The 57,671-nt window shown below is 69.5% G+C and carries 51 protein-coding genes and 5 tRNA genes (1 of these 56 running past the window's edge); 40 read left to right on the forward strand and 16 right to left on the reverse strand.

Annotated features, from left to right (window positions below; translation table 11 throughout):
- From AB0I10_RS22660 to AB0I10_RS22675, 4 genes are all read left to right on the forward strand, one after another.
- Positions 1 to 1,762: toxin glutamine deamidase domain-containing protein (locus tag AB0I10_RS22660; RefSeq protein ID WP_363154373.1), on the forward strand; the 1,762-nt coding region annotated here is incomplete at its 5' end.
- A complete protein-coding gene (locus AB0I10_RS22665) occupies positions 1,755 to 2,033 on the forward strand; it encodes a DUF6406 domain-containing protein (protein ID WP_363154374.1) in 279 nt (92 codons plus the stop codon). The genes AB0I10_RS22660 and AB0I10_RS22665, both read left to right, overlap by 8 nt.
- Before the next feature lie 515 nt (positions 2,034 to 2,548).
- Positions 2,549 to 4,357 carry an SUKH-4 family immunity protein gene (locus tag AB0I10_RS22670; RefSeq protein ID WP_363154375.1) on the forward strand — a complete coding sequence of 603 codons (1,809 nt, stop codon included), beginning with the start codon at positions 2,549 to 2,551 and terminating at the stop codon, positions 4,355 to 4,357.
- A gap of 546 nt (positions 4,358 to 4,903) precedes the next feature.
- Positions 4,904 to 5,161, forward strand: a complete 258-nt coding sequence (locus AB0I10_RS22675; protein ID WP_363154377.1) for a hypothetical protein — start codon at positions 4,904 to 4,906, stop codon at positions 5,159 to 5,161.
- A gap of 41 nt (positions 5,162 to 5,202) precedes the next feature.
- On the opposite strand, the gene AB0I10_RS22680 is transcribed toward AB0I10_RS22675, so the two are convergent.
- Positions 5,203 to 6,228, reverse strand: coding sequence for a HEAT repeat domain-containing protein (locus tag AB0I10_RS22680; RefSeq protein ID WP_363154378.1), 1,026 nt, complete (start codon positions 6,226 to 6,228; stop codon positions 5,203 to 5,205).
- A gap of 112 nt (positions 6,229 to 6,340) precedes the next feature.
- Between AB0I10_RS22680 and AB0I10_RS22685 the strand changes: the two genes are divergently transcribed.
- From AB0I10_RS22685 to AB0I10_RS22715, 7 genes are all read left to right on the forward strand, one after another.
- Positions 6,341 to 7,687, forward strand: coding sequence for an MFS transporter (locus AB0I10_RS22685; protein WP_363154379.1), 1,347 nt, complete (start codon positions 6,341 to 6,343; stop codon positions 7,685 to 7,687).
- Between the two features lie 101 nt (positions 7,688 to 7,788).
- Positions 7,789 to 9,213: a S28 family serine protease gene (locus tag AB0I10_RS22690; RefSeq protein WP_363154380.1), complete on the forward strand. Its 1,425-nt coding sequence runs from the start codon at positions 7,789 to 7,791 to the stop codon at positions 9,211 to 9,213.
- Positions 9,214 to 9,500: 287 nt separating this feature from the next.
- Positions 9,501 to 11,141, forward strand: a complete 1,641-nt coding sequence (gene cimA / locus AB0I10_RS22695) for a citramalate synthase (RefSeq protein WP_363154381.1) — start codon at positions 9,501 to 9,503, stop codon at positions 11,139 to 11,141.
- A 521-nt stretch (positions 11,142 to 11,662) separates the two neighbouring features.
- Positions 11,663 to 14,026 (forward strand): polysaccharide lyase 8 family protein, encoded by a 2,364-nt coding sequence (locus tag AB0I10_RS22700; RefSeq protein ID WP_363154382.1) that lies wholly within the window; start codon positions 11,663 to 11,665, stop codon positions 14,024 to 14,026.
- A 249-nt stretch (positions 14,027 to 14,275) separates the two neighbouring features.
- On the forward strand, positions 14,276 to 15,859 hold the full coding sequence (locus AB0I10_RS22705; protein WP_363154383.1) for an acyl-CoA carboxylase subunit beta: 1,584 nt from the start codon (positions 14,276 to 14,278) through the stop codon (positions 15,857 to 15,859).
- 49 nt (positions 15,860 to 15,908) lie between these two features.
- Complete coding sequence (locus AB0I10_RS22710; protein ID WP_363154384.1) at positions 15,909 to 16,118, forward strand: acyl-CoA carboxylase epsilon subunit; 210 nt, start codon at positions 15,909 to 15,911, stop codon at positions 16,116 to 16,118.
- Between the two features lie 207 nt (positions 16,119 to 16,325).
- Positions 16,326 to 16,982 carry a DUF4360 domain-containing protein gene (locus tag AB0I10_RS22715; protein WP_363154385.1) on the forward strand — a complete coding sequence of 219 codons (657 nt, stop codon included), beginning with the start codon at positions 16,326 to 16,328 and terminating at the stop codon, positions 16,980 to 16,982.
- A gap of 87 nt (positions 16,983 to 17,069) precedes the next feature.
- On the opposite strand, the gene AB0I10_RS22720 is transcribed toward AB0I10_RS22715, so the two are convergent.
- A complete protein-coding gene (locus tag AB0I10_RS22720) occupies positions 17,070 to 18,362 on the reverse strand; it encodes an MFS transporter (protein ID WP_363154386.1) in 1,293 nt (430 codons plus the stop codon).
- A 326-nt stretch (positions 18,363 to 18,688) separates the two neighbouring features.
- Between AB0I10_RS22720 and AB0I10_RS22725 the strand changes: the two genes are divergently transcribed.
- Positions 18,689 to 20,545, forward strand: coding sequence for a dihydroxyacetone kinase family protein (locus tag AB0I10_RS22725; RefSeq protein WP_363154387.1), 1,857 nt, complete (start codon positions 18,689 to 18,691; stop codon positions 20,543 to 20,545).
- A gap of 103 nt (positions 20,546 to 20,648) precedes the next feature.
- On the opposite strand, the gene AB0I10_RS22730 is transcribed toward AB0I10_RS22725, so the two are convergent.
- From AB0I10_RS22730 to AB0I10_RS22765, 8 genes are all read right to left on the reverse strand, one after another.
- The gene (locus tag AB0I10_RS22730; protein ID WP_159469791.1) at positions 20,649 to 21,227 is read right to left on the reverse strand and encodes an ATP/GTP-binding protein; all 579 of its coding nucleotides are present in this window, start codon (positions 21,225 to 21,227) and stop codon (positions 20,649 to 20,651) included.
- Positions 21,208 to 21,837, reverse strand: a complete 630-nt coding sequence (locus AB0I10_RS22735) for a DUF742 domain-containing protein (protein WP_363154388.1) — start codon at positions 21,835 to 21,837, stop codon at positions 21,208 to 21,210. Before AB0I10_RS22735 ends, AB0I10_RS22730 begins: the two co-directional genes overlap by 20 nt.
- An 84-nt stretch (positions 21,838 to 21,921) precedes the next feature.
- The gene (locus AB0I10_RS22740; protein ID WP_136742879.1) at positions 21,922 to 22,335 is read right to left on the reverse strand and encodes a roadblock/LC7 domain-containing protein; all 414 of its coding nucleotides are present in this window, start codon (positions 22,333 to 22,335) and stop codon (positions 21,922 to 21,924) included.
- Between the two features lie 10 nt (positions 22,336 to 22,345).
- Complete coding sequence (locus tag AB0I10_RS22745; RefSeq protein ID WP_363154389.1) at positions 22,346 to 25,444, reverse strand: nitrate- and nitrite sensing domain-containing protein; 3,099 nt, start codon at positions 25,442 to 25,444, stop codon at positions 22,346 to 22,348.
- Between the two features lie 411 nt (positions 25,445 to 25,855).
- A complete protein-coding gene (locus AB0I10_RS22750; protein WP_363154390.1) occupies positions 25,856 to 26,458 on the reverse strand; it encodes an ATP/GTP-binding protein in 603 nt (200 codons plus the stop codon).
- Positions 26,439 to 26,849 carry a DUF742 domain-containing protein gene (locus tag AB0I10_RS22755; protein WP_363154391.1) on the reverse strand — a complete coding sequence of 137 codons (411 nt, stop codon included), beginning with the start codon at positions 26,847 to 26,849 and terminating at the stop codon, positions 26,439 to 26,441. Before AB0I10_RS22755 ends, AB0I10_RS22750 begins: the two co-directional genes overlap by 20 nt.
- Before the next feature lie 110 nt (positions 26,850 to 26,959).
- Complete coding sequence (locus AB0I10_RS22760) at positions 26,960 to 27,373, reverse strand: roadblock/LC7 domain-containing protein (RefSeq protein WP_363154428.1); 414 nt, start codon at positions 27,371 to 27,373, stop codon at positions 26,960 to 26,962.
- Between the two features lie 9 nt (positions 27,374 to 27,382).
- Positions 27,383 to 31,048 carry a nitrate- and nitrite sensing domain-containing protein gene (locus tag AB0I10_RS22765; RefSeq protein WP_363154392.1) on the reverse strand — a complete coding sequence of 1,222 codons (3,666 nt, stop codon included), beginning with the start codon at positions 31,046 to 31,048 and terminating at the stop codon, positions 27,383 to 27,385.
- 622 nt (positions 31,049 to 31,670) lie between these two features.
- Between AB0I10_RS22765 and AB0I10_RS22770 the strand changes: the two genes are divergently transcribed.
- The 9 genes from AB0I10_RS22770 (at position 31,671) to AB0I10_RS22810 (ending at position 35,719) form a co-directional block, all read left to right on the forward strand.
- A complete protein-coding gene (locus AB0I10_RS22770; protein WP_363154393.1) occupies positions 31,671 to 31,877 on the forward strand; it encodes a hypothetical protein in 207 nt (68 codons plus the stop codon).
- A gap of 146 nt (positions 31,878 to 32,023) precedes the next feature.
- Positions 32,024 to 32,797 carry a fumarylacetoacetate hydrolase family protein gene (locus AB0I10_RS22775; protein ID WP_363154394.1) on the forward strand — a complete coding sequence of 258 codons (774 nt, stop codon included), beginning with the start codon at positions 32,024 to 32,026 and terminating at the stop codon, positions 32,795 to 32,797.
- Complete coding sequence (gltX, locus tag AB0I10_RS22780; protein ID WP_363154395.1) at positions 32,790 to 34,277, forward strand: glutamate--tRNA ligase; 1,488 nt, start codon at positions 32,790 to 32,792, stop codon at positions 34,275 to 34,277. Before AB0I10_RS22775 ends, gltX begins: the two co-directional genes overlap by 8 nt.
- 91 nt (positions 34,278 to 34,368) lie before the next feature.
- Entirely contained in the window at positions 34,369 to 34,995 is a 627-nt protein-coding gene (locus tag AB0I10_RS22785) for a Uma2 family endonuclease (RefSeq protein WP_363154396.1), read from the forward strand.
- A gap of 204 nt (positions 34,996 to 35,199) precedes the next feature.
- Positions 35,200 to 35,271: transfer RNA gene (locus AB0I10_RS22790), tRNA-Gln, on the forward strand.
- 39 nt (positions 35,272 to 35,310) lie between these two features.
- Positions 35,311 to 35,383 (forward strand) — tRNA-Glu (locus AB0I10_RS22795).
- 62 nt (positions 35,384 to 35,445) lie between these two features.
- Positions 35,446 to 35,518, forward strand: a tRNA-Glu gene (locus AB0I10_RS22800).
- 16 nt (positions 35,519 to 35,534) lie between these two features.
- Positions 35,535 to 35,606, forward strand: a tRNA-Gln gene (locus AB0I10_RS22805).
- A 40-nt stretch (positions 35,607 to 35,646) separates the two neighbouring features.
- Positions 35,647 to 35,719, forward strand: a tRNA-Glu gene (locus tag AB0I10_RS22810).
- A 45-nt stretch (positions 35,720 to 35,764) separates the two neighbouring features.
- Here AB0I10_RS22810 and AB0I10_RS22815 read toward each other — a convergent pair.
- Positions 35,765 to 36,412 carry a MerR family transcriptional regulator gene (locus AB0I10_RS22815; RefSeq protein WP_363154397.1) on the reverse strand — a complete coding sequence of 216 codons (648 nt, stop codon included), beginning with the start codon at positions 36,410 to 36,412 and terminating at the stop codon, positions 35,765 to 35,767.
- An 87-nt stretch (positions 36,413 to 36,499) separates the two neighbouring features.
- Between AB0I10_RS22815 and AB0I10_RS22820 the strand changes: the two genes are divergently transcribed.
- Positions 36,500 to 36,982, forward strand: a complete 483-nt coding sequence (locus AB0I10_RS22820; RefSeq protein WP_363154398.1) for a DUF4188 domain-containing protein — start codon at positions 36,500 to 36,502, stop codon at positions 36,980 to 36,982.
- 85 nt (positions 36,983 to 37,067) lie between these two features.
- Here the strand turns inward: AB0I10_RS22820 and ndgR are convergent, their stop codons facing one another.
- Positions 37,068 to 37,784: an IclR family transcriptional regulator NdgR gene (gene ndgR / locus AB0I10_RS22825; RefSeq protein ID WP_088800245.1), complete on the reverse strand. Its 717-nt coding sequence runs from the start codon at positions 37,782 to 37,784 to the stop codon at positions 37,068 to 37,070.
- Positions 37,785 to 37,957: 173 nt separating this feature from the next.
- On the opposite strand from ndgR, the gene leuC reads away from it, so the two are divergent.
- From leuC to AB0I10_RS22850, 5 genes are all read left to right on the forward strand, one after another.
- Positions 37,958 to 39,400: a 3-isopropylmalate dehydratase large subunit gene (gene leuC, locus AB0I10_RS22830; protein WP_363154399.1), complete on the forward strand. Its 1,443-nt coding sequence runs from the start codon at positions 37,958 to 37,960 to the stop codon at positions 39,398 to 39,400.
- 5 nt (positions 39,401 to 39,405) lie between these two features.
- Positions 39,406 to 40,014: a 3-isopropylmalate dehydratase small subunit gene (leuD, locus tag AB0I10_RS22835; RefSeq protein ID WP_363154400.1), complete on the forward strand. Its 609-nt coding sequence runs from the start codon at positions 39,406 to 39,408 to the stop codon at positions 40,012 to 40,014.
- Positions 40,015 to 40,150: 136 nt separating this feature from the next.
- Positions 40,151 to 40,396 carry a hypothetical protein gene (locus tag AB0I10_RS22840; RefSeq protein ID WP_363154401.1) on the forward strand — a complete coding sequence of 82 codons (246 nt, stop codon included), beginning with the start codon at positions 40,151 to 40,153 and terminating at the stop codon, positions 40,394 to 40,396.
- 125 nt (positions 40,397 to 40,521) lie between these two features.
- On the forward strand, positions 40,522 to 41,172 hold the full coding sequence (locus AB0I10_RS22845; protein ID WP_363154402.1) for an HU family DNA-binding protein: 651 nt from the start codon (positions 40,522 to 40,524) through the stop codon (positions 41,170 to 41,172).
- A gap of 163 nt (positions 41,173 to 41,335) precedes the next feature.
- Entirely contained in the window at positions 41,336 to 41,539 is a 204-nt protein-coding gene (locus AB0I10_RS22850) for a hypothetical protein (RefSeq protein ID WP_363154403.1), read from the forward strand.
- Here AB0I10_RS22850 and cofC read toward each other — a convergent pair.
- The gene (cofC, locus tag AB0I10_RS22855; protein ID WP_363154404.1) at positions 41,520 to 42,245 is read right to left on the reverse strand and encodes a 2-phospho-L-lactate guanylyltransferase; all 726 of its coding nucleotides are present in this window, start codon (positions 42,243 to 42,245) and stop codon (positions 41,520 to 41,522) included. The two genes, AB0I10_RS22850 and cofC, sit on opposite strands and share 20 nt — an antisense overlap.
- 140 nt (positions 42,246 to 42,385) lie before the next feature.
- Between cofC and AB0I10_RS22860 the strand changes: the two genes are divergently transcribed.
- From AB0I10_RS22860 to AB0I10_RS22870, 3 genes are all read left to right on the forward strand, one after another.
- A complete protein-coding gene (locus AB0I10_RS22860) occupies positions 42,386 to 43,234 on the forward strand; it encodes a lysophospholipid acyltransferase family protein (protein WP_363154405.1) in 849 nt (282 codons plus the stop codon).
- On the forward strand, positions 43,231 to 44,232 hold the full coding sequence (locus AB0I10_RS22865) for an NAD(P)H-dependent glycerol-3-phosphate dehydrogenase (RefSeq protein ID WP_363154406.1): 1,002 nt from the start codon (positions 43,231 to 43,233) through the stop codon (positions 44,230 to 44,232). The genes AB0I10_RS22860 and AB0I10_RS22865 overlap by 4 nt, the downstream gene beginning before the upstream one ends.
- A gap of 213 nt (positions 44,233 to 44,445) precedes the next feature.
- The gene (locus tag AB0I10_RS22870; RefSeq protein ID WP_363154407.1) at positions 44,446 to 45,582 is read left to right on the forward strand and encodes a D-alanine--D-alanine ligase family protein; all 1,137 of its coding nucleotides are present in this window, start codon (positions 44,446 to 44,448) and stop codon (positions 45,580 to 45,582) included.
- Positions 45,583 to 45,589: 7 nt separating this feature from the next.
- On the opposite strand, the gene AB0I10_RS22875 is transcribed toward AB0I10_RS22870, so the two are convergent.
- Both AB0I10_RS22875 and AB0I10_RS22880 read right to left on the reverse strand, forming a co-directional pair.
- On the reverse strand, positions 45,590 to 46,066 hold the full coding sequence (locus AB0I10_RS22875; RefSeq protein WP_363154408.1) for a DUF3515 domain-containing protein: 477 nt from the start codon (positions 46,064 to 46,066) through the stop codon (positions 45,590 to 45,592).
- 21 nt (positions 46,067 to 46,087) lie between these two features.
- Positions 46,088 to 46,321 carry an Lrp/AsnC ligand binding domain-containing protein gene (locus tag AB0I10_RS22880; protein WP_363154409.1) on the reverse strand — a complete coding sequence of 78 codons (234 nt, stop codon included), beginning with the start codon at positions 46,319 to 46,321 and terminating at the stop codon, positions 46,088 to 46,090.
- A 158-nt stretch (positions 46,322 to 46,479) separates the two neighbouring features.
- Here AB0I10_RS22880 and AB0I10_RS22885 point away from each other — a divergent pair, with 158 nt between their 5' ends.
- The gene (locus tag AB0I10_RS22885; RefSeq protein ID WP_363154410.1) at positions 46,480 to 47,448 is read left to right on the forward strand and encodes a thiamine-phosphate kinase; all 969 of its coding nucleotides are present in this window, start codon (positions 46,480 to 46,482) and stop codon (positions 47,446 to 47,448) included.
- Positions 47,449 to 47,469: 21 nt separating this feature from the next.
- The gene (gene thiD, locus AB0I10_RS22890; RefSeq protein ID WP_363154411.1) at positions 47,470 to 48,285 is read left to right on the forward strand and encodes a bifunctional hydroxymethylpyrimidine kinase/phosphomethylpyrimidine kinase; all 816 of its coding nucleotides are present in this window, start codon (positions 47,470 to 47,472) and stop codon (positions 48,283 to 48,285) included.
- A gap of 125 nt (positions 48,286 to 48,410) precedes the next feature.
- On the opposite strand, the gene rpmB is transcribed toward thiD, so the two are convergent.
- A complete protein-coding gene (rpmB, locus tag AB0I10_RS22895; RefSeq protein WP_006602870.1) occupies positions 48,411 to 48,596 on the reverse strand; it encodes a 50S ribosomal protein L28 in 186 nt (61 codons plus the stop codon).
- Between the two features lie 232 nt (positions 48,597 to 48,828).
- Here rpmB and AB0I10_RS22900 point away from each other — a divergent pair, with 232 nt between their 5' ends.
- The 8 genes from AB0I10_RS22900 to rnc all read left to right on the forward strand — a co-directional run.
- Entirely contained in the window at positions 48,829 to 50,499 is a 1,671-nt protein-coding gene (locus AB0I10_RS22900; RefSeq protein ID WP_363154412.1) for a DAK2 domain-containing protein, read from the forward strand.
- Between the two features lie 106 nt (positions 50,500 to 50,605).
- A complete protein-coding gene (locus AB0I10_RS22905) occupies positions 50,606 to 53,662 on the forward strand; it encodes a helicase-related protein (RefSeq protein ID WP_363154429.1) in 3,057 nt (1,018 codons plus the stop codon).
- Positions 53,663 to 53,875: 213 nt separating this feature from the next.
- Complete coding sequence (gene rsmD / locus AB0I10_RS22910; RefSeq protein ID WP_363154413.1) at positions 53,876 to 54,475, forward strand: 16S rRNA (guanine(966)-N(2))-methyltransferase RsmD; 600 nt, start codon at positions 53,876 to 53,878, stop codon at positions 54,473 to 54,475.
- Positions 54,476 to 54,501: 26 nt separating this feature from the next.
- On the forward strand, positions 54,502 to 54,984 hold the full coding sequence (gene coaD, locus AB0I10_RS22915; RefSeq protein ID WP_363154430.1) for a pantetheine-phosphate adenylyltransferase: 483 nt from the start codon (positions 54,502 to 54,504) through the stop codon (positions 54,982 to 54,984).
- A gap of 129 nt (positions 54,985 to 55,113) precedes the next feature.
- Positions 55,114 to 56,271, forward strand: coding sequence for an ATP synthase F0 subunit B (locus AB0I10_RS22920; protein WP_363154414.1), 1,158 nt, complete (start codon positions 55,114 to 55,116; stop codon positions 56,269 to 56,271).
- A 178-nt stretch (positions 56,272 to 56,449) separates the two neighbouring features.
- A complete protein-coding gene (locus AB0I10_RS22925) occupies positions 56,450 to 57,049 on the forward strand; it encodes a YceD family protein (RefSeq protein ID WP_363154416.1) in 600 nt (199 codons plus the stop codon).
- Between the two features lie 2 nt (positions 57,050 to 57,051).
- The gene (rpmF, locus tag AB0I10_RS22930) at positions 57,052 to 57,225 is read left to right on the forward strand and encodes a 50S ribosomal protein L32 (protein ID WP_363154417.1); all 174 of its coding nucleotides are present in this window, start codon (positions 57,052 to 57,054) and stop codon (positions 57,223 to 57,225) included.
- A gap of 7 nt (positions 57,226 to 57,232) precedes the next feature.
- Positions 57,233 to 57,671, forward strand: partial view of a ribonuclease III gene (rnc, locus tag AB0I10_RS22935; protein ID WP_363154418.1) — the 5' portion only. 437 nt of this gene lie beyond the right edge of the window; 439 of the gene's 876 nt are visible here — the first part of the coding sequence; the start codon lies at positions 57,233 to 57,235; its stop codon lies beyond the right edge, outside the window.

Consider the following 57,671-nt stretch of genomic DNA (forward strand, 5'->3'; position numbering starts at 1 on the left):
CATCACCCAGGACCGCAACGGCCGCGCCCACGCCTGGAACGCCGTCAACCACAACGGCAAGATCACCTACGTCGACGCCCAAACCGGCCAACGCAGCAACAAACCCCTCCACGACGGCACCAACGGCGTCCACGCCATTCCCCTCAACCCCAACCGCCGGCCCATGCAAGACACTTCCACCGACAACGACCACAGCAACGACGCCGACCGGCGACCGAGCGCCGAACCGGCCGGCAGCGGCGACGGGAAGAGGCACGGACAGTCCCCCGAGGACATACACAGCGAAGACGGGAGCCTCAAGCGTCCGAGCCACATCGAGCACCAGCCTGACAGACGCTCATACTCGGGTCGGCACAGCAATTCGCGTGCCCACGAGACCAACGAAAACGCCCGTCCAGGTGACGCCCCCAGGAAGCCGAACACAGCCTCGCAAGACGCACCCACCCGCGACACCGACTCCCCCCGTCGCGAAGTACCCACGGAGTCGCAGCACGCGCGCCAATCCGGCGAGCACGCTACTCCGGAGCCCTCCGCCCCTAGCCCTCACCGCGAGACGTCGAACCGCGAGATTTCCCCCGAGCGCAAGGCGCATCCCACCGAGAAAGTCTCCACAGCTCATTGCTCCACCGAATTGGCAAGAAGTCTCGCGGACGCTAACAGCCGCCTCCGCTATCGCACCAGCGGCGACGAGCACGCCGAGCGGGAATCCCCGGATGGGGCCACTCGTCGCCGGGCGAGCGACCGTGATCCCGAGGGCTCACCCGCTACTGACGACACCAAAAAGCGCAAGGGATTGCTCGGCCGTGTCTGGGGATCCTTCAGCAGTAAGCCCAGTGAACCGCAACCGGACTTTGAGATCACGGTTGACCAGATCGACTACCAAATCCCCTTCAAGCACCCGGACTTCCTCCCATCGGGATACGCCACTCCGCTCGACCGGCCTGACGGAACTCGTACTCCTCTATTCGACGACGAGCCCAAACCAGAGCAGACCGAGCAGGGAGCCATAGGCGACTGTGGCATCATCTCCGCCCTGGGAGCTGTCGCCCGTCACCGGCCCGAGGCCATCCGCGAGTGCGTGCGCGAACTGGAGGACGGCAACTACGAGGTCCGGTTCCACGAAACGCGCATGAATCATAGGAATGGATGCTATGAGCCGACTGGTCGGATGATCGTCATGACGGTTAGTCCAGAGCTCCCAGTCTTCGGGCACGAACCAGGCGAGCCAGCATACGCAAACAATAAGGGTGCAGCATGGGCGCCGATCTTGGAAAAGGCTATCGCGGCACTCGATCAGTCCTGGGACGCCGAAAGGAACGAGAAGTACGATTCCCTATCAAGGCTACGCATGCCAGCGATCGATCCACCTCATGGCTATGCGCGACTTGGCCTGGGAAGTCGTTCCGCAGAACGAGCTGAACTACTCGCTCAGCTCACTGGAGAACCCTCATCCTATGACGACTTTCCCGCAAAGTACGACCAGGATGGGCGAAGCCCAGACAAGCAGATCATGGATACTTTCCGTGAAAAACTCAGCCAGAACAGTCCGATACTGGTCGGCACGGAGAAGCCGGATAAAGGTTCGCCTCCCTGGCCGGATGGGGTCCACGGAGGCCACGCTTATGAGATTGCGGGAATCGATAATCGAGGGAGGCTAATCCTGCGAAATCCCCACAATAAGGATCATCCTGACCCTATGACACTCAAAGAATTCAAGAAGTATTTCAAGCATCTCTATAGCGCATTGGAGCCACGTGAATAGCAATGAAATCGTCCTGGGGGAGGGTATTCAGAGGAATACCAGCTTCGGCAGTTTTGCTGTCACCTGGGTCGACCTCCGACCTGACCACCCCCTCACAGTCCACCTCAGAGTGGTCACGGACGAAATGCGAAAATACGTGCTCGCGGTCGGCGAAACCTTTCCAGTCGGAAATGAAACCTGGAAAATCGCGAGCTTTGAGGACGCCCCCGGATACGACTGGATGGTCCGTATCGCTCGCGTCGACCCACCGCCCGTCGCAACTTCTCGATGAACCGGTTACGCAACGCAGTGCGGCAGCGGAGTCGGCCCGGTCGGAGCCGGCCCGAAACTTGTCAAGACAAATGACGCGTTCGACTCCGCGCTGCGAGCGACAGGTATAGCGCAAGCGCCTTAGGGGCACGCGCAGGAAAGGACGACATGGACCTCCCCGAATCCGGGTACGAGCCGATGAGCGCGGAAGCGGTCGTCACACGGCTCCTCGCTTGGTGCCGCGAGAGTGACGGCCGCCGGGTGGCGGAAGTTGCAGGAGCGCAGGGGTCCGGTCGCAGCGAAATCCTGCTCCGCGTAGGTGAAGCGCTACCTGGGGCAGTGACGGTGGATGCCACGAACCTCGCTCCAGAAGCCATCCTGACCCGCGTGCTGACTGCCGCCGGAGTACCGGAGGTCCGGCGGCGGCGTGCGAACTGGGGGCCAGCGCTGGAGAATTCGGCGTTGGGTGAGAGGTTGGTAATCATCCTCAACGCACACCGTGCAGGCGGTACCCGACGGTCGACGCAGCCACTGCGCGTGGTCCGCACGCTGGTTGGTCTGCTCGCCCGACACGGTCGCGTCAAGGTGATCGTCGAAACCGAGCCCGATGAGCGGCCGCAGCAGGATCGCCTGGCGCTCCTCGTGACGGCGGCGGCCGAAGCCGACCGTCCCATGGATCTGCCGCCACACGAGTCGGCCATTCGTGTTCTGGCACTCGCCGAGCCGCGTCATGTGCCGCTCACCGTATGGCGGGAATTGATCCGGGCCGGTGACGGGCCGGACCTGACCGAGGAGAGCCTGGCCGAGGTGGCACGCCGGTCGCCCGATGTGCTGACGTTTGACGGGGAGTCGGTCGCGTTCATCGACGAGAGAGCGGCCGACCGACTACGTCGGGGCTACGAACCGGACGTGGCCCGCCACATCCACGGCCGTTTGGTGACCTGGCTGCTGTCAGCCGCCGAGGCGTGGTCTCATCCCGCAGGCTGGTCCGCGTCAGGATCGGTTGGCCGGTATGCCGCGCATGGCCTGCCGATGCACGCCGTACAGGCCGGGCGGTTCGATGCTGTGCAGCGGGATGGCCGTGTCGTTGCCCAGCTGGACCAGGTGGCATTCCTGGACGCGGCCAACTGCCACTACCGCGAGGCCGTTCTGGCTATGGACGCGAACACGTCCTCGGGGGATGCCGCCAACCTCTGGCTGAGTGGTGTGGACTCCCTCAGCCAGGGTGAATGGGCCTCTTGGCTCCACTTGATGAGCACTGCACGCGGCGACCGGAGCCTGGCTGAGGGCATCGAACGCTCGGGCATCACCCTGCCCTGGCGTCCACGCTGGTCGCGCTGGCGGCCACCTGGCGGTGTCCGCGCCGAGTACCTCCAGCCGGGATCGGTCCGGAAACTCTGGGCCGTTCCATGGCCCGGCCGTACAGCTGTCGCCTCCCAGGGGGCGTGGGACACCCGCTTCCATGTCTGGGACGTGGAGAGCGGAGACCTGCTCGCCGGCCCGTGGACCGGCGGCGTACCCGAACCCAGCCAAGCAGAGCCGCGCTGGCCTGCCGGTGCGGAGACGGACGCTACCCAGCCATGGGTGCAGTTGACTACATACGGCAACACGGAGCCGGAGCTGCTGACGGATTCTGTGCGTGTCGGCGACACGATCGTCCAGGCCGGGATGGGCGGCCTCTTCGCGATCGAGCCCGCTGATCCGGCGCAGTTCGCGGGCATCCGTCCCGGCCACGGTGAGCCGTTCCTCGCCGACTTCGGGACTGCGCTCGAAACGACTCCGGCGTCATGGGGGACTGCGGCCCCGGAGACCCTTGCGGACGTTTTCGGCTCCGAGGCCGTGCGGCGCGTACCTGAATCCGCCCTGCCCGAGGGACTACACGATGAGGAAGCCCGGAGGGTGCTGACAGAGATCGGCTTGCCGACCTTCACCGGAGCGGAGATGTCACTGCTCGCTGCTGATGAGCAGGATTGGGCAGAGCTGACACTCGACGTTCTCTGGAGCGATGCGGACGAGGACCTGATTCCCGAATCCGCGGGTGACGGCCCGTACTTCCGCCTAGGTACATGGATGGGTGGCGTTATCGCACTCGACGGCGAGGAAGGCGCCGTTTACCGGTCACCGGCCGATGAGTACGACGACCATGATCCGCTGATCGCCAGCAGCCTTGGCGGGTTCCTCGCCATGCTTCAGGGCTATGTGCTGCTTCGCTGCCTCCTCACCATGGCCTCCAGCCTCGGCGAACGCGAGGAACTCAGGGAGCAGATCGAGGTCGAGTTGGACTGGATCGACGAGGAGGGCGCGGAATCCAGCGCCTGGACGAGTGCGCTCTACGACACCGATTGAGCGGTAGCCCCTCTACCACAGGCGCCACCCCAACTCGTTGGCCACCGACTCCCTTTCAGCGTATTGGTTGAGCGGTGCCCATATTTCCCCTCGAACCTGAATAGCTTCACACCGCAGTGGTGTGGCCCCCGCGGTCAGGACTCGGGGAAGAAGGAATCCACACGTAATCACCAGGCGTCGGGCTACACCGCGATGCTTGTGTAGTCAGCTGACCACCGGCCAGACTTTCCCGAAGGAACTACGCAGTCCTCGAAGTTCCTAGGGATGACGGGGAATCAATTATCTCACCGGCTCATCGATGCCAGACGGCACCCATGGTTCCAGGCCGGGGAATCTACCCTCGTCGCGGTCACCGCATGAACAACGAACTGTCCGTCGGACACCGCCCATGTCCGTGAAGCCGGACCCTTGTTTCAAATCGACTTCTGGGTGGGTGGCAAGCTCATCATTGACGGCCCTACGAGACAGGCACTGCAACCGTCAAAGCCCGGCGAGTAACGCCTCGCGGGTCTTCCCCCCCCCGCACGGCCTGGAAACTTCCTCACCATGGTCGCGCTGTGGGTTACCGGCCATCTGATCAAGGGGCCTGTCGAGGGTGACGACGAGGCCAACCTCCTCAAGCGCGAAGCACTGATCGATCAGGCTGTCCGCAATGAACTCAAAGAGGTCATTAAGAGTGAGTACAAGGCGAAGGTGGACGGGACCAGAAGCAAGAAGGAAGAGGCCATGGCTGCCGAATTCGATCGGCATGTCAACTTCCTTGAAGGCATCTGGAAAGACGGCCTGCTGAGTCAGATTTCCTGAGGTGAGAGGGGGCACCGGAACGGCGCCCCCTCTCGATGTGCTCAGAGGGGAAGCGCCCCCTTGAAGCGGGAGTTGGGGCACTCGGCGGCGGTTGTGGCCAGCCAGCCGTGGTCGTGCAGCGTGAGGTTGCTCAGGACATGCGGATGTGTGGAGATCTCCATGGCCGCTTCGTGGGGGTCGGTCTCCGGCGTTACCTCTAGTTCGCCTTCTTCGGTCCCGGAGTCGTCCGCGTCTTCGTACTCGTCTTCGTCGTCATCCTCGTTCTCCTCCCACGCTGCGAACTCGGCACTCCGGACCTCGAACGGCAATGGCTCTCCGACCCCTTCCGGGTGCCAGTGGTTGCTGTACCCGCGCCGGGTTTCACCGCTCTCGGCGAACCACCAGACCCGGGAGTCATTTCCGCTGTCGATTTCGAAGAAGTGTGCCTGCCCGCATTCCGAGCTCAGCTGGAGGGCGAGATCGACGCCGTTGTTCTCGTAGATGAACATGCGGCCGTAGATCAGGCGCCAGCCGTTCATGTCAGGGGTGATGAAGATCCGATAGGCGGTCTTCTTCTCGCCGTCCGGGGCCTCGTATGTCATGGAGTCCGGATGGTGGCTGTACGCGGCGGAGACACCCATTGCCAGAGTCGAGGGACGGAGATCGTGCAACCCCAGAGCGCGGACGGCGCCGGAGACCTGGTCGGCGGGGATGGCGAGCCAACTGCCGGCCGGCAGTGTGGTCTTCTCCTGGTCGATCAGCTTGATCCGGACAAGGCGTTCGACGGCCGACTGGTCCCTCGGGGGCAGTGCCTCGCTGCCTCCCATCTCTGCAAGGGCCTGCAGGGCGGCCCGCCGCAAGGTGCCCGGCCCATGACGGCGGATGTCCCGCAGCGTGTCCAGGGCGGGCTCGCCGATCTCCGAGAGACAGCGGAACGCCGACCGTTCGCATGCCCCGTCCCCGAGCAACGTCAGCAGATGTTCCACCCCGGAAGCCCCGAGAGCGATCAACTGCTCTTCTGCCGCCCTGCGGTGGGCACGGTCCCCGGTACGGAGTTCCTCGACGAGTGCTGCGATGCGGTCGCTCATACAAAAGACCCTATGCGGTACCGCCCCCATGACCACAACGCACGCAAGTAATCACGATCGTTGCCGCACCCGCTCTTGCCGACGGGCCCTTCCTCCGCGACCGTGATCGGCTATGGGACGAGAGCAGTGGAAGAAGATCTGGGTCGGCTCGGCCGGCAATATGGTCGAGTGGTTCGACTGGTTCGTGTACGCCAGCTTTGCCGTCTACTTCGCGGATTCGTTCTTCCCGAAGGGGAATGACACCGCGAACCTCATGAACACCATGGGAATCTTTGCCGTCGGCTTCTTCATGCGGCCGGTGGGTGGCTGGGTGCTGGGCCGGGTAGGCGACCGCAAGGGCCGTAAGGCCGCGCTCACGCTGACCGTCACGCTGATGTCCGCCTCGGCGATTCTGATCGCCGTCGCGCCCACGTACGCCGTCGCCGGCTACGGGGGCGTCGCCGTGCTGCTCATCGCCAGGATGCTCCAAGGGCTCTCGGTCGGCGGGGAGTACGCGGCCAGCGCGACGTACCTCACCGAGGCGTCCGCGCCCGGCCGGCGCGGCTTCGCGTCCAGCTTCCAGTACGTGTCGATGACGGCGGGGCAGTTGCTCGGCCTCGGTCTGCAGATCGTGCTGCAACGCACCCTGTCCGAGGACGCGTTGCACAGCTGGGCCTGGCGCATCCCGTTCATCGTCGGCGCGCTGGGCGCAGCCGTTGTCTTCTATCTGCGCCGCAACATGCTGGAGACCGAGGTCTACGCCGAGGACGAGGGCGCCAACTCCGACCCCGACCGCGGGACCATCAAGGCCCTGCTGGCCCACAAGCGCGAGGCGTTCCTGGTCATCGCGCTGACCATGGGCGGCACCGTCGCGTACTACACGTACACGACCTACCTCACCAAGTACCTCTCCAACAGCGCCGGGATGGACAAGCCGACCGCCTCGCTGGTCAGCTTCTGCGCGCTGTTCGTGTTCATGTGCATCCAGCCGTTGGCGGGCAGGCTGTCGGACCGGATCGGCCGGCGTCCGCTGCTGATCACTTTTGCGGTCGGCTCGACGTTTCTGACCGTGCCGATCATGACGCTGCTCAGGCACGCCGGGTCCTTCTGGCCGGCATTCGGCCTTTCCCTCCTCGCCCTGCTCGTCATCACCGGCTACACCTCCATCAACGCCTGCGTGAAGGCCGAGCTGTTCCCGACCGGCATCCGCGCGCTGGGCGTCGCCCTGCCGTACGCCATCGCGAACGCGCTGTTCGGCGGCACTGCGGAATATGTCGCCCTGTGGTTCAAGGAGGGCGGTATCGAGTCCGGCTACTACTGGTATGTGGCGGGGTGTGCCGCCGTCTCGCTGATCGTGTACGTCACGATGCGCGAGACGCGGACGATTGATCTGCATCGGGTCGGCACGGAGAAGCGCGCGGGCATGGGCGCGGGCACGGCTGCCGAGCGGGCGCCGGGGCAGGCATCCGTCGCCGACTGAGCGCGCCTCTTCCGACCGGCCGCGGCCTCCCCCGCCTGGGGGAGGCCGCTCCCGTTCCCGGGGGATCCGCGCGCCGGCCCCGGACGGCTTGGCTGGACGGCATGAAGAACACGAGGTGCATGAAGGGCGCGAGGCCCCCGAAGAGCGCGAGGTACTTGGTCGTACCGCTGCTGCTGACGGGGCTGCTGGCGTCGGGTGCCGTGGCCCCGGGCGCCTCGGCCACCTCGTCTGCCGACGCCCGCCCGGCCACGTCCCAGGCCGCCGCGTCCCGCCCGCCCGCCGACGACCTCCGCACCAGGATCGCGGCGATAGCCGGCATGCGGGTGGTCAAGGAGACGACCGTCCCCGCCGGCCACCGCTCCCTCACGCTGGCCTACCGCCAGCCCGTCGATCACCGGCACCCCGCCAGGGGCACCTTCGAGCAGCGGCTGTTCCTGCTCCACAAGTCCACCACTCAACCGATGGTGCTCTACACCAACGGCTACGACCTCGACTACCAGGACCCCGCGTTCCGCACCGAGCCGACCCAGCTCCTGGACGGCAACCAGATCAGCGTCGAGCAGCGGTACTTCGGCACTTCCCGCCCCCACCCCACCGACTGGTCGAAACTCGACATCTGGCAGGCGGCGAGCGACCACCACCGGCTGATCCGGGCCCTCAAGACGGTCTACCGCTCCCCATGGATCTCCACCGGCGGCAGCAAGGGCGGTATGGCCACCGTTTACCACCGGCGGTTCTACCCGCACGACGTGACCGGCTCCATCGCGTACTCGGCGCCCAACAACACCGACGACCGGGACGACACCGCCGAGGACCGCTTCCTCCAGCGGGTCGGCACCCCCGAATGCCGGGCGGCGCTCACGGCGGTGCAGCGCGAGATGCTGACCCGGCGTGGGGAGATGGCGGACCGCTACGCACGCTGGGCCGCGCGCCAGGGCTACACCCTCCGTACCGTCGGCAGCGCCGACCGCATCCTGGAACTCGCCGTGTTGCAGCTGCCGATGAACTTCTGGATGCATATGGACGAGGCGGACTGCGCCCGGATTCCCCGGCCCTCCGCCGGCTCCGACGCGCTGTACGCGTGGTTCGAGGAGGTGCTCCCGCTCGCGGGTTACAGCGACCACTTCCTTTCCCCCGTCACCGCGTCCTACTACCAGCTGGGCACCCAGCTCGGCTTCGTGGACCTCGCCGCCCCGGGACTGGCGGGAATGCTGCGCTATCCCGGCATCCAATCGACGCGGACGTATGTGCCGCGGAACATCCCGATGCGCTTCCAGCCGGGCGCCATGCCGGACATCGACCGCTGGGTGCGGCACCACAGCAGTGGAATGATCTTCGTGTACGGCGAGAACGATCCCGCCCGCGCCGAGCCGTTCCGTACCGGCAAGGGCAGCCGGGACGCGCATGTCTACCTGGCTCCGCACACCAACCACCTCGCGCGCATCGCCAAGCTGGCGCCGCGGGACGCCGCACAGGCCACCGCCGCGCTTCGCCGCTGGGCGGCCGTGGACGGTGCGACCGCATAGTGAGACCACTATGTGCGCCGTGCACGGGTATGGCACACTGCGGATCGTGCTCTCGTTCGCCATGATTATTGGCAGCAGGCGCGCCGGTCCGCAGTGACCGCCCCGTACGAACGGAGTACGGCGCGGCCATCGTCGTCCCAGACCCGCGCGCAGACCTCTCGCACCCGCGAGAGGTTTTTTCGTTTCCGGCCCACCCGTCACCGGAAAGCGGAGCGCGAGGGATCATGGAGGGACGGTGGAGCCGGTCATTCCGGTAGACCGAGATCCCCGACAGGAGCCAGACCAGCATGACGGACGCACACCAGCCCTCCCCGTCCCCGAGCCCCCGGCCGCACAGCCCGGTGTCCGACGACTTCCATGTCTTCGACACCACGCTGCGGGACGGTGCGCAGCGCGAGGGCATCAATCTGACCGTCGCCGACAAGCTGACCATCGCCCGGCATCTGGACGACTTCGGGGTGGGCTTCATCGAGGGCGGCTGGCCCGGCGCCAACCCCCGGGACACCGAGTTCTTCCAGCGCGCCCGCGCGGAGATCGACTTCCGGCATGCCCAGCTGGTCGCGTTCGGCGCCACCCGCAAGGCCGGGGTACGTGTCGAGGACGACCCGCAGGTCGCCGCCCTCCTGGACTCCCAGGCCCCGGTGATCACGCTGGTCGCCAAGTCCCACGTCCGGCATGTGGAGCTGGCGCTGCGCACCACGCCGGAGGAGAACCTCGCGATGGTGCGGGACACCGTCGCGCATCTGAGCGCCCAGGGCCGCCGGGTGTTCCTCGACTGCGAGCACTTCTTCGACGGCTACGTGCTGGACCCGGTCTACGCCAAGCAGGTCGTGCGGACCGCGAGCGAGGCCGGCGCCGATGTCGTGGTGCTCTGCGACACCAACGGCGGGATGCTTCCCGCGCAGGTCACCGCGGTGGTACGGACCGTGCTCGCGGACACCGGGGCGCGTCTGGGCATCCATGCCCAGGACGACACCGGCTGTGCGGTGGCCAACACCCTGGCCGCCGTCGACGCGGGCGCCACCCACGTCCAGTGCACCGCCAACGGCTACGGCGAGCGGGTCGGCAACTCCAACCTCTTCCCGGTCGTCGCCGCCCTGGAGCTCAAGTACGGGCGCCATGTCCTGCCCGAGGGCAAGCTCGCCGAGACCACCCGGATCTCGCACGCCATCGCCGAGGTCGTCAACCTCACCCCCTCCACCCACCAGCCCTACGTCGGGGTCTCCGCGTTCGCGCACAAGGCCGGGCTGCACGCCTCCGCGATCAAGGTCGACCCGGACCTGTACCAGCACATCGACCCGGCGCTGGTCGGCAACACCATGCGGATGCTCGTCTCCGACATGGCGGGACGCGCCTCCATCGAGCTGAAGGGCAAGGAGCTCGGCATCGACCTGGGCGGCGACCGCGACCTGGTCGGCCGGGTCGTCGCGCGGGTCAAGGAGCGTGAGCTGGCGGGCTACACGTACGAGGCAGCCGACGCATCGTTCGAGCTGCTGCTGCGGGCCGAGGTCGAGGGGCGGCCGCGCAGCTACTTCCAGGTGGAGTCCTGGCGGGCGATCGTCGAGGACCGGCCCGACGGCACGCACGCCAACGAGGCGACCGTGAAGCTGTGGGCGAAGGGCGAGCGGATCGTCACCACCGCCGAGGGCAACGGCCCGGTCAACGCGCTGGACCGGGCGCTGCGGGTCGGCCTGGAGCGGATCTACCCGCAGCTGGCCCATATGGAGCTGGTGGACTACAAGGTCCGCATCCTGGAGGGCACCCAGGGCACCGGCTCGATCACCCGCGTCCTGGTCTCCACCAGCGACGGGCAGGGGGAATGGTCCACGGTCGGCGTCGCGGAGAACGTCATCGCCGCGTCGTGGCAGGCGCTGGACGACGCGTATGCGTACGGGCTGCTGCGGGCTGGGGTCGAGCCCCAGGAGTAACCCCCACGTTTTCGGCTTTCCCGCCGTGCGCCGTCTCGGCGTGGCGCCTGCGGCGGGCCCCTCCGCTGCGCTTTGCCTGGGCCGACTTGGTTGCTCGCCGATTTCGGCTGTCCCGCCGTTGTGGTTTCTCGCCGTGGCGCCTGCGGCGGGCGTGGGTTTTTCGGGTGCGGTGCCGCTCCTCCGGACTCCGTCCTGCGGCGCGGCCCCTCCCGCGGGTGGGTGGAAGAGGCCAGTGGGGGCGCGCCTTTCGTGTCCGGTTTCCCTTCAATCCGCAGGGGGCACGTGACCACATGCGTGCACTCCCACCGGTCTTCTTCTCCCACCACAACAGGAGGGGTCGGACCGCAGGACGGAGTCCGGAGGTCCGGCACCGCTGCCGAACAGCTCCGCGTAGCGGCACCGCCCGCCGCAGGCGTCACGGCGCGCAACCACCACGGCGGGAGGGACAAAACGTGGGGAGAAGGCCAAGCGCAGCGGACTGGTCGCGCCGAGGATTTCTCACCGCCTCCGCAGCGGGAGCGATGGGCCTCGCCACGGCCCGCCCCGCACTCGCCGCCGCGTCCGCCGCCGCGTACGAAACCCTCCGTGCCCGCTGGTGCGACCTCACCCTCGGCACCGGATTCGACCCCGCCGCGCCACCGTACGCCGCCGCCCTGCAGGAAACCGGCGATCTCGCGGCCACCTATCGGTCGGGCATGCGGCCGGAGACCCACTCGCTCTGGGAGGACTGTCCCTACGATCCTCCGTCCGGCATCACCCGGAGCTACAACCGGCTGAACACCATGGCCCAGGCCTACGCCCAGCCCGGCACCGGCCTCACCGGTGACCCAGGCCTGGCCGCCGACGTCATCAAGGGCCTCGGCCACCTCGACGCCACCGTCTACAACACCGACACCACCCGCTACGGCAACTGGTGGGAGTGGCAGATCGGCAGCCCCAGACTCCTGCTGGACACCGTCGCGATCCTCGACGAGCACCTGACCGACGGCGGGCTCACCGACGCCCAGCGCGCCCGCTGCCTCGCCGCCGTCGACCACTTCGTCCCCGACTCCATGCTCGGCGACTACAGCGGGACGAGCACCGGTGCCAACCGCGTCGACCTGTGCCGTGTCGTCGCGCTGCGCGGCATCCTGGGCCGGGCTCCGGACAAGATCGCGCTGGCCCGGGACGCCCTCTCCCCGGTCTTCCCGTACGTCACCCGCGGCGACGGCCTCTACGCCGACGGCTCCTTCGTCCAGCACACCTGGGTCGCCTACTCCGGCACCTACGGCTATGTCCTGCTGGACGGCCTGGGCCGGCTGTTCACCCTGCTCGGCGGCTCCACATGGGAGGTCACCGATCCGGCCCGGCAGATCATCTTCGACAGCGTCGAGCATGCGTATGCGCCGCTGCTCTACAACGGGCTGATGATGGACAGCGTCAACGGGCGCGCCATCAGCCGCGGTTATCTCCGCAACGACGAGCGCCGGGTGCTGCGCAGCGACCACTTCCACGGCCATGCGCTGGTCGCCGCCGTCGCCCTGCTCGGCCAGGCCGCCGGCGCCGCCGAGCGCACCCGCTGGAACGCCATGGTCAAAGGCTGGATCGACCGTGACCGTACGCTGCCGATCCGCACCGACCGGCAGTACGCGGTCGCCGACCTGGCCCGTCTCCACGCCATCGCCGACAGCCCGGAACCCGCCGCGCCCGAACCCGTCGGCCACCGCCTCTTCCCCGCCATGGACCGCGCCGTGCACCGCCGCCCCAGCTGGGCCGCGGGCCTGGCCATGGCGTCCGACCGCATCGCGTACTACGAGAACGGCAACGGCGAGAACCCGCGCGGCTGGCACACCGGCGCGGGCATGCTCTATTGGTGGGGCGCCGACTTCGCCAACGACCAGTACACGGACGGGTTCTGGCCCACCGTCGACCCCTACCGGCTGCCCGGCACCACCGTGTCCACCAAGCGGCTCGCCGACAACGAAGGCGGTGGCTGGGGCGAGCCCAAACCCGCCGCGCGCTGGGTCGGCGGTACCACCGACGGCGAATTCGCCGCGATCGGACAGGACGTCCGGGGCCTCGCGTCCACCCTCACCGCCAAGAAGTCCTGGTTCTGCCTCGCCGACACCATCGTCTGCCTGGGCGCCGGCATCACCGCGCGGGACGGCGTACCCGCCGAGACCATCGTCGACAACCGCGCGCTGGGCGAAGCGGGCACCGCCGCCCTCACCGTCGACGGCGTACGACAGCCCGGCACGCTCGGCCGGACCCTCTGCTTCCGGGGCGCCCACTGGGCCCACCTCTCCGGACACGGCGGCTGGGTCTTCCCCGGAGCCCCCGGCGGCGCGCCGCTGAAGGCGCGGCGCGAGGCCCGCACCGGCTCCTGGCACGACATCAACTCCGGCTCGTCCCCGGAGCCGCTCACCCGCCGCTACCTCACGCTCTGGCACGACCACGGCACCGACCCCACCGACGCGGACCATGTGTACCTGCTGATGCCGGGCGCCGGCCCGCGCACCCTCGCGGCCCGCGCCGCCGACCGGCACTGGCTGACCGTGCTCGCCAACACCCCGGGCCGGCAGGCCGTCGCCGTCGGCTCCCTCGGTGTGACGGCCGCCAACTTCTGGCGGGCGGGCCGGGCGGGACGGCTCGCCAGCAGCGGCCCGGCGAGCGTGCTCGTCCGCGAGGGCCGGCGTGGTGCACCGCTACGGCAGACGGCGAAGCTGTGCGTCGCCGCACCCGAGCGCTCCGGAGAGCCGCTGGAGATCACCTGGTCCCGGCCGGTGTCCGCGGTGCTCGCCCACGACCCCTCCGTCGAGGTGCTGGCCACCGGCCCCGCCCTGCGGCTCCGCCTCGCCCCCGGCACCGCCTGCGCCACGCACACCTGCACCGTCGCCCTCGGCTGACCGGACGGCGGGCCGGTATCTCCCGGTCTGCTCCCCCGATCGGCCGCGGCCGATGCACCGAACGTGACAACATCACTCCACCGTCGTTTGTCCGGCTCATACAGACGGTGGACGGCCCGTCCACCTCGGCAGCGCCCCGGACGCAGGCCGAGTACAGGAAGCTTCTGTGCTGCCTGCCCACGAAATCGCATCCGACGTTGTACGAAACCGACATCGGTGCCGGGGGCCTCGCCCACGTACCGTCGATACATGACCACTGTCGAAGATGTGCCCGCCGGCGCGAACGACGCCCGCGGGCGCGTCGCTGAGCTGAACGCCATCCGCGAGCAGGCTCGGCGAGGCCCCAGCGAGCGTGCCACCGAAGCTCAGCGTGCGAAGGGCAAGCTGACGGCCCGCGAGCGGATCGAGCTGCTGCTGGACGACGGCTCGTTCAACGAGGTCGAGCCGCTGCGGCGGCACCGGGCGACGGGTTTCGGCCTGGAGGCGAAGAAGCCCTACACCGACGGCGTGATCACCGGCTGGGGCACCGTCCACGGCCGGACCGTCTTCGTCTACGCCCATGACTTCCGGATCTTCGGCGGCGCACTGGGCGAGGCCCACGCCACCAAGATCCACAAGATCATGGACATGGCCATCCAGGCGGGCGCACCCCTGGTGTCGCTGAACGACGGCGCCGGCGCCCGTATCCAGGAAGGCGTCTCGGCGCTGGCCGGCTACGGCGGCATCTTCCAGCGCAACACCAAGGCGTCGGGTGTCATCCCGCAGATCTCGGTGATGCTCGGCCCGTGCGCGGGCGGCGCGGCGTACTCGCCGGCCCTGACCGACTTCGTGTTCATGGTCCGCGAGACCTCGCAGATGTTCATCACCGGCCCGGACGTGGTCCGCGCGGTCACCGGCGAGGAGATCACCCAGAACGGCCTCGGCGGCGCCGATGTGCACGCCGAGACCTCCGGTGTGGCGCACTTCGCCTACGACGACGAGGTCACCTGCCTCGAAGAGGTCCGCTACCTGCTGTCGTTGCTGCCGGCCAACAACCGGGAGAACCCCCCGACGGTCGCCTGCGAGGACCCCGCCGACCGCTCCGGTGACGCCCTTCTCGACCTCGTCCCGGCCGACGGCAACCGCCCCTACGACATGCGCAAGGTCATCGAGGAGATCGTCGACGACGGCGAGTACCTCGAAGTCCACGAGCGCTGGGCCACCAACATCATCTGCGCGCTGTCCCGCCTGGACGGCCGCGTGGTGGGCATCGTCGCCAACCAGCCGCAGTCGCTGGCCGGCGTACTGGACATCGAGGCATCCGAGAAGGCCGCCCGCTTCGTCCAGCTCTGCGACGCCTTCAACATCCCGATCATCACCCTCCTGGACGTCCCCGGCTTCCTGCCCGGCGTCGACCAGGAACACGGCGGCATCATCCGCCACGGCGCCAAGCTGCTGTACGCGTACTGCAACGCCACCGTCCCGCGCATCTCCATCGTGCTGCGCAAGGCGTACGGCGGCGCGTACATCGTCATGGACTCCCAGTCCATCGGCGCCGACCTCACCTACGCCTGGCCCACCAACGAGATCGCCGTGATGGGCGCCGAGGGCGCGGCCAACGTCATCTTCCGCAAGCAGATCGCCGAGGCGGACGACCCCGAGGCCATGCGGGTGCGCATGGTCAAGGAGTACAAGTCCGAGCTGATGCACCCGTACTACGCCGCCGAGCGCGGCCTGGTCGACGACGTCATCGACCCCGCCGATACCCGCCACATCCTCATCCGTTCCCTGGACATGCTCCGCACCAAGCACGCGGACCTGCCCGCCCGCAAGCACGGCAACCCGCCGCAGTAGCCGGCCGCACCCGGCACCGCGCCCACCGCGAAGACGGAGAAGAACGCACGTGAATCCTGCCGACAGCATCACCACCGACCCCATCCGCGTGGAGAAGGGCCAGGCCAGCGAGGAAGAGCTGGCCGCCCTGACCGCCGTCCTCCTGGCCCGCGCCGCCCACCGGCCGGCCGCCCCGGCCCGCCCGCGCTCCACCGCCGCCCGCTGGCGCCGCCTGGAGCGCCAGCACGGCTTCCACGGAGCCACCAGCTGGCAGCGATAGCCCCGAATACCGCGAAAAGTCCCCGTATCTGTCACAGATGCGGGGGCTTTCGTAGATGCGGGGGAGTTCAGGCGCAAAAGACCCGTAGGTTCGCCCCAACTCTTGGGGGAACGGCTGTTCAAGCCAAGATCCCCGTGCTGGCATGCGCTCGTCAATCCGCTCCTGGTCCCGTGTCACGGGCCCTAGGACGACCGGAAGGAAGAGCCCATGCTCAGCACCCTGAGTGCTGGTGCCGCAGTGGCATCGTTGCTCCTCACCGGATCGGCATCCCCCACCTCGGCACGGTTCGGTGAGGAACCGCCGGACGGCAAGATCACCATCACCGTCGCGACCGTCAACGGCTCGGGCTGCCGCCCCGGCAGTGCCGCGGTGGCCGTCGCACCCGACAACACCGCGTTCACCGTCACGTACAGCGAATATCTCGCCCAGGCGGGCAAGGGCAGCAAGCCGACCGACTCCCGCAAGAACTGCCAGATCGCGCTCAGCGTCCATGTCCCGCAGGGCTTCACCTACGCGGTCGCACGGGCCGACTACCGGGGCTACGCATCCCTGGCCGCCGGCGCCAAGGGAGTGGAACAGGCGGGCTACTACTTCCAGGGCCAGCAGGAGACGGTCCGCAAGAGCCACACCTTCACCGGCCCGTCCGAGGCCAACTGGCAGGCGTCGGACGAAACCGACATCGACCAGCTGGTGTACGCACCGTGCGGCGAGGAGCGCTACTTCAACATCAACACCGAACTGCGCGTGGACGCGTCCGGCGCGGATCCGCAGAGCACCAGCTTCATGGCCATGGACTCCACGGACGGCAGCATCAACACCCTGTACCACTTCGCGTGGAAGCAGTGCCCAGGACACCGAAGATGACCTGACGGGGGGGGCGGGGCCCGCACGCGCGCGGTATGTCCGGCGCGTGCGGGCCCCGCGTTGTCGTCGTACGCGGCGGAAGCGCGCTCAGGTGCGCACCGCCTCCGGTTCGACGGTCGGTGGCGCGGCCGGCGGAGCGGCCTCGGCCGTCTCCTCCGGCATCTTCAAGTACAGGGTCAGCAGCGCCGCGACGACATACAGGCCGGCGAAGATGATGACCACGCCGTCCGGCCCCAGCGGGCCGAGGAAGATGCTGACGATCGCGGGTCCGACGAACGCCGCCCCGCCCGCGCCCAGGTTGAGCAGCGCCATCGCGCCGCCCTTGTTGTCGGGCGCGAGGGCCGGGATCAGGGCGGAGATGGAGACGAACCCGGCGAGCGTGATGCCGTAGAGCATTCCGACGACGATCGCGACCCAGTAGTGGCTGCCGACGGCCTTCGGGACGAAGTACAGCGTCAGGGTCGTCACCGCGCAGCCGACGCCGCCGAAGCCGGCGATGGTCCTGCGCCAGCCGATCTTGTCGCCGATCCAGCCGAAAAGCAGATTGCAGAAGACGTTGGTGCCGTAGATGACGGCGAGCAGGGTGAGCCAGCGGCCCTCGCCGAAGCCCAACTCCTTGGCGAAGAAGGTGGGGAGGAACACCAGGAAGCCGAACTCCGGCGCGGTGTTGATGATCCGGACGACGCAGCCGACGGCGACCTTGGGGTGGGTCCAGGCGATCGACAGGCTGGACAGGAGGGACTGGACGGGCTTGACCCCGGGCGGCGCGAGCCGTGTGAAGCCGGTGCGTTCGCGTACGCCGAGCAGGCAGAACGCGCCGCCGACGGCGATGATGCCCAGCGCGATCCACAGCGTGCCGAAGCTGCCGAACCAGGGGTTGGTCACGCCCGCGACGAGCGAGCCGATGGTGGGCAGTCCGCCGGTGAAGGCGACATAGAACCAGCCGACCGCCGTTCCCATCCGGGCGTTCGGCGCGGTGGCGGTGATCCAGACGAGGAAGCCGAACGCGAAGAGCGGATAGCCGAAGCCGCGCAGACCGTAGAAGACCAGCATCAGGGGGTAGTTCTGCGGGCCGAGCGCGAGGGCCAGGAAGAGGATGTCGAAGACGATCCAGACGGCCAGGCCCAGCTGCATCACCCGCCGCGGGCCCCACAGGTCGGAGAGGGCGCCGGAGAGCCAGGAGGCGAGCATCACGGTGATGCCGTAGGCGGTGATCACGTAGGAGGCGTTGATCTCGTTGCCGGCGCCGTGATCGGCCATGTACGGCGCGATGAACCCGGACTCCACGCCGTCGCCCACCATGAACAACAGCACGCCGAGATAGCCGAAGACCAGGGCTTTGGGGATGCCCAGCCGGTCGATGACGGTGGATGGAGCCATGTCGTGCCTCCGTTGGGGCGAGTGCGAATGAGGGGGCTGAGGGCTTCTGCGGGGTGATGAGCGCCGGAGGGGGCTGGTGCGTAGGGGAGGGGTGTGGTGCGGTGGGGAGGTGGGGCGCGGATCGCGCCCGGGACCCGGTGGATCCAGCCGCTCGGCGGTGGTGATGCGAGCAGCATGAATCCTGAGAACTTCACATGCAAGATGTGATGCAGCGTTTTCTGGGCCCCGATTCTCCCAGCTTCGGCGGCGATTTCCCGAGCGAGGGGTGACGAATCTGTGATCTGGGTGTTAAATCCAACAGGGACGAAACAAAGGAGTGTGCCCTGATGACCACCACCCCCGCCGGCCTCGGACACCACCCCGAGACCTTCCGTGAGGACTGGCTGGAAGGACTGGCCGACGCCTACGCGCGCACCGTCCGACGGGTCCCGGGTGCCTATGGCGTCGTCGGCCGCCACGCACCGCGTCCCGGCAAGGTCGCGGTCGTCATCGGCGGCGGCTCCGGCCACTACCCGGCCTTCGCCGGGCTGGTCGGCCCCGGACTAGCCGACGCCGCCGCGATCGGCGACGTCTTCGCCAGCCCCAGCGCCGAGCAGGTCTACCGCACCGCGCGTGCCGCGGACGGCGGCGCCGGAGTGCTGCTGAGCTACGGCAACTACGCAGGCGACGTCATGCACTTTGGACTCGCCGCCCGCCGCCTCGCCGCCGAGGGCATCGAGACCCGTACGGTGCTGGTCACCGACGACGTCGCCAGCGGGCCGCCGCCGGTCGAGGGCCAGGAGATCGACCCGTCCCGCGACCGCCGTGGCGTGGCCGGTGACTTCTTCGTCTTCAAGGTGGCGGGTGCGGCCGCCGAGCGCGGCGACGACCTGGCGGAAGTCGCCCGGCTCGCGGCCCGCGCCAACGCCATGACCCGCACTTTCGGCGCCGCTTTCGCCGGATGCACCCTCCCCGGCGCGGACGGCCCGCTGTTCACCGTCAGCCCCGGCACGACCGAGCTGGGCATGGGCATCCACGGCGAGCCGGGCCTGCGCACCACCCGGGACCTGACCGCCGCCGAGCTGGCCGACGAGCTGGTGGACAACCTGCTGAGCGAACTGCCGGAAGCACCGGCCGGCGGCGACGGCCGGGTCGCGGTCCTCCTCAACGGGCTGGGCCGGACCAAGTACGAGGAGATGTTCGTGGTCTACCGGCAGGTCAACCGGCGTCTGAGAGCGGCCGGACTACGCCCGTACCGGCCCGAGGTCGGCGAATTCGTGACGTCCTTCGACATGGCCGGCGTCTCGCTGTCCCTGATGGTCCTCGACGACGAACTGGCCGAGCTGTACGACGCCCCGTGCGACACCCCGGCCTTCCGCAGCCTGCCGGGTGAGCATGCGGACGGGGCCGATGACCGCAGGGATGCCGCCGAGGCCGAGGGACGTAGGGAGGCCGCCGAAGCCGGCAGCCGTACGGACCCTGCCGAGGCCGGCATACGGGCCGACGGGGCCGCTCCCGTACGGGATGAGGCGCCCGGTCCCGTACGGGACGGCATTCCCCCCGGCGGGGATCTGCCCGTGGCGGCGGCGCTTCAAGCGGCCCTCGATCTGGTCGCGGCCAACGAGGACGAGCTGGGCCGGCTCGACGCGGTGGCCGGGGACGGCGACCACGGCATCGGGATCGTCCGCGGGCTGCGCGCCGCCGTCGCCGCCGCCCGCACCGCCGAGCCCGGCCCGGCCGGCGACCCGCGCTCGGCCGGCATCGCCCTGCTCACCGCGGGACTCGCCCTCGCCGACGCCTCGGGCGGTGCATCCGGCGCCCTCTACGGCGCACTGCTCGCCGAGACCGGCGCCGTACTGAAGAAGGCCGGGACCGGGGCCTGCGACGCGGCCCTGCTCGCGGACGCCGTGGACGCCGCCCAGCGCGCCGTCAGCGAGCTCGGCGGCGCCGAAGTCGGGGAGAAGACGATGCTGGACGCCCTCGACCCGTTCCGCCGCGAACTGCGCGCACGGGCGGGAGAGGGGCTCCCCAAGGCCTGGCAGGCGGCCGCCGAGGCCGCGACCCGCGCCGCCGCCGACACCGCGCAACTGACCCCGGCCCGCGGCCGCGCGGCCCGTATGGGCGCGCTGGGCTACGGCCACCCGGACGCCGGGGCCGTCTCGCTCGCGCTGATCCTCACCGCGGTCGGCGAGACGCTCGGCTGAGCGCTGCCGCGAGCCGCGTACGACGAAGGCCCCCGCACCAAGAAGTGCGGGGGCCTGTCGTCTTGCGCAGCGAGCGGGCACGGGGCGCCCGGACGCTGAGCTACTACCGCAGCCGCGCCATCAGCGCATGCTCCACGAGCGTGATGAGCGCGCTCTTGGCCTCGCTGCGGTGCCGTGCGTCGGTCACGATGATCGGCGCGTCCGGGCCGATCTGCAGCGCCTCACGCACCTCGTCCGGCGTGTACGGCTGGTGTCCGTCGAAGCCGTTGAGGGCGATGACGAACGGCAGGCCGCTGTTCTCGAAGTAGTCGACGGCCGGGAAACAGTCGGCGAGCCGGCGGGTGTCGACGAGGACGACCGCCCCGATGGCACCTCGTACCAGGTCGTCCCACATGAACCAGAAGCGGTCCTGACCGGGCGTACCGAAGAGGTACAGGATCAGGTCCTGGTCCAGCGTGATCCGGCCGAAGTCCATCGCCACGGTCGTGGTCGTCTTGTCCGGCGCGTGCGTGAGGTCGTCGATCCCCGCCGAGGCGGAGGTCATCACGGCTTCGGTACGCAGCGGATTGATCTCTGAGACGGCCCCGACGAACGTGGTCTTGCCCACGCCGAAGCCGCCCGCCACCACGATCTTCGCGGAGGTGGTGGAGCGGGCTGCACCGCTAGAGCTTGCGAAGTCCACTGAGCACCCTTTCGAGCAGTGTCACATCTGGCTGTCCGCCGGCGGTCTCGTCCCCGCCGGGCTGATGGATGGCGACGAGTCCGGCCTCCGCCAGGTCGGCGACGAGGATCCGGGCGACGCCGAGGGGGATGGAGAGTAGCGCGGAGATCTCGGCAACTGACTTGATCTCGCGGCAGAGGTGGCAGATGCGCTGGTGCTCCGGCAGCTGCCCCTGCAGCCTGGCGGGGTCGGCGGTCGTGCTGACCAGCGCTTCAATGGCGAGCTGGTAGCGCGGCCGGGTCCGGCCTCCGGTCATGGCGTACGGGCGCACGAGAGGGTTGTGCGCGCCTCCGGTGGGGGCGGAGGGCTCGGGCGCGCGCCGCTGCGGCTGCACCGGCTGGATGCGGGGCGCCTGCGGCTGGTCGTACACCGACGGCTCGTACGGCTGGGAGCCGTATGGCCGGGGCTGTGGCTGCTGGTGCTGCTGGGGACGCTGCGGCTGCGGCGGCTCGGGCCGCTGCTGCCGGCGGCTCGGCGCAGACGGGAAGTTGAAGCGGTTGTTATGGGTCTCGCCCTGGGGCCCGGACTCCTGTCCGGATCCGTACGGGTATCCGCTTGGGGGCGTTGCCACGTCTCCTCCTCCAACTTGCCTGTCTGACGCCGGTCGCGCCATCGCACCTTATGGCGCGATGGCGGGAAACGCACTGCCTGTCTGCTAGTTGAGCAGGCTGCCCTGCAGTTCGGCACGCAGATCGGGCGTCAGAACGGTGCCCGCGCGGTCGACCAGCAGGGCCATCTCGTAACCGACGAGGCCGATGTCGCACTCGGGGTGCGCGAGAACGGCCAGCGACGATCCGTCGGAGACGGACATGATGAAGAGGAAGCCGCGCTCCATCTCCACCACGGTCTGGTTGACGCTCCCGCCCTCGAAGATGCGGGAAGCGCCGGCAGTCAGCGAGGTCAGGCCGGAGGCCACCGCCGCCAACTGATCGGCTCTGTCACGAGGAAAACCCTCGGACATGGCGAGGAGCAGCCCGTCCGCGGAGACCACGACCGTGTGGGACACCCCGGGGGTGTTGTCCACGAAGTTGGTGATCAACCAGTTCAGATTCTGCGCCGCCTGGCTCATCGGGCTCACACTAACGCTCCTGATCGTAGGTGCTGCCGGGGCCGAAGCCCTGCTGGTCATTCTGGGGAACCTCCGAGCGGTCCGTGCCGGCGGTGCGTCCCTGCTGGACACCGCGGCGCAGATTGCTCAACCTGCCGCGGACGTCCTCCGGGGCGCGGGAGACCTGGGGGCCGCCCTGCGGGGTCTGCTCCGCGGCGCCTTCGACCAGGTTGGCCTTGGGCACACGCCGGGGGAGGCCGGAGGAAGTGACTCCGCCCGCCTTGGGCTCGCGCAGTCGCTCCGCCCGCTCCCAGCGCTCGTCGTTGGAGCTGCGCCAGTCGGTGCCGTCCTGGCCGGTCTCCGGCGCGTTCCGCGGCTGCGGGGACGCCACCGGCTCCACCGGCTGCCCCCACTGCTGCTGAGCCTGCGGTGAGCCGCCTCCGCGGCGCGGAAGGCCGGCGTCGGTCCGCGAGTGGGAGTCGCCTGAGGAGGAGCCCGGACGCTCGAATGTTACGCGCTCAGACGCATCAGCGGGAGCGGCAGTTGTATTCCGGTCAGATTCCGCTTCGGTTCCGAAGTAGCCGCCGAATGCGGGTCGTTCGGACCAATCGTCCTGCTGGTCGGTCTCGGGGGAGACGTATGGCTGCTGGCCGGTGGTCTCGGAGAAGACCGGCTCGCCGAAGGCCTGGGCACCGTAGGACCGGTCGTCGTACAGCGGTTGATCGGCTTCCGCATATGCCGCGTCGGGATGCCCCGGGAAGCCGCCGTCGGACGGCGCCTCGTCGCGGAGGTGCGGACGTCCGCCTTGATCGTTCGCCTGGGCCTCCAGCGCCGCACGGCGCTCCTCACGGAGCAGCGAGCGGCCCACCGGGTCCAGCTCGGCGTCGGCGGCCTGGCCGTAGCCGGAGTCGTCGAAGCCCAGCTCGGCGGCGGTGCGGTGGTGGTCCTCGTACGCCGGCTGACGGTGCTCGGGCACGATCCGGGAGACCGTGAAGTCGTCCTCGAACTGGTCCTCGCCGCCACCACCGTGGGTGATCGCGTCGGGCAGCATGACGAGCGACGTGGTGCCGGCCTGCTCGCCCGAGGGGCGCAGCTGGACCCGGATCCCGTGCCGGTCGGCCAGCCGGCCGACCACGAACAGGCCCATGCGCTGGGAGATCGCGGCGTCCACGCTCGGCGGGTTGGCCAGCTTGTGGTTGATGTCCGCGAAGTCCTCGGGGGTCAGCCCGATGCCCTTGTCATGGATCTCGATCATGACCCGGCCGTCGGGCAGCCGGGTCGCGGCGACCCGCACCTTGGTCTGCGGGGAGGAGAACGTGGTGGCGTTCTCCAGCAGCTCGGACAGCAGGTGCACGAGGTCGGTCACGGCGGTGCCGTGGATCTCGCTCTCCGGGACGCCGGTGAGCTCGATGCGCTCGTACGACTCGACCTCGGAGGTCGCCGCCCGCAGGACGTCGATCAGCGGCACCGGCTGGTTCCAGCGGCGGCCGGGCTCCTCGCCCGCGAGGATGAGGAGGTTCTCGCCGTTACGCCGCATACGCGTGGCGAGGTGGTCCATCTTGAAGAGGTTCTCCAGCTGGTCCGGATCCGCCTCGTTGTTCTCCAGGTCGGTGATCAGCGTCAGCTGGCGCTCGATGAGGCCCTGGTTGCGCTGCGACAGGTTGGTGAAGATCGCGTTGACGTTGCCCCGCAGCAGTGCCTGCTCGGCGGCGAGCCGGACGGCCTCGCGGTGCACCTGGTCGAAGGCGCGGGCGACCTCGCCGATCTCGTCGGTGGTGGAGATCGGGATCGGCTGGACGCGGGTGTCGACCCGGCCCGGGTCGGTCCGCGAGAGCTGGTCGACCAGCATCGGCAGCCGCTGCTCGGCGATGCCGAAGGCGGCGTTGCGCAGCTGGCGCATGTTGCGGCTCATCCGGCGGGCCATCATGCCGGCCACCATGAAGGCGATGACCAGCGCGGCCACCGCGATGGCGGAGTCGGTGAAGGTGGAGCGCTTGGCGTCGCTGGAGATCTGCGCCGCCTCGTTCACCGCCTTGTCCGCCAGGTCCTTCTCGATGGCCCGGTACATGTCGAACTTGCCGGTCGAGGCCGCGAACCAGGTCTCGGAGGTGATGCCCTTGGTGCTCAGCACCTCGGGCGCCGCGCCCTTGGCGATGTCGGTGGACATGGTGTCGAGGGCTGGCGGGGTGCGGAACTGCTGTCCGGCGGCCTCCGCCTGGGCCTTCGCCTGCTCGATCTTCTGCTGCGCCGACTGCTTGAGCTTGGCGGCGTCGTCCTTCAGCCGCGCGACGTCCTCGGGCGTTCCGCCGGAGGTGTACTCGCCGATGGCGATGCCCTCCAGGTAGCGGTACGACGCGAAGGCGGTCAGCTGGAGCTTGTGCTCCTTGCCGCCCTGCGGGGACGCCGGGTCGACCAGGAGGTGGGTGCCGATGGAGCGCTGCAGCGACTCGGCGGCCTGGGCCAGCGCGACGGCGTAGACGGTGCGGCCGTAGGAGGTGATGTTGCCGGTGCCCAGACCCAGTTCGTTCGCGAACTCCATCAGCGGGTGCTGGATCTCGACAAAGCCCTCTTCGGTCTGCACACCGCGCAGCTTGGAGGTGTAGCCGACCTGGCGCAGCTGGTCGAGCTTGGGCTCGCTCTTCTCGAACGCCGCGAGACGGCGCTTGAGGCCAGGCTTGTCCGGCATGGTCTTGACGGCCTCGTGGAAGGCGTCCGCGGCGTCGTCGGTGGCGCTGCGCGCCTCGGCGACGACCGGGTCGTCCTTCTTGCCCTGGAGCAGCGGCGCCGCGGTGCGGTCACGCTCGTCGATCAGGGCGTTGCTGTAGGAAAGCGCGGCCCGTACGAGCTTGGCGGTGTTCTCCGCGTCCTGCGCTTCCTGCCAGGTGGCGACCGAGCTGTTCACGCGCAGGCCGCCGAAGACGAGGGCGAGCAGTACGGGGATCAGCAGAATGGCGTTCAGACGGGTGGTCACCCGCCAGTTCCGCGGGGCGTACTTTCCGCCGCTCGCCGGAGGCTTCGCGACCGTGTTTTCGGACGCGTCGGAAGCCGGTGCCGCCGTACCTCGCGACGGCGGCGTGAAGTTCCCCCGCCGCGGTTCCTGCGGCTCGGGGCTCGACTTGCTTCGCCTCACTCGACCAACAACCTCTCGGCGCCGGCACTGTTTCGCTGTGCCGTTTCTTCTGGGCGTTACTACTCCGGAGTTCAGCGAATTTCAGCACGTCAGGGCAGTGCCTTCCAAACACTGAACAAAGCCGGAGGAGGCGCCGCAGAGGCCGAGATAAAAGGGGCGTTAAGGACGAGCCGCGGCAAAAGGCAGGGGAAATGTGAGCACAGCGAAGCCATGCGTACGCGAGGGGTGTCGGCGGCCGGGCGATTCACTGTCGAAACGTTATGAACGCCGGTTCGGGCGTGTCGAATGACACAGATCAATTCGCCGATGAAGGGAACCCGCCCAGGGCGGCCCAAATCGGCCTTCGGAAAGGTCTTTCCGGTGGCAAAGGCGCCCGGCCCGCACCGCCTCGGAGCGGGCCGTCGGCGCCCGCTACTGAAGACGCGCCATCAGCGCATGCTCGACGAGCGTGATGAGCGCGCTCTTGGCCTCGTTGCGGTGCCGTGCGTCGGTGGTGATGATCGGCGTCCCGGGCCCGATCTGGAGCGCCTCGCGCACCTCGTCGGGCGTGTACGGCTGGTGCCCCTCGAAACCGTTGAGGGCGATGACGAAGGGCAGGCCGCTGTTCTCGAAGTAGTCGACGGCCGGGAAGCAGTCGGCGAGCCGGCGGGTGTCGACGAGGACGACCGCGCCGATCGCGCCGCGTACCAGGTCGTCCCACATGAACCAGAAGCGGTCCTGACCGGGCGTACCGAAGAGGTACAGGATCAGGTCCTGGTCCAGCGTGATCCGGCCGAAGTCCATCGCCACGGTCGTCGTGGTCTTGTCCGTGACATGGCTCAGATCGTCGATCCCCGCCGAAGCGGAGGTCATCACGGCCTCCGTGCGCAGCGGGTTGATCTCCGAGACCGCTCCGACGAACGTGGTCTTGCCGACGCCGAAGCCGCCGGCCACCACGATCTTGGCGGAGGTCGTCGCACGAGCTGTGTTGGCGGCGCTTCCACCGCCGAGGTCGTCAGATCTTGCGAAGTCCACTGAGCACCCTCTCCAGCAAGGTCACGTCCGGCGTGCCGCCGGCCTCGCCGCTGCCGCCGGGCTGGTGGATCGCCACCATTCCGGCCTCTGCCAGGTCCGCGACCAGGATGCGTGCCACACCCAGTGGGATGTGCAGCAGCGCCGAGACCTCCGCCACCGACTTCACCTCGCGGCACAGGTGGCAGATCCGCTGGTGCTCGGGCAGCAGCCCGGGCAGCTGGGAGGGGTCGGCGGTCGTGCTGACCAGCGCCTCGATGGCGAGCTGGTAGCGCGGCCGGGTCCGGCCTCCGACCATGGCGTACGGGCGCACCAGCGGCTGGTCACCTTCGCTCCCGTACGGCGCGTGGCTGTATGCGCCGTACGGGCCGGAAGTGGCAGGTGGCGGGGTCATGGGTCCTCCGGACGGGACAACTGACTGTCGTCGGTCGGGTTGAGCCGGTGGGGGGTTCGGCGGGCTGATGGTTGGCTACAGGCGTGGTGCGGTGAGGCGCTGCGGGCGCCTCAGTGCAGCAGGCTGCCCTGCAGTTCGGCGCGGAGATCGGGCGTCAGAACGGTGCCCGCGCGGTCGACCAGCAGAGCCATCTCGTAACCGACGAGGCCGATGTCGCAGTCGGGGTGTGCGAGAACGGCCAGGGACGATCCGTCGGAGACGGACATGATGAAGAGGAAGCCGCGCTCCATCTCCACCACGGTCTGGTTGACGGTCCCGCCCTCGAAGATGCGGGACGCGCCGGAGGTCAGCGAGGTCAGGCCGGAGGCCACCGCCGCCAGTTGGTCGGCACGGTCGCGCGGGAATCCCTCGGACATGGCGAGGAGCAGCCCGTCCGCGGAGACCACCACCGTGTGGGACACCCCGGGGGTGTTGTCCACGAAGTTGGTGATCAACCAGTTCAGATTCTGCGCCGCCTGGCTCATCGGACTCAACTAACGCTCCTGCTGGTGAGTGGGGTCAACAATGCCGTGGTTGCCGGTGGCGGACGTGCCGCCGGCCTGCCGGCCCTGCTGGATACCCCGACGGAGATTGGTCAGCCGCCCGCGCACATCACTGGGCGCACGCGAGACCTGCGGACCGGTCTGGGGGGACTGCTGTTGCTGCGCGGTGCCCGCCACGAGATTCGCGCGGGGGACGCGGCGGGGCAGTCCGGAGGTGGTGATACCGCCCGCGGCGGGCTGGCGGATCTGCTCCGCCTGCCGCCACGTCTCATCGTTCGGCGAGGAACGCCACTGGGCCTTGCCCTCGCCCTGCGCCGCCGGGTCCTGCGCCGGCGCGCCGTTGCGCGCGCCGTTCGCCGGGGCCTCGTCGCGGCCGGGTGCGCGGCGCGGTGCCGACGGGGCACCGGGCGCACCGGACTCTTCGGGGCGCTGCGGCGGCACACCGGCAGCCGCGGACGCCGGGTGATTGAACCAGTTCGACTCGATGGTGTCGAAGATCGGCGTACGGCCGTCTCCGGGACCCGCGTCCGAGCCGCTGAGCGCGTCGGCGGACGGCGCACCGCTGTCCTGCGGCCGCGCCACCGGGAACTGACCCGTCTCGTACTGACCGGTGTCGCTGTCGGGCTGGCGGAACTGGCCGGTCTCGTACTGGCCCGTGTCGCTGTCGGGCTGGCGGAACTGGCCGGTCTCGTGCTGGCCCGTGTCGCTGTCCGGCTGGCGGAACTGCTCGGTCTCGTACTGGCCCGTGTCGCTGTCGGGTCGGCGGAACTGTCCGGTGTCACCGGGTCCGCTGCCCGCGCCCTGGCCGGCCGGCCGGGCGAACTCGCCGGTGTCGCGGCCGCCCTGCGGTGTGAACAGGCCGGTGTCGGCCGGGCCGCGGCCGCCCTGGTTCGTGCCGGGCGGCGGGCCGTTGAAGTCGGGGCGGGCGAACGCCGTGGTGTCCGCGGGACCGCCGGCCGAGGGCCGCTCGAAGCTGCCGGTGTTCTCCGGCTCCTCGTGGCCGCGCGGCCGGTCCTGCGCCTCGCGGGGCGCCAGCGGCCAGTCGTCCCCGGAGTCGCCGCGCTCGCGGCGCGCGCCCCAGCTCGTGGTGCCCGGCTGCTGCTCGCCCTGGCCGTCCTGGGGGCCACGGGGGCCGGAACCGCCCGGCAGCGCGGCCGCGGGACCCCGCGGCGGCAGCTGCGGACGCTCCTCGCGCCGGGGCGCGCCGGTGGGCGGCGCCACGCTCGGCGACTGCTGACTGTTCTCGGCGCGGGCGGGCAGGCCGGGACGACCGGCACCGGGACGCCCGGCGGCCGGGCGCGGGTCGCCGCCCTGGGGCGCGCCAGGAGCGTTCGTACGGCCCGCGGGAGCCGAGGCGCCGAACGCGTTGGGCGCGCCGCCGGGACCGCCGCGCGCGGGCAGCGCGGGGCGCCCGCCGGCCGACGGACCCGAGCCGACCTGACCGCGCGGGGCCAGGCCCGCGAGCCGGCTGGACGGGGCGCTGCCGATGTCGCCGGCGCCGCTCTTGGCGGTGCTCGGCGCGGGCTTCTTGCCGCCCTGCGCGACGTCCACCGGGAGCATGACCAGCGCGGTGGTGCCACCGGAGTCGGAGGGGCGCAGCTGGATACGGATGCCGTGGCGCAGCGACAGCCGGCCGACCACGAACAGACCCATCCGCCGGGACACCGAGACGTCCACGGTCGGCGGGCTGGCCAGCCGCTCGTTGATCGCCGACAGGTCCTCGGGGGACAGGCCGATACCGGTGTCGTGGATCTCGACCAGGACGCGGCCGTCGGGCAGCGCGTGACCGGTCACCTTGACCTTGGTCTGCGGCGAGGAGAACGAGGTGGCGTTCTCCAGCAGCTCGGCGAGCAGGTGCACGAGGTCGTTGACGACCCGGCCGGCGACCTCGGTCTGCGGTACGGCGTTGAGCTCGATCCGCTCGTACTGCTCCACCTCGGAGGCGGCCGCACGCAGGACGTCGACCAGCGGCACCGGTCGCGTCCACCGGCGTCCCGGCTCCTCACCCGCGAGGACGAGGAGGTTCTCACCGTTACGGCGCATACGCGTGGCGAGGTGGTCGAGCTTGAACAGCGAGGACAGCTGGTCCGGGTCGGCCTCGCGGGACTCCAGCTCGGAGATCAGCGAGAGCTGACGCTGGATGAGACCCTGCGAACGCCTCGACAGGTTGGTGAACATCGCGTTGACGTTGCCCCGCAGCAGCGCCTGCTCGGACGCCAGCCGGACGGCCTCGCGGTGCACGTCGTCGAAGGCCGCGGCCACCTTGCCGATCTCGTCCCGGCTGTGCACACCGACCGACTCGACGGAGGTGTCCACGTCCTGCGGGTCGGCCTCGGACAGCTGCTTGACCAGCTCGGGCAGCCGGTCCTGGGCGACCTTCTGCGCGGTGTCCTGGAGGCGGCGCAGCGAGCGGACCATGGAGCGGGCCACGACGAACGCGCCGACCAGCGAGACGCCGAGGACGAGCAGGATCACCGCACCGTTGAGGATGGCTTCCTGGGTGGCCTCGTTGCGCAGCTCGCGGGACTTCTGCTCCATCTCGGAGAGCAGCGTCGTCTCGATGCGCGACATCTCAGCGATCTTGACGGTGTCGGAGTCGTACCAGTCGAGGTACTTGTACTCCTGACTGCGGATGCCGGCGCCGCTGGCGAACGAGCGGTGCGCGAAGGCGACAGCGGACTTGATCTCTTCGTTGTTGCCGTCGAGACCGAGGGTGAGCGCGTTGGGGTTGTTGGCGTAGATCTGCCGGAAGCGGTCCCGGGCCGCCTTCTCGTTGTCCTCCGCGTTACGTCCGGCCTGCCGGTCGTTGGAGGACAACTGCGGGCCGCCCTGGTGGGCGAGTCCGGCACTGACCAGGGCGCGCTGGATCGACGCGTACTCCTTGGCCGACGAGAACGCCGCCAGCGCACGGGTACTGCGGATCATCTCCGGGTTGCTGGTCGCCTGCGCCATGTCCTGGGAGAGGTCCAGCAGCGACTCGATCAGCTGGTTGTAGCTGGTGACGGTCCGCGCGGCGTTGCTGTCGTCCGTGTACGCGTTGTTGCGGATCTCGTTGAGGCCGTTGAGCTGGCGGGTGATCTCCAGGACGGTCGACCGGACACCGGCCATCGTGGAGTCCTGGCCCCGGATGTCGTCGGTGGCCAGTTTGAACGTCTTCTTGGCGTTGTCGGTCGACTCACGGGGCGCGACAACGTTCGCATCGTCCTTGGTGTTGCCCGTGCCGGCGATCGGTCCCGCCGACTTGTCCCGCTCCACCTGGAGCGCGTCGGCGAGCTCGGTCGCCCGCCGCGTCATCTCCGTGAGCAGCTGCATCTTGTCCAGCTGGTCGATGTTCTCCATCGAGTCCTGGATACGGAACGCGCCCAGCGTGGTCGCGGCGACAACGGGAAGCGCGAGCAGGGAGATCAGGCGGGTGCTGATGCGCCAGTTGCGCAGCGCTATTCGCGAGCCGGGCCCGGTCGGGCCCTTCGCGGCCTTGGGCTTGCCGGTGTCCGCGGAGTCGGCGCCGGGCGCCTGGCCGCTGCGATCGGACGACACACTGGTGCCGCCCGTCTGACCGTTGCTCTGGGCGCGCTGGGGCGTGGAGGCGCGGTCGGTTCCGCCGCGCAGCTCCGGGTCCGCCGCAGCGCTGCCATCCCTCTTGAAACGTCCCTGCACTAGCGTCGCAACCTCTGGACCAGGCGTCCCTCCGCGCTAACGGCGGGACGGTGTCGAGTCGTAGGGGACCGCTGAATCCCCCATGGCGGTCGTGAGTGACCGGCGGACTGCCCCCTCTGGCCGAGAGAGCGGCACCACCGCGCGGCGCCACTTTGCGCCCTGCGCGCCGGCTGAAACGTGCGGCGGTCCGTGGAATTCCAGCACAGTGCCGGATCTCCAACAAGAGCGGAGCCAGTGGCTGTGACATGGATGACGCATTGTATGGAACGCGTTACGGCACGTAGAGGATTGGGCTACCAATTTCGGACTTTTACCCACGAGTCGATCGCCTGGATGCGCTGTCCCAGGTGCGGTGATCAGGAGCGGAACGTGCGCTTCAATACGGCAATGTCCGATTCGCCCATGGATGTTGATCACGGGAAATGCGGCATTTGTCACACCCTTCGTGAGGAAACTCACAGGAAGATCGTTGACTTGACCACCACTTCGCAGGGAATAGCGCGCATAGCCTGACGCTTTACAGGGTTGCCCCGAATGACAAGGGCAGCCCTTTCGGCATGCCCGACGCCCTGGTCGGCATGCCGGATTCCCTATTCCTCATCCCCTCGCGAGGCGTGAAGCAGTGAAGACCACGATGATGTTCCGCAACATAGCCAACCCGCGGCGCACGACCCTGGCGCACCTCAAGGACGCCGACGAGCTCGGCACCGCGGTCCCCGAGGCACCGGAGCACACCGTCGAACTGCCCACCCAGACGGCCAACCCCCGCCGCACCATCCTGATGGACGCCCCCAAGGAAGACGCCCCCAAGGAAGACGCCGCCGTCTGACCGGGTCGCCCCGGCGGCACGCCGCACCGGCGGCACACGGCACCCGCGCAAGGCACCGGCGTCATACCGCAGCGGAGCGCCCGCTTCCCCGCGATAGCCTGGAGTGTCAACTCCGGCCAGTGATCAATGAGGGGCAGCGGCAACCCGTGCGCATCGCCAGATTCTCCATCGACGGCAACGTCGGCTTCGGCGTCGTCGAAGGCGACGAACTCGACGTCATCAAGGGGCATCCCTTCGCGGAATTCGAGCGCTCGGGCCAGAAGGTCCCCCTCGACAAGATCCGCCTGCTGCCGCCGGTGCTGCCCAACAAGGTCGTGGCGATCGGTCGCAACTACGCCGAACACGCCGCCGAGCTGGGCAACACCGTCCCTGACGCGCCGGTCACCTTCTTCAAGCCCTCCACCTCCGTGGTCGGCCCCGGCGACCCCATCGCGTACCCCTCCTTCTCCCAGGAGGTGCACCACGAAGCGGAGCTCGCCGTCGTCATCGGCCGGATGTGCCGTGAGGTGCCCCGCGAGCGCGTCAAGGACGTCATCCTCGGCTACACCTGCGCCAACGACGTCACCGCGCGCGACGTCCAGAAGCGCGAGGGGCAGTGGGCGCGGGCCAAGGGCTTCGACAGCTCCTGTCCGCTCGGCCCCTGGGTCGAGACCGGACTCGACCCCGCGGACATTGCCGCGGGGCTCGCGATCCAGTGCACGGTCAACGGTGAACAGCGCCAGCTCGGCCGCACCAGCGACATGGTCCGCCCGATCGAGGACCTGATCGTTCACATCACCGAGGCGATGACCCTGCTCCCCGGCGACGTCATCCTCACGGGCACCCCGGCCGGGGTCGGCCCCCTCAACGTCGGCGACGAGGTCGCCGTCACCATCGAAGGCATCGGCACTCTCACCAACAAGGTGATCAAGCGTGGCTAACGCGACCCCCGGCACCCCCGTCCGCGTACGTTTCTGTCCCTCCCCGACCGGCAACCCCCACGTGGGCCTGGTCCGTACCGCCCTGTTCAACTGGGCGTTCGCCCGGCACCATCAGGGCACCCTGGTCTTCCGCATCGAGGACACCGACGCGGCCCGCGACTCCGAGGACTCCTACAACCAGCTGCTGGACTGCATGCGCTGGCTGGGCTTCGACTGGGACGAAGGACCCGAGGTCGGCGGCCCGCACGCCCCGTACCGCCAGTCGCAGCGGATGGACCTCTACAAGGACGTCGCTGACAAGCTGCTCGCCGCCGGCCACGCGTACCACTGCTACTGCACCACCGAAGAGCTGGACGTCCGCCGCGACGCCGCCCGCAAGGCCGGCAAGCCCTCCGGCTACGACGGCAAGTGCCGCACGGTGACCGCCGAGCAGAAGTCCGCGTACGACGCCGAGGGCCGCACCTCGATCGTCCGCTTCCGGATGCCCGACGAACCGATCACCTTCACCGACCTGGTGCGCGGCGAGCTGACCTTCACCCCGGAGAACGTCCCGGACTTCGGCATCGTCCGCGCCAACGGCGCGCCGCTCTACACCCTCGTCAACCCGGTTGACGACGCCCTGATGGAGATCACCCACGTCCTGCGCGGCGAGGACCTGCTCTCCTCCACCCCCCGCCAGATCGCCCTCTACAAGGCCCTCATCGAGCTCGGCATCGCGTCCGCCATCCCCGAGTTCGGTCACCTGCCCTACGTCATGGGCGAGGGCAACAAGAAGCTCTCCAAGCGTGACCCGCAGGCTTCCCTCAACCTCTACCGCGACCGCGGCTTCCTCCCCGAGGGCCTGCTCAACTACCTCGCCCTGCTCGGCTGGTCGTTCTCGGCGGACCAGGACATCTTCTCCGTCGCCGAACTGATCGAGAAGTTCGACATCGCGGACGTCAACGCCAACCCGGCCCGCTTCGACCTGAAGAAGGCCGAGGCGATCAACGCCGACCACATCAGGCAGCTGGACGTGAAGTCCTTCATCGCGGCCTGCGAGCCGTGGCTGAAGGCCCCGCACGCCAACTGGGCCCCGGAGGACTTCGACGAGGCCGCCTGGCAGGCCATCGCCCCGCACGCCCAGACCCGCGTGACCGTCCTCTCCGACATCACGCAGAACGTCGACTTCCTCTTCCTCAAGGAGCCCGTCGAGGACGAGGCGTCCTGGACGAAGGCGATGAAGGGCGACCCGGCGGCCCTGCTGACGACGGCCCGCGCCAAGCTCGCCGACGCCGACTGGACCAGCCCCGAGTCCCTCAAGGAGGCCGTCCTGGCCGCCGGCGAGGAGCACGGCCTCAAGCTCGGCAAGGCCCAGGCCCCGGTCCGCGTGGCGGTCACCGGCCGCACCGTGGGCCTCCCGCTCTTCGAGTCCCTGGAGGTCCTCGGCAAGGACCGCACCATCCAGCGCATCGACGCGGCCCTGGCCAAACTGGCGGGCTGATCTCGTACGAGTGCCTCGGGCCCGGAAGCCGCTACGGCTTCCGGGCCCTTCGTGTAGCCAGGAGCAGACGACAACCTGAAGGGTGGGGACAATGACCGTAATAGAGGCTGAGGCAAGAGGAGGGCTGACCGTGACCGCGCTCGCCGACCGGCCGCACATGCTGCTGCTGAGCCAATTCGAAGAGCTGGCTCGTTTCGCCGCCCGCACCGCCGAGGGGCTGCGCCTGGAATTCATCAACGGAAGGCTTGGAGTCAAGGCAGTGCCGGATGGCGACCACGTCGAGATCATTGCTTGGCTTCAGCGCATGTGCATGCAGCACCGACCCGACCTTCACCTCTACGGCGAGCGGGGCCTCAAGATCCGGGCGTACCGCGAGGGCCGGGCGATCCCTGACGCTTCGCTCGCCAAGCCTGGCTCCTTTGCCGGGCACGGTGAGTGGAGCGGGTCCGAACCCGTCCTCATGGCTGTAGAGGTCACCTCGTTCGACCGCGACACCGACCGCCGGGACCGCAGGGAGAAGCCCCGTGCCTACGCGGAGACCGGTATTCCGGTCTATCTGCTGATCGACCGCGACAGCTGCGAGGTCACGGTCTACTCGGAGCCGGACGGTGAGCGCTACGACAAGGCCGTGATCGTGCCGTTCGGCAAGACGGTGACCCTTCCCGACCCGGTCGGCATCGAGCTCGACACCGAGCCCCTCAAGGACTGGGTGAACTGAGGGGATGAGGTGAGGGGACGATCCGCCGCCCGGTGTGCGGCGGATCGCGGTCTGGCCGAGCTGCCGGGGCTGTTGCGCGGCGTTATCGGTTTTGGAGCCCCGTCCACGATCAGGTAATGTTCTTCCTGCGCCGCCCGAGAGGGCCGAAAGGTCCGGCAGGGAAGCGCACATCAAACAAAACCCCCGCAGGGGGTTGTGCTTTGATGGCCTATGGTGTAATTGGCAGCACGACGGTTTCTGGTTCCGTTAGTCTAGGTTCGAGTCCTGGTAGGCCAGCTCGCAGAGCTTATCTGCAACCGCGGATCTCATCCGCAAGCCCCCGTTGTGTAGCGGCCTAGCACGCTGCCCTCTCAAGGCAGTAGCGCCGGTTCGAATCCGGTCGGGGGTACAGATCCTTCCCAGGGAGACAGTCCGGGTCGCACCCGCTGTTTCTCATGCAGGATCGCTAGGGCCCCCGTTGTGTAGCGGCCTAGCACGCCGCCCTCTCAAGGCGGTAGCGCCGGTTCGAATCCGGTCGGGGGTACTGGTCTATACCACCATGGGCTATGGTGTAATTGGCAGCACGACGGTTTCTGGTTCCGTTAGTCTAGGTTCGAGTCCTGGTAGCCCAGCGCAGTGTCCTTGCAGCACGGCTCAACTGCAACAAAACAGGCCCCCGTTGTGTAGCGGCCTAGCACGCCGCCCTCTCAAGGCGGTAGCGCCGGTTCGAATCCGGTCGGGGGTACGTAACGAGAAGGCCCTCCGCGTCACGCGGGGGGCCTTCTCGCATTCAACGGCCCTGTCCGAAGCGCCGGTTGGACTCCTCCGCCTCGGCCAGCCGGCGCAGGCTCAGCAGTACCGGCTCGTACAGCACCGTGAAGGCCACCGCGGCCTCCACCCGCTCCGTCGGCGTCTCGAACTCCTCGACCAGATCCAGGTCGAAGACGGCGAGTTGGGCCGCCTGGCGCGCGTAGGGCAGCAGATGCGCGGTGTCGCAGGCGTAGTCGAGGCGCTTCAGGGCCGCGATGGCGGAGACGAGCATCCGGAAGGCGGGGGAGGCGTCCGCCACGGTGCCGCTGAAGTGCCAGTCGAGGCGCTCCAGGAGCTCTGTGGCGGTGTGCCGGGCGGCGGTGGTCGCCGGGTCCGCCGCGTCGGGCTCCGGGCCGTACGGGAGGGCCTCCACGGCCGCGCCGAGCCGCATGTGCTGGTCGCGTGACTCGTCCTCGACGGCCGCCAGCACCTCCCGGGCGGTGGTCACGGGCATCCGGCCGACCTGGATCAGGGCGCGGACGAGCCGCAGGCGCCGCAGATGGTCGTCGTCGTAGGCCGACTGGGTGGCGCTGATCCGGTGGCCGGGCGGCAGCAGGCCCTCGCGCAGGTAGTACTTGATCGTGGCGGTGGACACCCCGCTGCGCTCACTCAACTCCGCCAGCCGCATCCGCTTGCACCTTTCCTTGGAGAGTGTCACTATCCAATCACGGGTAAGTGGATAGCTGGGCTATCCAATATGGCTAGGGGGCCTGTCATGAGCGGAAAGCCGATTCCAGGGCGGATGACGGCGGACGCCGAGGGGGACGTGGTCGTCTTCCTCATCGGGATGCGGATCAACAGCTGGTGGGCGGTGCGGAGTTGGGTGCCCGTGTTCACCGCGATGCCGCGGATGATCAGGGAGTTGTCCCGTGACCGGGGCGTCGGCATGCTCGGCACCCGGTTCGTCATGGGATTCCCCCGGCACGTCGGCGTCATCCAGTACTGGGAGTCGAAGGAGAAGCTGCTGGCCTACGCCTCCGACCGGAACGGCGAGCACCGGCCGGCCTGGGCGGCGTACAACCGCCGGGTGCGGGCGGGCCGGGACAAGGTCGGCTTCTGGCACGAGACCTATGTCGTCCCGGCGGGTTCGTACGAGAACGTCTACGCCAACATGCCGGCGCACGGCCTCGGCGAGGCCGTCGGTGTGGTGCCGGTCGGGCGGCGCGGGGAGCGGGCGGCCGACCGGCTGGCGGCGTAGTCCCCGGGGTCGTCGGTTGCGGTCTTGCACGGCACCACCGCAACCGACAACGGCTCCTGCGCCGGCCCGCGCCGCCGCGGGGTACTCAGCCGTTGCGTCGCAGGCCCTCGGAGAGGCGGGCGGCCGCGTCGATGACCGCCTGGGCGTGCATACGGCCCGGGTGGCGGGTCAGCCGCTCGATCGGGCCGGAGACCGACACGGAGGCCACCACGCGGTTGGAGGGGCCCCGTACGGGCGCGGAGACGGACGCCACGCCCGGCTCCCGCTCGCCGATCGACTGGGCCCAGCCGCGGCGCCGTACGCCGGACAGGGCGGTGGCCGTGAAGCGCGCGCCCTGGAGGCCGCGGTGCAGCCGCTCCGGCTCTTCCCAGGCCATCAGGATCTGGGCGGCCGAGCCCGCCTTCATGGGCAGCGTGGAGCCGACCGGGACGGTGTCCCGCAGTCCGGACAGCCGTTCCGCCGCCGCCACGCAGATCCGCATATCGCCCTGCCGCCGATAGAGCTGGGCGCTTTCGCCCGTCACGTCGCGCAGGTGGGTGAGCACCGGTCCGGCTGTGGCCAGGAGGCGGTCCTCGCCGGCCGCCGCGGCCAGCTCGGACAGTCGCGGGCCGAGGATGAACCGGCCCTGCATGTCCCTCGCCACCATCCGGTGGTGTTCCAGAGCCACGGCGAGCCTGTGTGCCGTGGGCCGTGCGAGCCCTGTCGCCGCGACCAGCCCGGCGAGGGTGGCCGGACCGGACTCCAGGGCGCTCAAAACCAGAGCTGCCTTGTCGAGAACGCCGACGCCGCTAGAGTTGTCCATGCAACGATACTCATGTCTCACAGTGTGAAACGCAAGTTCAATTTTCCAGGGAAGTCGTCACTCTGTAGATGTGGCCCTCGACCAGGGCCCGGCGTTGGGCCCGGCACGGGGATCGCGGGCACCTCGCACACTGTCGAGTTAGGCCGGCACAGCGGCCGGCCGGAGGGAAAGCGATGGGACGGACACTCGCGGAGAAGGTCTGGGACGACCATGTCGTCCGGCGCGCGGAAGGCGAGCCCGACCTGCTCTTCATCGATCTGCACCTGCTGCACGAGGTGACCAGCCCGCAGGCGTTCGACGGCCTGCGCAAGGCCGGCCGCACGGTCCGCCGGACGGATCTGACCATCGCCACCGAGGACCACAACACCCCCACCCTCGACATCGACAAGCCGATCGCCGACCCGGTCTCGCGCACCCAGCTGGAGACGCTGCGCAAGAACTGCGCGGAGTTCGGCGTCCGGCTGCACCCGCTGGGCGACGTCGAGCAGGGCGTTGTCCACGTTGTGGGACCGCAGTTGGGACTGACCCAGCCCGGCACCACCGTCGTCTGCGGTGACAGCCACACCTCCACCCACGGCGCCTTCGGCGCGCTGGCGTTCGGCATCGGCACCAGCCAGGTCGAGCACGTCCTGGCCACCCAGACGCTGCCGCTGGCGCCCTTCAAGACCATGGCCATCACCGTCGACGGCGAACTGCCCGACGGCGTGACCGCCAAGGACCTCATCCTGGCGATCATCGCCAAGATCGGCACCGGCGGCGGCCAGGGCTACGTCCTGGAATACCGCGGCTCCGCCATCGAGAAACTGTCGATGGAAGCCCGGATGACCATCTGCAACATGTCGATCGAGGCGGGCGCGCGGGCCGGCATGATCGCCCCCGACCGGACCACCTTCGACTACCTCCAGGGGCGCGACCACGCTCCCCGGGGCGCGGACTGGGACGCCGCGGTCGAGTACTGGCAGACGCTGCGCACCGACGACGATGCGGTCTTCGACGCCGAGGTCGTCATCGACGCCTCCTCGCTGGCGCCGTTCGTTACCTGGGGCACCAACCCCGGCCAGGGTGCGCCGCTTTCGGCGAACGTCCCCGACCCGGCTTCGTACGAGGACGCCTCGGAGCGCCTCGCCGCTGAAAAGGCCCTGGAATACATGGGGTTGACTGCGGGACAGCCGCTGCGCGACATCAACGTGGACACCGTCTTCGTAGGTTCGTGCACCAACGGCCGTATCGAGGACCTGCGCTCCGCGGCCGCCATCCTGGAGGGCCGTTCGGTCGCCGAGGGCGTGCGGATGCTGGTCGTTCCCGGCTCGGTGCGGGTCTCCCTGGAGGCCGTCGCGGAGGGTCTGGACAAGGTCTTCACCGCGGCCGGGGCCGAATGGCGGCACGCGGGCTGCTCGATGTGCCTGGGCATGAACCCCGATCAGCTGGCGCCCGGTGAGCGCTCCGCGTCCACCTCCAACCGCAACTTCGAGGGCCGGCAGGGCAAGGGTGGCCGTACCCACCTGGTCTCGCCGCAGGTCGCCGCCGCAACGGCGGTTCTCGGCCATCTGGCCTCACCGGCCGACCTGGCCTCAACGGCCGGCCAGCCTGACGTCACCACGCCCGCGGGAGTCTGAGAACCATGGAAGCTTTCACCACCCACACCGGCCGGGCCGTCCCGCTGCGCCGCAGCAACGTCGACACCGACCAGATCATCCCGGCGCACTGGCTGAAGAAGGTCACCCGCGACGGCTTCGAGGACGGGCTGTTCGAGGCCTGGCGCAAGGACCCCGGCTTCGTCCTCAACCAGCCGCAGTACAAGGGCGCCACGGTGCTGGTCGCCGGCCCCGACTTCGGCACCGGCTCCTCGCGCGAGCACGCCGTATGGGCGCTGCAGAACTACGGCTTCAAGGCTGTCATCTCCTCGCGGTTCGCGGACATCTTCCGCGGTAACTCCCTCAAGAACGGGCTGCTGACGGTGGTCCTGCCGCAGGAGACCGTGGACCGGTTGCAGGCGCTCCTGGAAGCCGACCCGACCACGGAGGTGACGGTGGACCTGGTCGACAGGCAGGTCCGCGCCGAGGCCCCCGGACAGCCCAAGCTGACTGCCGACTTCGAGCTGGACGAGAACGCCCGTTGGCGGCTGCTGGAGGGTCTGGACGACATCAGCCTCACCCTTCGGGAGGAGTCCTCCATCGCGGAGTACGAGGCGAACAGGCCGTCGTTCAAACCGCGTACGGTAGAGGTCTGACCTCGGGTTTTATGGCTCAAAGCCATATTGCGTACGATGCGCCCCCTGTGCAGTTGGCAGGGGGCGCATCTGCTTGTCGGGGCGGCTGTTGAGGCCCCGTGAAGCGACAACTCCCCGCAGATGGCACAATTAGCGCATGGAACGCGACGACCAACTGGAGCTCTACGGTTTCGTCGCCGACCGACTCAAGGACGCACACGCAAGAGTGCGGACACTGCAAGTCCCGGAGGGCGTACGGATGGCGCTGACCCGGAAGCTGCTCGTCATCACGGCCGCGGCTAAACACGATCTTGCGGACGCGGCAAGGCGTCTGGAGTGGTTCATGGAAGACCTCGACGCAGGTCGTTATCCCGAAGATGTGCACACCGACGGAAGTCCGTGAAGGTCGAGTCCGTTGCGGCACAAGGGTGATTAGCCCGTTTCGTGTTTGATTTGCGGTATATATCTGCCTAACGTGCGAAAAAGCTTGGAAACTTTCGTTCCAGCAATGTCTCCGAAGGGGAAGACGTGAACAAGGCGCAGCTCGTAGAAGCCATTGCCGACAAGCTCGGCGGCCGTCAGAACGCAGCGGAAGCCGTTGACGCGGTACTGGACGCAATCGTCCGTGCAGTTGTCACCGGCGACCGCGTTTCGGTCACCGGATTCGGCTCGTTCGAGAAGGTCGACCGCCCGGCCCGCTACGCCCGCAACCCGCAGACGGGTGAACGGGTGCGGGTCAAGAAGACCTCGGTGCCGCGTTTCCGTGCGGGTCAGGGCTTCAAGGACCTGGTCAGCGGCTCGAAGAAGCTCCCCAAGGGCGGCGAGGTCGCCGTCAAGAAGGCTCCCAAGGGCAGCCTTACGGGCGGTGCCGCCATCAAGAAGGCGGCCGCGAAGAAGGCCACCGCGAAGAAGGCCGCCGCGAAGAAGGTGACGGCGAAGAAGGCCGCGGCGAAGAAGGTCACCGCCAAGAAGGTCACCGCCAAGAAGACCACGGCGAAGAAGGCCACCACCGCGAAGAAGGCCACCGCGAAGAAGGCGGCCCCGGCAAAGAAGACCACCGCGAAGAAGGCCACCGCCAAGAAGGCCCCCGCGAAGAAGGCGACGGCGAAGAAGGCCCCCGCGAAGAAGACCACCGCCCGCAAGACGACCGCCAAGAAGACCACCGCCCGCAAGCGGTAATTCAGCAGCGGCGACGCCAGGCGTCGGGCCGGTCTCCCTTCGGGGAGCCCGGCCCGCGGTGCGTTCCGGCAGCGAACCGCTGGACGAGTAAGCCCGGTGTCCGTTCCGGCCGCTCTACGGGCGGACGAAGGGACACCGGACTTACTCGTCTAGGCTCTCTCCCATGCAGGCCACCTCGTACACCTACGACTCCGAGAACCGCTCCGGCAGCGTGCTGCTGGACGACGGGACCCCGCTGCCCTTCGACGCGGCGGCCTTTGACGCGGGCGGCCTGCGGCTGCTGCGGCCCGGTCAGCGGGTGCGCATCGAGGTCGAGGGCGAAGGCGACGGCCGCCGCATCGTCCTCATCACGCTCCAGACGCTCTGACCTGCGGCGGCGCCTGGGGCGCGGCGGCCTCCACCATCGCCCCGTCACCCGCCGGCGGCGGGGTGTGGCGCGCCGTGTGCGGGCCCACGCCGAGTGCCAGCGCGGCCCGCAGATCCTCGCCGGTGTCCACGTCCCGGCGTACCGACGGCACATCCGCCGCAAGGATCTCGCGCGCTCCGGAAGCGAGGTGACGGGCCCGCGACGGCCCCCCGAATGCCGGTGCCAATTCCACTCCGGAAGTCGCGGTCAGAAGTGTTGTCCCGATATCCGCTGCATCCGCGAGAAATGCGCGGGGAAATTCCGCGGCGGAATGGAGCACCAGACCGAGCTCGGCCGGACGCAGCGCGGGAAGATCGGCGTTCAGCGCGGCGACGGCGGCATCCGGGCGGCGCGCCCGCACCGTGCCCGCTCCGTGCACCAGTGCGGCGTTGAGCCCGCGGGCCGGAGTGTCGGGCACAATGCGCGCCCCCAGCGCCGCCAGTCGCTCCCCGGCCAGCGGATCGTCCGTGACAACCACCACATCCCTGACGTATTCGCAGGCCAGCGCCGCGGCGACGGTGTCCAGGGCGAAGGCCAGCGCCAGCCGGGGCCGGAACTCCTCACCGGTGGCCCGGGAGAGCCTGCTTTTGGCCCGCACCAGCGGCTTCAGCGGCACCACCAGGCTCCAGGCCGCCTCTGCCGCGCGATCTGCTCCGTCTCTTCGCATCGGCATCATTCTCACCCGCTGCCGCCGCCGTTCGGGAGTCGCGGGGTTACGGTGTTCTCGACATAGCGGGTACCTGGGGCGACAATCGTGCGGCTGCCGGCTCGCAGCAGCTCAGCAGGTCCCACTAGGAGGGTGTCCGAGTGTCCCGCCGCAGAATCGGCTTCTGGTATCGCTTGGCCGCGGTCATCTGCAAACCACCGCTTTTGGTTCTGTTCAAGCGGGACTGGCAGGGAATGGAGCACATTCCGGCTGACGGCGGATTTCTCACCGCGGTCAACCACAACTCGTACCTTGATCCACTCTCCTATGCGCACTATCAGTACAACTCCGGACGGGTCCCGCGATTCCTCGCCAAGGCCGGCCTCTTCAAGGGCGGCTTTGTCGGCCTGATGATGCGCCGCCTCGGCCAGATCCCCGTCTACCGGGAAACCACCGACGCCGCCACCGCGTTCCGGGCCGCCGTCGCCGCGATCGACAAGGGCGAATGTGTCGCCTTCTACCCCGAGGGCACCCTCACCCGCGACCCCGAGATGTGGCCCATGCAGGGCAAGACCGGCGCGGCACGGGTCGCGTTGCTGACCATGGCCCCGGTCATTCCCGTCGCGCAATGGGGCGCCAATGACGTGATGCCGCCGTACGCCAAGGAGAAGAAGCTCCGGCTCTTCCCGCGCAAGACGCTGCGGGTGAAGGCGGGGCCGCCGGTCGACCTGAGCGCGTTCTACGGCAAGGAGCCGACCGCCGAGGTCCTGCGCGCCGTCACCGACACCATCATGGCCGCGATCACCGAGCAGCTGGCCGAACTGCGCAGCGAGCCCGCACCGGCCGAACCGTTCGACTACCGCAAGGTCATCGCCCGGGAGCGGCGCGCCGCCCGGGAGGCCGCGAAGGCGGCGAACGCCACGGCTGCCGCGGACGCCCCCGCGGCGCCCGCCGCCCGTACGCAGCAGGTCCGAAGCACCCAGCAGGCACAGGAGGATGAAAGCAAGTGACGCGCTGCGCCGTCTTCGGCACGGGGTCCTGGGGCACCGCATTCGCGATGGTGCTCGCCGACGCGGGATGCGAGGTGACCCTGTGGGCGCGCCGCGCGGCCCTCGCCGACGCGATCAACACCGGCCACACCAACCCCGACTATCTGCCGGGGGTCGAGCTTCCCGCGTCCGTACGGGCCACCACCGACCCGGCGGAAGCGGCCCGCGGCGCGGAGTTCACCATCCTCGCCGTCCCCTCGCAGACGCTGCGCGCCAACCTCACCGAATGGGCGCCCCTGCTGCCCGCCGACACGGTCCTGGTCTCCCTGATGAAGGGCGTCGAACTGGGCACCGCCAAGCGCATGAGCGAGGTCGTCGAAGAGGTCGCCAAGGTCCCCGCGGAGCGCGTCGCGGTGCTGACCGGGCCCAACCTCGCCAAGGAGATCGCCGCCCGGCAGCCCGCCGCGGCCGTCGTCGCCTGCGCCGACGAGGCGGTCGCCCGGCGGCTGCAGACCGCCTGCCACACCCCGTACTTCCGCCCGTACACCAACACCGACGTGGTGGGCTGCGAGCTGGGCGGCGCGGTCAAGAACGTCATCGCGCTGGCCGTCGGCATCGCCACCGGCATGGGCCTGGGCGACAACGCCAAGGCGTCCCTGATCACCCGCGGCCTCGCCGAGACCACCCGCCTCGGCCTCGCGATGGGCGCCGACGCGCACACCTTCGCGGGCCTGGCCGGCATGGGCGACCTCGTCGCCACCTGCTCCTCGCCGCTGTCCCGCAACAACACCTTCGGCACCAACCTCGGGCGCGGTATGACGCTGGAGGAGACCATCGCGGTCACCAAGCAGACCGCCGAGGGCGTCAAGTCCTGCGAGTCCGTGCTGGATCTGGCCCGTCGGCACGGCGTCGACATGCCGCTCACCGAGACGGTCGTGGACATCGTCCACGGAGGCAAGCCGCCGATGCTGGCCCTCAAGGACCTGATGTCGCGCACCGCGAAGCCCGAGCGGCACTGAACGGCACGGGCGGCACTGAACGGCACGGGCGGCACTGAACGGCACGGGCGGCACGGGCGGCACGGAGCGGTACGGAGGAGTACGGAGCGGTACGGCGCGGCAGCGGTCCGTCAGATCCGGCGCCCGCGCCACCGGGGCGACGGCGACGCGGCACCACCAACAGCCGCCCGCAGCACTGACTACGAGCCGGTCAGCAGGTACCCTCGACGCGATATGAGCAGCGAGACCTCCTCCCACAAGCCCCGCGTCGCCGTCGTGTTCGGCGGGCGCAGCTCCGAGCACGCCATCTCCGTGGTCACCGCCGGAGCCGTGCTGGCCGCCATCGACCGCGCGAAGTACGACGTGCTGCCCATCGGCATCACGACCGACGGACGCTGGGCGCTGACCGCCGACGACCCCGAGCGGATGGCCATCTCGGACCGGCGGCTGCCCAATGTGGCCGAACTGGCCGAAACCACCGAGGGCGGCGTGCTGCTCCCGGTCGACCCGGTCAACCGCGAGGTCGTCTACAGCGAGCCGGGCTCGGTGCCCAAGGCGCTGGGCGAGGTCGATGTCGTCTTCCCCGTGCTGCACGGCCCGTACGGCGAGGACGGCACCCTCCAGGGCCTGCTGGAGCTCTCCGGCGTCCCCTACGTCGGCTCGGGCGTGCTCGCCTCCGCCGTCGGCCAGGACAAGGACTACATGAAGCGGGTGTTCACCTCCTTCGGGCTGCCGGTCGGCCCGTACGAGGTCATCCGCCCGCGGGAGTGGGACAGCAATCCCGCCGCCGCCCGCAAGAGGATCGTGGACTTCGCCGCCGAGCACGGCTGGCCGCTGTTCGTGAAGCCCGCCCGCGCCGGCTCGTCCATGGGCATCACCAAGGTCGCCGACCTCTCCGGCCTGGACGGGGCCGTCGAGGAGGCGCGTCGCCACGACCCCAAGATCATCGTCGAGTCGCTGCTGAGCGGCCGCGAGATCGAGTGCGGGGTCCTGGAGTTCGAGGACGGCCCGCGGGCCAGTGTGCCGGCCGAGATCCCGCCGGTCACCGCGCACGACTTCTACGACTTCGAGGCCAAGTACATCGACTCGGCCGACGGGATCGTGCCGGCCCCGCTGACCGCGGAGCAGACCGCCGAGGTCCAGGAGCTGGCCGTCGCGGCCTTCGAGGCGGCGTCCTGCGAGGGCCTGGTCCGTGCGGACTTCTTCCTGCAGGACAACGGCGAGTTCGTGATCAACGAGATCAACACGCTCCCCGGCTTCACGCCCATCTCGATGTACCCGCGGATGTGGCAGGAAAGCGGTGTGAGCTACCCGGAGCTGATCGACCGGCTCATCCAGGCGGCGCTGCGCCGCTCGACGGGCCTGCGCTGAGCGGGTCCTAGACCCCTGCCGGAATGGTCTTCTTGACGGCGCCCGCGAGGTCGGTGAGCACATTGACCTCGGGGGCGTACGTCCCGGGAACGGTCACCTCGACGTAGACCTTGCGCAGCACGACCGTGAAGCGATAGCCGTCGTCCTGCTTCTCGAAGAGCCATCTGACGCCGTTGACTTCCGCCCCTTCCGCGTTGGGGTTGTAATGTTCACTCCCGGCCGTCAAAACGTCGGGCTTCGGCACCCCACAGCGCAGTTGCACGGCAGGATCGCCCCATATGGCAGTGAAGTCGGAGACGGGCTCCGCGGTACCCCGCTGCAGCCCGTCCACGGTCCGCGGCAGCTCCTTGTGGAGCGCCCGGCAGTGCCGTACGGCGTCGCCCTTGGGGGAGGGCACGGCGATGTCTTCGGAAGAACAGCTCACCGCGGTGAACAGCACGGTGAGCACGGGCAGGGCCAGGTACCGGCGGCGCGTTGTGATCACCCGGCCGAGCATACGGGGGAACTAGAGATGGACGACCGGGCAGGTGAGCGTGCGCGTGATGCCTTCCACTTGCTGGACTTTCGCGACCACCATGCGGCCCAGCTCATCGACCGTGTCGGCCTGAGCGCGCACGATGACGTCGTAGGGGCCGGTGACATCCTCGGCGGTCTGCACACCGTTGATCTTCGCAATCACCTCGGCAACGGCGGAGGCCTTGCCGACCTCGGTCTGGATCAGGATGTACGCCTGTACCACGGAACCTCCAGGGCGGCTACGAGGATCATGTGGGGAGAAGGGACGCCACGGTACCGCGTCACCGAGCGGAGCGGGGAGACCCGCGCGGTGAACTCGGCAAGTACGGCGCAGTCGTCAGCCAAGTACGGATCGTCCGTACACATGGGAAGGGCAACAGCATGAAGGGCACCGTCGGCGAGCTGGGGGAATTCGGGCTGATCAGGGAGCTCACCTCCCGGCTCACCACCACCCCGGCCGTACGGATCGGGCCGGGGGACGACGCCGCGGTGGTCACCGCGCCCGACCGGAGGGTCGTGGCCAGTACGGACATCCTCCTGGAAGGGCGGCACTTCCGCCGCGACTGGTCCACCGCGTACGACGTCGGCCGCAAGGCCGCCGCGCAGAACCTCGCCGACATCGCGGCGATGGGCGCGGTGCCCACCGCGATCCTGCTCGGCCTGGTCGTCCCCGCGGAACTCCCCGCCACCTGGGCGACCGAGCTGATGGACGGGCTGCGCGACGAGTGCCAGGTGGCCGGCGCCGCCGTCGTCGGCGGCGATGTCGTACGCGGTGACACCATCACCGTCGCCATCACCGCGCTCGGCGATCTGCGCAACGCGGAGCCGGTCACCCGGGGCGGCGCCCAGCCCGGCGACGTCGTCGCGGTCACCGGCTGGCTCGGTTGGTCCGCCGCCGGCCACGCCGTCCTCTCCCGTGGCTTCCGCTCCCCGCGCGCGTTCGTGGAGGCGCACCGCCGTCCCGAGCCGCCGTACCACGCGGGCCCGGCGGCCGCCGGACTCGGCGCAACCGCCATGACGGACGTCAGCGACGGACTGGTCGCCGACCTCGGGCATATCGCGGAGGCCAGCAAGGTCCGTATCGACCTGCGGTCCGCCAAGATCGACATCCCCTCGCAGATGTCCGACATCGGCACCGCCGTCGGCGTGGACCCGATGCAGTGGGTGCTCAACGGCGGCGAGGACCACGCGATCGTGGCCACCTTCCCGCCGGATGTGAAGCTGCCCGCCCGGTGGAAGGTCATCGGCGAGGTGCTCAACCCCTCCGCACTGCCCCAGGTGACGGTGGACGGCGCGCCCTGGGCTAAGGCCGGCTGGGACCACTTCGGGGACAACATGGACCCCGAGTAGAGGGCGAGTAGATTCGGCGGCATGCACATACCTCCACGCGTGCTGACCGTCGCCGGTTCCGACTCCGGCGGCGGCGCGGGCATACAGGCCGACCTGAAGACGATGCTGGCGCTCGGCACCCACGGCATGAGCGTGCTCACCGCCGTCACCGCGCAGAACTCGCTCGGTGTGCAGGGCGCCTGGGAGCTGCCCGCGGACGCCGTACGGGCCCAGTTCCGCAGCGTCGTCGACGACATCGGCGTCCAGGCGGTGAAGACCGGGATGCTCGCCTCGCCCGAACTCGTCGAGACCGTCGCGGAGCTGCTCGCCGAGCTGCGGGTGCCCGTCGTCATCGACCCGGTCGGGGTCTCCAAGCACGGCGACGCACTGCTCGCCGCCACCGCCCTGGACGCGGTCCGCACCAAACTGCTGCCGACCGCCACGGTCGCCACCCCCAACCTGGACGAGGTCACCCAGCTGACCGGCCTGCGCGTCGACGAAGAGGCCGATATGCGCCGGGCGGCCGCCGCGATCCTGGACTTCGGACCGCGCTGGGCGCTCATCAAGGGCGGCCATCTGCCGGTCGTCCCCGGTGGCGCGGGCGCCGACAGCGCCGTGGACCTGCTCACCGACGGCACCGAGGAGCACTGGCTGCGCGCCCCCCGTCACGACAACCGGCACACGCACGGCACCGGCTGCACCCTCGCCAGCGCCGTCGCCGCGCAGCTCGCCAAGGGGGACACCGTCCCGCAGGCGGTCGCGGCGGCGAAGGACTATGTCACCGGCGCCATCGCGGGCGGCTTCCGGCTGGGCGCGGGCATCGGGCCCGTGGACCACGGCTGGCGCTCGCGCGGCTGACTCCGACAGCGGGGCGGGCGTGGCAGGGAGTGCTTCTGCCGTGCCCCGGGAACGGCAGAAGCCGGCCCACCTCTCGGTGGACCGGCTTCACAAGCAACCGACTGGGCTGCGCTACGGCTAAGACGTCAGCGCGAGACCTTGCCGGCCTTGATGCACGAGGTGCAGGCGTTCAGCTTCTTCGGCGTGCGCCCGATCACTGCACGAACCGTCTGGATGTTGGGGTTCCAACGACGGTTGGTACGGCGATGCGAGTGCGAGACACTCTTGCCGAAGCCCGGCCCCTTGCCGCAGACGTCGCAGTTGGCAGCCACGGGTCACTCCAAAGACTTCAGATGCACTTACGGTGAAATCCCAACGAGCCGAGTGCATTGACCGCCGGCTTCGCCAGGAGAGGAATGGCCCGATTTTCATCGGGCAACCGGAGCAGCATACAACGGCCGCTCCCGTAGAACGAAACTACCACGGGCTCTCCGGCCCCCGCCCCGGACTCCCCGCCCGAGCGCGGCTACTGTGCGGGTGCATTCCGTTAACCAGGAGGACGATGTGCCGTACCCGCTCGACGCCGCAGCGGTACGCACCTGGTGCGGGCTGGCCCTTGAGGCACTCGGCCGGGAGCGCGAGCGGATCGACGCGATCAATGTCTACCCGGTGCCCGACGGTGACACCGGCACCAACCTCTATCTGACGCTCGAATCCGCCACCCGCGCCGTCGAGGCCGCTTTCGACGGGCACGCCTCCACCGGTACCGCACCCGGCCTCGCCGATGCCATGGGCGCCATGGCGCACGGAGCCCTCATCGGGGCCCGCGGCAATTCCGGCACCATCCTCGCGCAGCTGCTGCGCGGGATGACGGAGGTGCTGACGGCCGCGGCGGCGCCGGACGGTGCGGCCGGGCCGGGCGCCGGAGAGGTGCTGCGGCGGGCGCTGCGCCGGGCCGCGGCATCGACGTACGAGGCCGTGGCGCACCCGGTGGAGGGCACCGTCCTGACGGTCGCGACCGCCGCCGCCGATGCCGCGGAGCGGGCCGGCGGCGAGGCCTCCGAGGTGGCGCGGGCCGCCCACGAAGGCGCCCGTACCGCCCTCCGGGCGACCCCTGGGCAGCTCGCGGTCCTCGGCCGGGCGGGCGTGGTGGACGCCGGCGGCTGCGGAGTCGTCGCGTTGCTGGGCGCGCTCGCCGACGCCCTGTCCGGGGAGGTTTCGACGGCCCCCGTCGTCGTACGGGCGGATGCCCCGATCCCTGAGGCGGCGGGCTGCGAGGTGGCGGCCCTTGGGGAGGCGGATGGCTGCGGGGACCCGCATGCGGACGGACCCGCCTTCGAGGTGATCTACCTCCTGGAGGCGGACGACGACGCCGTGGCGGGCCTGCGGACCCGGCTCGACGGGCTCGGCGACTCCCTGGTGGTGGTCGGCGGGGACGGCCTGTGGAACGTCCATGTCCATGTCGATGACGCGGGCGCCGCCGTGGAGGCGGGCATCGAGGCCGGCCGCCCGTACCGGATCGCCATCACGCACTTCGGCGGCACCACCACCCGCACGAAGGAGCCGGAGCTGGCGGCGCGGGCCGTGGTCGCCGTCGTGCCGGGCGAAGGGCTCGCCGGACTGTGCGCGGAGGCAGGCGCGACCGTGGTGTCCGTACGTCCCGGGGAGCCGCCCGCCAGCGGCGAGCTGGTGCAGGCGATCCGGCAGGCGCACGCCCGGGAGGTGATGTTGCTGCCCAACAACCCGGAGCTGCGGCACACCGCGGCTGCCGCGGCGGAGCAGGCCCGTACCGAGGGTGTGCGGGTCGCGCTGATCCCCACCCGCTCCGCCGTGCAGGGCATCGCGGCGCTGGCGGTGCACGAGCCGGGCCGCAGCTTCGACGCGGACGCGGTGGCGATGACCTCGGCCGCGGGCGCCACCCGCTATGCCGAGCTGGCGGTCGCGGAGCGGCAGTCGTGGACGATGGCCGGGGTCTGCCAGGCCGGGGACGTCCTCGGCCTGATCGACGGCGATGTCGCGGTGATCGGAGCCGACCTGGCCGGCACCGCGACGACCGTGCTCGACCGGATGCTGTCCGCGGGCGGCGAAATGGTCACCCTCGTTCTCGGCGCGGACGTTCCGGAATCCCTCGCCGAACGGCTGGAGCGGCATGTGCGAGAGCGGTATCTCGCCGTGGACACGGTCGTCTACGAGGGCGGCCGGTACGCGGCGCCGCTGCTGATCGGCGTCGAATAGCGTGCATGAGTCCACTGCGGCCGATGGGGTGGAAGGGACGCGGCGCTCTCATAGCCGGAGGCGCGAAAAGCGGTGATTCTGGCCGTTGTCAGTGGCGTGGTGTGCAATAGACGGCGTGGCAGCGCTCGACGAACCTCTGAAGAAAATCCTCGGTGGCACCACCGCGAAGGTGCTGGCCGAGCATCTCGACCTGCATACGGTCGGCGACCTGTTGCACCACTATCCCCGGCGCTATGCCGAGCGCGGCGAGCTGACCCGCCTCGCCGACCTGCCGCTGGACGAACATGTCACGGTCGTCGCGCAGGTCGCGGACGCCCGCGTGCTGACATTCAACAGCGGCAGAGGACAGCGGCTGGAGGTGACGCTCACCGACGGCAGCGGCCGCCTCCAGCTGGTCTTCTTCGGCAAGGGCATCCATAAACCGCACAAGGACCTGCTGCCGGGCCGCCGCGCGATGTTCGCCGGCAAGGTCTCCGTCTTCAACCGCAAACTCCAGCTGGCCCACCCCGAATACGAACTCCTCGACCGGGACGCCGAGACCGGGGCCGTCGACGCCTTCGCCAATCAGCTGATGCCGATCTACCCGGCCTGCCAGCAGATGGCGTCCTGGAAGATCACCAAGGCGGTCGACGCGGTACTGCCCAGCGCGCCGGACGCCGTCGACCCGCTGCCGGAGGCGCTGCGCGAGGGCCGCAGCCTGGTCCCGCTCACCGAGGCGCTGCTGAAGATCCACCGGCCGGCCAGCAAGGCCGATATCGGCGCCGCGCGGGACCGGCTGAAGTGGGACGAGGCCTTCGTCCTCCAGGTCGCGCTCGCCCGGCGCCGTCTCGCCGAGACCCAACTCCCGGCCGTACCAAGGGCGTTGGTCAAGGGCGGCATCCTCGACGACTTCGACGCCAAGCTGCCCTTCTCCCTCACCGAGGGGCAGCACAAGGTCAGCCAGGAGATCTTCGACGACCTGGCGACGGAACACCCCATGCACCGCCTCCTCCAGGGCGAGGTCGGCTCCGGCAAGGCACAGCCGCTGGACGCGCTGGTGCTCACGCCGCGCGGATTCCGGCCCATGGGGGAGATGACGGTCGGCACCGAAGTGGTGGTGCCGAGCGGCGAGCTCGCCGTGGTGGACGGGGTCTTCCCGCAGGGGGAGCGGGAGGTGTGGCGGCTGGTCCTGTCGGACGGGAGCTCCGTCGAGTGCGATGACGAGCATCTGTGGATCGTCGGGACCCGCGGTGCGGGCGAGCGGGTGCTGACGACGCGCGAGCTCCGCGCCGATCTCCATGGTGCCGACGGCCGGCCCAAGTGGTCCATCGCGGCGGCCACGCCGGTGGACCTGGAGGGCGGTGAGCCCCGGCCGCTCGATCCGTATCTGGTGGGCAGGGCGCTGGGCGACGGCAGCGGCGGTTGCGCGGCGGACCGCGTGCCGGATGCGTATCGGAACGCCCCCCTCAAGGGGCGGCTCGCGGTGGTGCAGGGGTTGATGGACGCCGGGGGCGAGCCGGCAGGGGCCACCGCGGTGTACCGGGCGGCGGCCGCTCCGCTGGCCGCCGACCTCGCGTGGCTGGTGCGCTCCTTGGGGGGCCGTGCGCAATTGAACGCAGTACGGGACGGTGCGTATGACGTCTCCGTGGCGCTGCCGGATGCGTATCCGCCCTTCCGCAACCGGGCCCGCGAGCGTGCGGGGACGCGAGAGGCCGCTGCTCAGCCGGAGGGCAGCGACGGCTTCCGGCGCACCATCCAGGCCATCGAGTACATCGGCCGCAAGCCCGTCCAGTGCATCAGCGTCGCGCACCCCGGCCATGCCTATGTGACCGACCACTTCACGGTCACGCACAACACCATGGTCGCCCTGCGCGCCATGCTCGGGGTGGTGGACAGCGGCGGCCAGACCGCGATGCTGGCGCCGACCGAGGTCCTCGCCCAGCAGCATCACCGCTCGATCACCGAGATGATGGGTGAGCTGGCCGAGGGGGGCATGCTCGGCGGCGCCGACCACGGCACGAAGGTGGTGCTGCTGACCGGCTCCATGGGCGTCGCCGCCCGCCGCCAGGCGCTGCTCGACCTGGTCACCGGCGAGGCCGGCATCGTCATCGGCACGCACGCCCTGATCGAGGACAAGGTGCAGTTCCACGACCTCGGCCTCGTCGTCGTCGACGAACAGCACCGCTTCGGCGTCGAGCAGCGGGACGCACTGCGCGGCAAGGGCAAGCAACCGCCGCACCTCCTCGTGATGACCGCGACGCCCATTCCGCGCACGGTCGCGATGACCGTCTTCGGCGATCTGGAGACCTCCGTCCTGGACCAACTCCCCGCCGGGCGTTCGCCGATCGCCAGCCATGTGGTGCCCGCCAAGGACAAGCCGCACTTCATGGCGCGGGCCTGGGAACGAGTCCGCGAAGAGGTCGAGTCGGGGCATCAGGCCTACGTGGTGTGCCCCCGGATCGGCGATGACGCCGACGAGGCCGATGCGCCCAAGGGAGCCAAGAAGGGGGCGTCGGGCTCCAAGGGCGCGGCGGCCAAGGCGAGTTCCCCGGAGGACGTGGCGGAGAAGCGGCCACCGCTCGCGGTGCTCGACGTCGCCGAGCAGCTCACCAAGGGACCGCTCGAAGGCCTGCGGGTGGCGGTGCTGCACGGCCGGATGGCGCCGGACGACAAGGACGCGGTGATGCGCCGGTTCGCCGCCGGCGAGCTGGATGTCCTGGTCGCGACGACGGTCATCGAGGTCGGGGTGAACGTCCCGAACGCCACCGCCATGGTGATCATGGACGCGGACCGCTTCGGTGTCTCCCAGCTGCACCAGCTGCGCGGCCGGGTGGGCCGTGGTTCGGCGCCGGGCCTGTGTCTGCTGGTGAGCGAGATGCCCGAGGCCAGCCCGGCCCGCGCCCGGCTCGCCGCCGTGGCCGGCACCCTGGACGGCTTCGAACTCTCCCGTATCGACCTGGAGCAGCGGCGCGAGGGCGATGTCCTGGGGCAGGCGCAGTCCGGCGTCCGGTCGTCGCTGCGGATGCTCACGGTCATCGACGATGAGGAGGTGATCGCGGCCGCCCGCGAGGAGGCCACCGCGCTGGTCACCGCCGACCCCGAGCTGACCGGCTGCCCGGAGCTGCGGATCGCGCTCGCCGCCCTGCTGGACGACGAACGGGAGCGCTACTTGGACAAGGGGTGAGCAAGGCCGAGAAGAGCAGTAGGCGGAGACGGGCTGAGGCGCGGGCCGGCAGCCCCCGCCCGCCGCGTGAGATCGATCACCGCGCTCCCGCGGGATCCGGGCACTCCGCCGGGCGCTGACCCCGACCTGACGCAATATCGTGGGAGGGCGGAGCCCACCCGGCTCCCACCGCTCACCCACACCATCGACCCAGCACAACGTAAGGACGGGCCCATGACCCGCGTGATCGCCGGTACGGCCGGCGGCCGCCGCCTGGCCGTACCACCGGGAAACGGCACCCGCCCGACCTCCGACCGGGCCCGTGAGGGCCTGTTCTCCACCTGGGAATCGCTCGAAGGCACGCTGGCCGGCGCCCGGGTGCTCGACCTGTACGGCGGCTCCGGTGCCGTCGGCCTGGAGGCGCTCTCCCGGGGCGCCGCGCATGTCCTGCTCGTCGAGGCCGACGCCCGCGCCGCCCGCACCATCCGCGAGAACGTCCGCGCGGTGGGCCTGCCCGGCGCCGAGGTGCGGGTCGGCAAGGCCGAGCAGACCGCCGCGAGCCCGGTCCCGGGCGACCCGTACGACATCGTGTTCCTGGACCCGCCGTACGACATGACCGACCCGGATCTCCGCGAGATCCTGCTCACACTCCGTGGTCAGGGGTGGCTAGCGGACGAGGCACTCGTCACCGTGGAGCGCAGCACCAGAGGCGGCACGTTCCCATGGCCGGACGGTTTCGAAGCGATCAAGGCCCGTCGCTACGGCGAGGGGACGCTTTGGTACGGTCGCGCCGCTTCGACGTCCGCCGAATCGACGTCAGCAAGCGTGTCATGACCGGATCGGAGAGCGAGGAACCGAAGTTGCGCCGCGCCGTCTGTCCGGGGTCGTTCGACCCCATCACCAATGGGCACCTGGACATCATCGCCCGTGCCTCCAAGCTGTACGACGTGGTCCATGTCGCCGTGATGATCAACCAGTCCAAGCAGGGGCTGTTCACGGTCGACGAGCGGATCGACCTGATCCGCCGGGCCACCGCCGAGTACGGCAACGTGGAGGTCGAGTCCTTCCACGGCCTGCTCGTCGACTTCTGCAAGCAGCGCGACATCCCCGCGATCGTCAAGGGACTGCGTGCCGTCAGCGACTTCGACTACGAGCTGCAGATGGCCCAGATGAACAACGGGCTGTCCGGAGTGGAGACCCTCTTCGTCCCCACCAACCCCACCTACAGCTTCCTGTCCTCCAGCCTCGTCAAGGAGGTCGCGGCCTGGGGCGGCGATGTCGCCCATCTGGTCCCGTCGTTCGTCCTCGAAGCCCTGACCGAGCGCCTCAAGAAGACGCAGTGACACGGCGCGTGAGGCGCTGATCCCGATGCCGGACTGACGGGGCGTCAGGCAGGTGTCGGGCCGGGGGCCCGTGGCCGTACAGTCGTCCCGTTCCGTCGTTCCTTCCCTTCAGAGAGTGGCGAGTCCAAGGTGGACGTGCAGAAGAAGCTCGACGACATCGTCGAGACCGTCGGCAGCGCCCGGTCCATGCCCATGTCGGCCTCCTGTGTGGTCAACCGCGCCGAGCTGCTGGCCATGCTGGAAGAGGTGCGCGCGGCGCTGCCCGGCTCCCTCGCGCAGGCGCAGGAGCTGCTCGGCGGGCGGCAGCAGATGGTCGAGGAGGCCCGTGCCGAGGCGGAGCGGATCATCGAGTCCGCGCACGCCCATCGCGGTTCGCTGATCTCCGACACCGAGGTCGCCCGGCAGTCCCAGGACGAGGCGGACCGGATCCTCGCGGAGGCCCGCCGGGAGGCGGAGGAGATCCGCGCCGAGGCGGACGACTACGTGGACAGCAAGCTCGCCAACTTCGAGGTCGTCCTCACCAAGACCATCGGATCCGTCGACCGCGGCCGCGAGAAGCTGCTCGGCCAGGGGCCCGGACTCGACGAGCATGGCCACGTGGACGCCGAGGCCCCGGAGCGCAGCGCCGACCCGGAGACCCTCAAGCAGCGCGCCGACGGGTATGTGGACGCCAAGTTCGGCGCCTTCCAGGCCGTGTTGACCAAGACGCTCGAAGCGGTCGGCCGGGGTCGCGACAAGCTCCAGGGCGCGCGGGCGGTCGACGAGCTCGGTGCCCACCTGGCGGCGCAGGGCGACCCCCAGTCCGGGCAGCCGCAGGCCGACGCCGAATATCTGGCCGGGCTTGCGGGCATCGGCACTGACCAGGACTCGCAGGCGCCCCAGATGCCCCAGGTGCAGCCCCAGCCCCAGGAGCACCAGCAGTACCAGGACGACCAGCAGCTTCAGCCTCAGACCCAGCTCCAGGCCCAGCAGGTCTACTACCAGGACCCGGCCGCCTACCAGCAGCAGGACGTCTACGGCTATCAGCAGCCCCAGCAGGCGCAGCAGGACCCGTATCTCCAGCAGCAGGATCCGTACGGCTACGGCTGGCAGCAGCAGCCCCAGCAGCAGGGCTACGACCCCAACGCCGGCTATCTCCCGCAGCAGCCTGCCCAGGCACCCCAGCAGCCCCAGCAGGCTCCACAAGGCCACGGTGCCCAGCCCGGCGCGCTCGACGAGACCAGCCTCTTCGACACCAGCATGATCAACCTGGACCAGCTCCGGCAGTACGAAGAGGGCCGCCAGTAAGCAGGCCGCCGGGAGCGGATTGGGCCTATCGGGACCCTTCCAGTATCCTGACTGTTCGGTCGTGTGCACGTCCGCGATCTCTGCTGCCCACTCACCTCCCGGTGCCGGGCAGCTCGCAAACCAGCAGTACAGAAAGCAGGAAGCCATCAACGCCCGCCTCGACCACCGTTCCCCGCTCGTGTTCGATACACGCGAGCTGGGTCGTCGTCCCGGTGCGCTCAAGCGGCTCTCCCGCGCTGCCGAGGCCCCCCGGGATCTCGGCAACGAGGTCATCGCAGTGCCCGAGGGCACGTCGATCGAGCTCACCCTCCGCCTGGAATCGGTCATGGACGGGGTGCTTGTCACAGGCACCGCCCGTGCAACCGTGAAGGGGGAGTGCGTAAGGTGTCTGGAGCCGCTGGAGCGAGAGCTCGACGCGGACTTCCAGGAGCTGTTCGCCTACCCCGACGCCGACGCCCGGACCCGCCCCGCGGAATCCGACGACGACGCCGAGGATGAGGAGGACACCCTCTTCATCGAGGACGATCTGTTCGACCTCGAACCCGTGCTGCGGGACACGGTGGTGCTTGCACTGCCGCTGCAGCCGGTGTGCCAGGACGACTGCCCGGGTCTGTGCTCCGATTGCGGAGTGCGGCTCGCGGACGACCCGGACCACCACCACGACGCCGTCGACATCCGTTGGGCGGCACTGCAGGGACTCGCCGGGACCAACCAGGACGGCGAGAAGGACAACATGGGCGGCGCCGAAGTGGGCGTCGACGAGAAGCAGGAGAAGTAGCCGTGGCTGTTCCGAAGCGGAAGATGTCGCGCAGCAACACGCGCCACCGCCGGTCGCAGTGGAAGGCTGCGGTCCCCACCCTGGTGGCGTGCGAGCGCTGCCACGAGCCGAAGCAGCAGCACATCGCGTGCTCCGCTTGCGGCACCTACAACAAGCGCCAGGTCCTCGAGGTCTGAGCGGCTGGTGACAGGCACCGTGTCTAGCCCTAAGAAGGCGGAAGACGCCAATTCTTCTTCGCGCAAGCGCGCGGATGAACCGACTCCGGCGGACACAGCCTCGTCCCACACGCTTCTGGAAGGGCGGCTCGGGTACAAACTCGAGTCCGCCCTTCTGGTGCGTGCGCTGACGCATCGCTCGTACGCATACGAGAACGGCGGCCTGCCCACCAACGAGCGGCTCGAATTCCTCGGGGATTCGGTGCTCGGCCTGGTGGTCACGGACACGCTGTACCGCGTCCACCCCGACCTGCCGGAAGGCCAGCTGGCCAAACTGCGGGCCGCGGTGGTCAACTCGCGTGCGCTTGCCGAGGTGGGCCGCGGCCTCGACCTCGGCGCCTTCATCCGCCTCGGCAGGGGCGAAGAGGGCACGGGCGGCCGGGACAAGGCATCGATCCTCGCCGACA

Source organism: Streptomyces sp. NPDC050636 (assembly GCF_040654775.1).
GTDB lineage: Bacteria > Actinomycetota > Actinomycetes > Streptomycetales > Streptomycetaceae > Streptomyces.

Bases quoted from the DNA above. Each gene is read 5' to 3' on its own strand.
- cofC (WP_363154404.1), bottom strand. From the start codon at position 42,245: ATGCGAAGAGACGGAGCAGATCGCGCGGCAGAGGCGGCCTGGAGCCTG.
- AB0I10_RS22755 (WP_363154391.1), bottom strand. From the start codon at position 26,849: ATGACCCCGCCACCTGCCACTTCCGGCCCGTACGGCGCATACAGCCAC.
- leuD (WP_363154400.1), top strand. From the start codon at position 39,406: ATGGAAGCTTTCACCACCCACACCGGCCGGGCCGTCCCGCTGCGCCGC.
- AB0I10_RS22685 (WP_363154379.1), top strand. From the start codon at position 6,341: ATGGGACGAGAGCAGTGGAAGAAGATCTGGGTCGGCTCGGCCGGCAAT.
- AB0I10_RS22700 (WP_363154382.1), top strand. From the start codon at position 11,663: ATGGGCCTCGCCACGGCCCGCCCCGCACTCGCCGCCGCGTCCGCCGCC.
- AB0I10_RS22785 (WP_363154396.1), top strand. From the start codon at position 34,369: ATGACCGTAATAGAGGCTGAGGCAAGAGGAGGGCTGACCGTGACCGCG.
- AB0I10_RS22850 (WP_363154403.1), top strand. From the start codon at position 41,336: ATGCAGGCCACCTCGTACACCTACGACTCCGAGAACCGCTCCGGCAGC.
- AB0I10_RS22705 (WP_363154383.1), top strand. From the start codon at position 14,276: ATGACCACTGTCGAAGATGTGCCCGCCGGCGCGAACGACGCCCGCGGG.
- AB0I10_RS22680 (WP_363154378.1), bottom strand. From the start codon at position 6,228: ATGAGCGACCGCATCGCAGCACTCGTCGAGGAACTCCGTACCGGGGAC.
- leuC (WP_363154399.1), top strand. From the start codon at position 37,958: ATGGGACGGACACTCGCGGAGAAGGTCTGGGACGACCATGTCGTCCGG.
- AB0I10_RS22715 (WP_363154385.1), top strand. From the start codon at position 16,326: ATGCTCAGCACCCTGAGTGCTGGTGCCGCAGTGGCATCGTTGCTCCTC.
- AB0I10_RS22725 (WP_363154387.1), top strand. From the start codon at position 18,689: ATGACCACCACCCCCGCCGGCCTCGGACACCACCCCGAGACCTTCCGT.
- rsmD (WP_363154413.1), top strand. From the start codon at position 53,876: ATGACCCGCGTGATCGCCGGTACGGCCGGCGGCCGCCGCCTGGCCGTA.
- AB0I10_RS22720 (WP_363154386.1), bottom strand. From the start codon at position 18,362: ATGGCTCCATCCACCGTCATCGACCGGCTGGGCATCCCCAAAGCCCTG.
- AB0I10_RS22815 (WP_363154397.1), bottom strand. From the start codon at position 36,412: ATGCGGCTGGCGGAGTTGAGTGAGCGCAGCGGGGTGTCCACCGCCACG.
- AB0I10_RS22760 (WP_363154428.1), bottom strand. From the start codon at position 27,373: ATGAGCCAGGCGGCGCAGAATCTGAACTGGTTGATCACCAACTTCGTG.
- cimA (WP_363154381.1), top strand. From the start codon at position 9,501: ATGACGGACGCACACCAGCCCTCCCCGTCCCCGAGCCCCCGGCCGCAC.
- ndgR (WP_088800245.1), bottom strand. From the start codon at position 37,784: ATGGACAACTCTAGCGGCGTCGGCGTTCTCGACAAGGCAGCTCTGGTT.
- AB0I10_RS22740 (WP_136742879.1), bottom strand. From the start codon at position 22,335: ATGAGCCAGGCGGCGCAGAATCTGAACTGGTTGATCACCAACTTCGTG.
- AB0I10_RS22840 (WP_363154401.1), top strand. From the start codon at position 40,151: ATGGAACGCGACGACCAACTGGAGCTCTACGGTTTCGTCGCCGACCGA.
- AB0I10_RS22820 (WP_363154398.1), top strand. From the start codon at position 36,500: ATGAGCGGAAAGCCGATTCCAGGGCGGATGACGGCGGACGCCGAGGGG.
- AB0I10_RS22870 (WP_363154407.1), top strand. From the start codon at position 44,446: ATGAGCAGCGAGACCTCCTCCCACAAGCCCCGCGTCGCCGTCGTGTTC.
- AB0I10_RS22675 (WP_363154377.1), top strand. From the start codon at position 4,904: ATGGTCGCGCTGTGGGTTACCGGCCATCTGATCAAGGGGCCTGTCGAG.
- AB0I10_RS22690 (WP_363154380.1), top strand. From the start codon at position 7,789: ATGAAGAACACGAGGTGCATGAAGGGCGCGAGGCCCCCGAAGAGCGCG.
- AB0I10_RS22885 (WP_363154410.1), top strand. From the start codon at position 46,480: ATGAAGGGCACCGTCGGCGAGCTGGGGGAATTCGGGCTGATCAGGGAG.
- thiD (WP_363154411.1), top strand. From the start codon at position 47,470: ATGCACATACCTCCACGCGTGCTGACCGTCGCCGGTTCCGACTCCGGC.